A 57,671-nucleotide genomic window follows, 5' to 3' on the forward strand; every position below is an offset into this window, starting at 1 on the left:
CTCCTGGCTGGTGTCGCTGCACATCAGCACCGCATCGGCGTCGGGCAGCAGCCCCAGCGTCGCCGACAGATGCGGTTGACCGTGCCCGCCGACACCGGGGGTGTCGACGAACGCCAGCCCGTTCTTCAGCAGCGGGCTGGCCGCGGTGACCTCGACCCGCAGCACCTCGCGGCCACCGGCCTGCGGTGCGCGCCGCAGATCGTTGCGCAGGTCGGCCATCGGGACGTCGACGGCCTCAGGCTCCTCGCCGTCGCCGCGCGCGACGATCAGCTTCGCGCTGGGGGTTTCGCCGTAGGACACCATCGTCGCCAGCACCGTGCTCTCGTCGTCGCCGACGCGCGCGACAGGGACGTTGAGCAATGAGTTGAGCAACTGGCTCTTGCCCTGTTTGAGCTGCCCGGCGACGACCACCCGGATCTGCGGATCGGTGACGCGGGCCTTCGCCCTGGCCAGCCGCTCGACGAGATCACCGCGGTCGTTGGCCTCGGCGATCCGGCTGGTGTGATCGATCAGCTCGACGATGACCTTGGTTTGCCGGGCCGGCGCAGTCTGGTTGGGCTCGTTGCTTTGCGTCATGAGGTCCTCGAGTCGAAGCGGTCAGTCAACGGTAGACGCGCCAACTGGCGGGGACCGGTTGTTCGGTCCCCGCCAGCTGCGCTGTTCGGTTGTGCCGGCGGATCAGAAGATGCCGACGTCGTTGCTGACGTTGACGTCGGTGTCGACCGTCTGCGAGTTGTCCACCGAGTTGTCCTGGTTGGAGTTGTCCACCGAGTTGTCGACGGAGTTGTCGTCGTGGCTGGCGTCGATGCCGCCGGAGATGTCGCCGCCGCCGGTCTCGACGGTGGTGACGTCGCCGCCACCGGTGTTGGTCGACTGGTCGGTCGGCACGTTGATCACCACGCCGCCGCCGGCTCCACCGGCCGCGTTGCCGCCGTCGCCGCCGCCACCGGTCAGGATGCCGCCGCCCTTGCCGCCGTCACCGCCGACGGCGCCGCCGCCGCTGGTGTCGATGTCGCCGGTGGACACGACCGGTCCGTCGTTGTCCTGGATGATGTCGCCACCGTCGGTGTCCTGGTTGGTGTTCTCGACGTCGTTGTCGTCGCCGATGATCACCGGCGAGCCGTCACCGGTGTCGATGTCGCCGGTCACGTTGCCGTCGTTGTCGTCGCCGACCACGTTGCCGTCACCTTCGACGTTGGTGGTGTCGATGTCGCCGGCGGTGCCGGTGTTGACGACGCCGCCGTCGGTCGCGGTGTTGGTGGTCTTGTTGCCGAACGTGATGTCGCCGAAGTCCAGGTCGACGTTGCCGACGCCCTGCTGCTGGTCCGCACCGGCGTGGTTGACCGTGTTGGTCTCCGGGCTCAGGAGCCGGGTGTCGTTGTGGCTCAGGGTCTCGTTGCCGGAGAGCAGGTCGGTCTGGCGCTGCGGCGCGAACGCGATGCCGTGGGTCTGGGCCACGGCCTGCTGCAGCCCGACGACCGGGTTGCCGCCGCCGTGCACGACCGCGGCGGGCGCTACGGTGGCGGCCACGGCCTGGACCTGTGCGGCCGAGACGTTGCCGAAGCCGGCCTGGTGCAGTTCGCGGTCGGGGTCGGCGACGAAGGCCGCCGCGGCGACCGGGTCGCGGAACAGGTTCAGAAACCAGTCGATGAGGTTCATTTCGGGGTCCTTTCGGGGTTCGTGTTCGGGGTTCTTGTCGCCGGCCTTCCGGCGATCTGATGACCACGTTATGGACCGCGCGCCCCCGCAGAAACGGGGTCGCAACCCCTCCCTGCGCGGCGCCGTGCCGGGATCGGCATGGGGGGTGCGTTAGGGGATTAGGGGATCGCTAGGGGTGCCGTTCGGTTCGCAACAAAAAGCGCGGCCCCCCTCAAGGGGGCCGCGCTTTCCTGCGTCGCTGGATCAGTCGAACAGGTCGAATCCGCCGGCGTCGACGTCGAGCTCCTGGATCTCGGCGACCGCACCGCCGAGGTCGGCGATCTCGGGGACATCGTCGAGCGGCGCGTCCTCGCCGACGGTGTCGATGACCGGGTGGTCGACCGGCAGTGGCGCGTCGTCGGCGCCGGCCACGCCCGGCACGTCCGCACCCGGGTCCGCGATCGTCGGGACATCCACCGCGAAGTCGTCGAAACCGGTGGCAGGCACCTGGTCGCCGAACGCGTCGAAGGCGGCGGTCGCCGCCCCGCTGGCCCAGACGTTGCCGGCCGCCTCGGCGATGCCGCCGTCGAACCCGGCGGTCGGGACCGTCGTCGGCAGCGCCGACAGCGACTCGGACACCACGGGGATCAGGGCGTTGACGTCGGCGGCGCTCACATCGGTCAGATTGGCGTCGAGGATCGCCTGGTCCGGATTCGCGGCGAACCGCGCCGCGGTGTCCGGATCACGAACGACCGACATCACGAAGTCGAGCAACTCGTTGGCCATGAAACACCCTCCCTCCCTTTCGCAGATATATGGAGAAGATCGAAGACCGCCCAAAGCGGCTTGCCACGATGCTATCGACGGTCACCGCCCCGGTGATCGGTGCGAAACCCACCTCTGTCGGCGCCCTGTTAGGGGACACACCGTTAGGGGATCGCGGCGCACTAGGGGCAGCTCCCGTGTTCGCGGCCGCCGAGCCGCTATCGTGATGAGCGGCCGAACGCAGAAGGATATTGATGAGCGACTCTCTGGGGTTGTCGATCGGGTCGACCAATCTGGTGGCGGCCCGAGTCGGCCGACCCCCGGTCATGCGCCGGTCCATCCTGACCATCTTCGAGGACCGCCCGCCCGAGGTGGGCGTGCCGTCGGAGAACCCGAACCTCAACCAGCCCGGCATGGTGCTGAGCGGCTTCGTCGAGCGGGTCGGCGACCCGGTTCCGCTGGTGGCCGCCGACGGTTCACCGCACCGCGGCGAACGCGTCCTGGTCGAGGCGCTCGACGCGATGGCGCGCACGGTCGACGGCGGCGCCCCGATCGCGGTCGCCGTGCCCGCACACTGGGGCCCGGCAACGGTCGGCGCGCTGCGCGGCGCCCTGCGGGCCGCGCCCGCCCTCTCCCCCGACGGGGTGGCGCCGGTGCTGGTGCCCGATTCGGTGGCGGCGCTGGCCGCACTCCAGGCCGCCCCGGGGCTGCCGACGGCCGGTGTCGTCGTGCTCTGCGACTTCGGCGGCAGCGGCACCAGCATCAGCCTGGCCGACGCGGCGGCCAACTTCGCGCCGATCGGCGAGACGGTGCGCTACGCCGACTTCTCCGGTGACCAGATCGACCAGTCCCTGCTCAACCACGTCGTCGCCGGTGTCGCGGCGGCCAACGACGCGGATCCCGCGGGTACCGCGGCGGTCGGGTCGCTGGCGCGGCTGCGCAACGAGGCCCGGCTGGCCAAGGAGCGGCTGTCGGGCGAAACCGCGACCGTCGTGCACGTCGACCTGCCCGGCGTCGACACCGATGTGCGGGTGACGCGCACCGAGTTGGAACAGCTGATCGCCGACCCACTGACCGGCGTGCTGAACACCGTCGAAGAAACGTTGCAGCGCAACAACATTGCACCCGCGAACGTCTCGGCGGTGGCGACCGTCGGCGGTGGCGCGAACATCCCGCTGGTGACCCAGCAGCTGTCCACTCGGTTGCGGGCGCCGGTGATCACCACCCCGCAGTCGCAGCTCAACGTCGCCGCAGGCGCGGCGCTGATCGCCGACACCGCGGGTGCGGCCGACGCGCCGACCGGAATGGCGGCCGCCGCCGATGCCCCGACGGGCATGGCCGCCGCCGCGTGGGCCGCGGGCGCGGCGGGTGTGGCCGCCGCCGAGTCGGCCTCCGACGGCGCCGCCTCGGCGACGTTCCGTGCGCTGGCCTGGTCCCAGGACGAGTCACCCGCGGGCGAACCGGTGCCCTATGCCGGCGAGGACTACACGTTCGAGCCCGCCGCGACCGGCGCCCGGCCCGCGATGGAGTTCGCGCACGAAGAGGAGCAGTACGAGCCGGAACCGCCGCCGCTGCCGTGGTACCGGCGGCCCACCGTGCTGTTCGGCGCCGCGGCCGCGGCCGCGCTGCTGGCGATCGGCGGGCTCGCGGTCACGCTGACCGGAAACAGCGGCACCACCGGCCCGGTCACCGAAACCGCCACGACCTTCGAGACCGGACCGTCGCCCGAGCAGCCGACTTCGATTGCGCCACAGACGATCACGGTCACCGGTTCGGATGGGCAACCGAGCACCACGGTGGTGACTCCGCCGCCGCCGTCACCGTCGGAGACCACGACCACGTCGCCGACGTCGTCGACCACCACCACGACGACCACCACGACCACCACAACGACGACCACGACCACTCCGACCACGACGACGACCCGCACCACGACGACGCCGCCGCCGACCACCACCACGCCGCCCCCGACGACCACCGAACCGCCGGTCACCACGACCGTCGAACCGCTCCCCGACATCCCGATTCCGGACGAGCCGTAGGCCATGACCGCGTCGGACTCGCCGGCCGACATCCCGCTGCCCGCGCGTGACACGGTCGCGAGGCTGACCGCCGCACCGACCGAACCTCACAAGGTCGTCGTCGCCGGCGGCATCGGCACGGGAAAGAGCACGGTGCTGGCCGAAATCCGCACCGCGCTGCGGTCCGCCGGCGTGCCGGTGCTGACCCGGCCACCGGGCCCGAGCGAGACGGCGGGCGCGGCGATCGTCGACGACGCGCACCTGCTCGGCGACGACGACCTCGCCATCCTCGCCGATCGGGTCGCCGACCCCGCGGCGACCGTGGTCATCGGCACCGAACCGGTGGCACACCGGGCCGCGCTGCGCGCACTGACCCTCGCGCTGGAGCGCGAGAACCCCGCCATCACGCTGGGACCGTTGGCCCCGGCCGAAGTCGCCCGCATGGTGACCGGCGCGGGCGGGTCAGCATCGACGGATCTGGTCCGGTCGCTGATGGTCGCGACGGCCGGGCTGCCGTTTCTGGTGCGGCCCGCGATCGCCGCCGCGGCGAACCCTGACGGCGAAGCGCCGCCCACGGCCATCCTGCAGTCCGCGCAGTTCGCGTTGATCGAACGGTTGCGCCGCGTCGACGACACGATCCTCGACACCCTGCTGGTGTTGTCGCTGAGCCGCGGCCTCGGCGCCGACGACGTCGCCGCCGCACTGCGGCTGGACCCCGAACAGGCACAGGCGGTGGTCGACCGGTCCCGCGCCACCGGTCTGATCGAACCCTCGCACAGCCGGGCATTCGTGCGGACCCTGCACCGCTGCCTGGCCCAGATCCTCGGCGCCGCACGCCATCACGACACCGAGATCTCGCTGCTGGTGTCCCAACTCGAAATGTCTACACTCTCAGCAGAATTGGCACTACAGCTTGCCGAGCACGGCCTGCGCGACGAGCGGCTGGCCACCGCACTCGCCGACCTCGCCGCCCGCAGCCACGCCCAACCGGCAAGAGCGGCAAGGCTTTATCGCGCCGCGGCCGACGCCGGGGCCACCGCACTGAGTCCGCAGCTGGCCGACGCGCTCGCGATGACCGGCGACTGCGCGACGGCGGGCCGGCTCGCCGACGAACTGCTCGGCTCGCCGGACCCGGGCGAACGCGCCGCCGCCGTGCGCATCGCGGCCAGCATCGCCGCGCACGACGGCAGCGCAGCGCAGGCCGCCGACCTGTTCCGGTGGCTGGGGCCGCACCCCGACGCGTTCGTCAGCGCCGCCGGGGCGGTGGTCTCGCTGGCCGCGGGCGATCTGGCGGCCGCGCGTGAATCTCTCAGCGCGGAGGGCGGCGGACCGCCGACGTCGACGGCGCGGGCGGCCCGCAGCCTTGCCGACGGGTTGCTGATGTCACTGGACTCGCCGTATCCCGCAACCGTGGCCCGCCTCGGTCAGGCCGTCGCCACCGACGTGCCCGCGACCGGCGTCGCGCCCGACACCCCGGCCGCGCTGGTGACGCTGGCCGCGCTGCACGGCGGTGATCCGGTGCGGGCCCGCAGCGTGATCGGCCGCGCCGTGCGCAGCGGCCACGACGACGCGGCCGACGGAGCGTTGTTCGTCACCCGCAGGCACCGCCTGCTGCTCGGCTGGGTGCGCATGCAGGACGGGCAACTGACCGCGGCGACAGCCGACGTCGCGACCGCCTGCGCCGACTCCGAGACCAATGCCCTGCATCGCCGCGACGCGCTGTGGGCGACCGCACTGCAGACCGCGATCGCACGACGCAGCGGTGACACCGGCGCGATGCAGAAGCACTGGTATGCGGCCATGGAGGTGCTCGCCGAGTATTCCGTCGACCTGTTCGCGCTGCTGCCGCTGGGCGAACTGTGGGTCGCCGCCGCCCGGCTGCACCAGGTCGACCGGCTGCAGCACACCATCGACGAGGCGTTCGCTCTCCTCGGGTCGCTCGGTGATCCGGTGCTGTGGACCGTTCCGCTGCACTGGGCCGGTGTGCACGCCGGCATCCTGGCCAACGCGCCGGACGCGGTCGCCCCCCACGGTCAGGCGCTGACCGCCGCCGCCCCGCACAGCGCATTCGCCAAGGCGCTGGCCACCGCGGGCCGCACCTGGTTGCGCGTGCTGGCCAACCACGTCGACGTCGACGAGGTCACCTGCGCGGCGCGGCTGCTGGCCCAGTATGGGCTCACGTGGGACGCCACCCGGCTGGCCGGTCAGGCCGCGCTGCAGACACCCGACGGCCGGGTGTCGGGCGCGATGCTGCAGCTGGCCCGGGATCTGAAGCAGGCTGTCCAGATGCCGGCCGTCGACGACGTCCCGGCCGCCGAGGCGGCCGCCGCCGAGCTCGCGCCGCCGGGTCCGGCCCGACCGATGTCGGCGCGGCTGTCGGACCGCGAGCGTGAGGTCGCCGAACTGCTGCTGCTGGGCATGCCGTACCGCGACATCGGCGCGCAGTTGTTCATCTCGGCCAAGACCGTCGAACACCACGTCGCCCGGATCCGACGGCGCCTGGGCGCCGAGTCGCGCTCGGAGATGCTGTCGATGCTGCGGGCGATGCTCGCGCCCCAGCCGTGAATCCCCTAGGGGCGGCCCAGCCCCTAACCGCAATCCCCTAAGCCGTCGCCGCGACGAGGGGACTCGCACCGGATTCGCCCGCCCACCGCGCGCCCTACCGTCATCGGCATGTGGAATCACCAGGCATTTTCCGAGCCGTTGGGCGTGTCGGTCGGTGCGACGAACCTCGCCGCGATCGCCGACGGCGAGCCCGCGGTGATCCGGCCGGCCGAGCTGACCGTGCACGGGGAGCGGTTGTCCGGCTTCGTCGACCGCATCGGCGATCCGGTGCCGCTCGTCGGCCGACGGCGCCCGGCACCGCCCCGAGGCCCTGCTGGCCGCGGCGCTGCGCGACCTGAACCCCGCGGTCGGACGGGGTACGACGATCGCCGTGCCCGCGCACTGGCGCCCGTCGGTCGCCGACGGGCTGCGCCGCGAGATGCACGACGAGGTCGCGGTGGTCTCCGACGCGACGGCCGCGCTGGCCGCGCTCTCGGCCGAACCCGGTCTGCCCGGCCGCGGCGTCGTCGTCCTCGTCGACTTCGGCGGCAGCGGCACCAGCATCACCCTGGTCAATGCCGCGGCCGGCCACGCCGTGGTCGGTGAGACCGTGCGGATCACCGAGTTCTCCGGCGACCTCGCCGACCGGGCCCTGCTGACGCACGTGATGACCTCGCTGCCCGACGCGGTCGACCCGTCCGGCACGGCCGTGGTCGGGTCGCTGGCCCGCTTGCGCGACGCGTGCCGCGCCGCCAAGGAGCGGTTGTCCGCGCACACCGCGACGGCCGTCGCCGTCGACCTGCCGGGCCGGCGGACCGACGTCCGCGTCACCCGCACCGAGTTCGAAAGCCTGATCGCCGCGCCGCTTCACGACGTGCTCGCGGCGGTCGACGAGACGCTCGAGCGCTACGGCGTTCCGCTGGCGGCGGTGTCGGCCGTGGCCACTGTGGGCGGCTCGGCCCGCATCCCGCTGGTGACCCAGCTGCTCTCCGAGCATCTGCGTGCGCCGGTGGTGACGACGGCCGAGCCTCACCTCACCGCGGCGGCCGGGGCTGCGCTTCTCGCGCACCGCGCCGCGTCACCCGAAACCGCGACGGTGCTGGCACCCGCCGCCGCGGCCGTGACGGCGGCCGTCGGCGCGCTGGCCTGGTCCGAGGCCGAGCCGGATCTCGCACCCGAATTCGCACCGGAACCGCGGCCGGAACTGTCCTTCCAGCACGAGGATTGGGTGCACGAAGCCGAACCGCCGCGACGCGCCCCGTTGATCCTTTTCAGCCTCGCGGCGGCAGCGGTGGTCATCATGACCGCTGTGTTCGGCGCGATGCACCTGCGCGGCGACACCGCCGCCCCGATCGAAGCGGCGACGACCTCCACTCCCGAGGTCGCGCCCTCCCCCGCGCCTGCGGCGCCGGCTCCCACTCCTGCACCCCCGGCGCCGCAGGCCCCTTCCATCACCACGGTCGTCGTGCAACCGGCGCAGCGGACGAACCCCGCCCCGCGGCGCGCGGTGCCCGCACCTGTCGCTGCGCCCAGCTCGGCGCCGCCCGCGGCCCCGCCGCCCGCACCGCCCGTGACGACCCCACCAACGACACCTCCTACGACTCCGCCGAGCACGCCTCCCAGCACACCTCCGAGCACGCCTCCCAGCACACCTCCGTCGGAGCCGCCGTCCGAGCCGCCCGCCTCCCCGGAACCGCCGCCCGTCGACCCCGGACCCGGCGACGGAGGCTCCGATGAGGGCTCGAATCCGGCTCCCGCAGACCCGGGTTCGGCGGACCCCGAGACGGGTACCGACACGGTGCCTGCCGACCCCGAACCAGGTGGCGCAGGCTAGTTAGGTAAGCCTTCGTAGCGGCGTTTCCCGGCGAGATGCAACTATGAGCTGGCCCGGAGGGAAAGTTACTGACGGGTAACTAGCGGTAAGTTACTCTTGGGTAACTTAGACATGGGAGGCACGCGGTGGATACGCAGATGCTGATCAGGCTCGTCGTCGGCCTCGGGTTGACGGCCCTTGTGCTGGTCTTCGCGGCCAAGCGCGTGCTGTGGCTGACCAAGCTGATCCGCTCCGGGGCGCCGACCAGTCCGTCGAACAACCGCAAAGACGACCTCCGCAAACGCATCACCACCCAGTTCGAGGAGGTGTTCGGGCAAACCCGGCTGCTGCGGTGGTCCATCCCCGGCATCGCGCACTTCTTCACGATGTGGGGCTTCTTCATCCTCGCGTCGGTCTACCTCGAGGCCTACGGCTTGATCTTCGACCACGACTTCCACATCCCGTTCGTCGGCCGCTGGGATGTGCTCGGCTTCCTGCAGGACTTCTTCGCCGTCGCGGTGCTGCTCGGCATCGTCACGTTCGCGATCATCCGCGTGCTGCAGGAGCCGAAGCAGCACGGCCGCGACTCCCGGTTCTACGGTTCCCACACCGGCGGCGCGTGGCTGATCCTGTTCATGATTTTCAACGTCATCTGGACCTACGCGCTGGTCCGTGGCGCCGCGGTCAACACCCACGCCCTGCCGTACGGCAACGGCGCGTTCTTCTCGCAGTTGATGGGCTGGGTGCTGCGCCCGCTCGGCGAGACCGCCAACGCGTGGATCGAGACCATCGCGCTGCTGCTGCACATCGGCGTGATGCTGGTGTTCCTGCTGATCGTGCTGCACTCCAAGCACCTGCACATCGGCCTGGCGCCGATCAACGTCACGTTCAAGCGGCTGCCCAACGGCCTGGGCCCGCTGCTGCCCGTGGAGTCCAACGGCGAGATCGTCGACTTCGAGGATCCCGCGGAGGACGCGGTGCTCGGTCGCGGCAAGATCGAGGACTTCACCTGGAAGGGCTACCTCGACATGACCACGTGCACCGAATGTGGTCGGTGCCAGTCGCAGTGCCCGGCGTGGAACACCGGTAAGCCGCTGTCCCCCAAGCTCGTGATCATGAACCTGCGCGACCACCTGTTCGCGAAGGCGCCCTACATCCTCGGCGACAAGGAGTCGCCGCTGGAGAACACCCCCGAAGGCGGCCTCGGCGAGGAACTGCGCGGCGAGAAGAGCTCCGAGAAGCACGCGCACGACCACGTCCCCGAGTCCGGCTTCGAGCGGATCCTCGGCTCGGGTCCCGAGCAGGCGACCCGGCCCCTGGTGGGCACCGAGGAGCAGGGCGGCGTCATCGACCCCGACGTGCTGTGGTCCTGCACCACCTGCGGCGCCTGCGTCGAACAGTGCCCGGTCGACATCGAGCACATCGACCACATCGTCGACATGCGCCGCTACCAGGTGATGATGGAGTCCGAGTTCCCCGGCGAGCTCGGCGTGCTGTTCAAGAACCTGGAGACCAAGGGCAACCCCTGGGGCCAGAACGCCAAGGACCGCACCAACTGGATCGACGAGGTCGACTTCGACGTGCCGGTCTACGGCAAGGACGTCGAGTCGTTCGACGGCTACGAGTACCTGTTCTGGGTGGGCTGCGCGGGCGCCTACGAGGACCGCGCCAAGAAGACCACCAAGGCCGTCGCCGAGCTGCTGGCCGCCGCGGGCGTGAAGTACCTGGTGCTCGGCGAGGGCGAGACCTGCAACGGCGACTCCGCGCGCCGCTCGGGCAACGAGTTCCTGTTCCAGCAGCTGGCCGCCCAGAACGTCGAGACCCTCAACGAGCTGTTCGAGGGTGTCGAGCGGGTCGACCGCAAGATCGTCGTCACCTGCCCGCACTGCTTCAACACGTTGGGCCGCGAATACCCGCAGGTCGGCGGCAACTTCACGGTGCTGCACCACACGCAGCTGCTGAACCGGCTGGTGCGCGACAAGAAGCTGATCCCGGTCAAGCCGGCCGACGGTGGGATGGACATCACCTACCACGACCCGTGCTACCTGGGCCGGCACAACAAGGAGTACTCCGCGCCGCGCGAGCTGATCGGCGCGTCGGGCGCGAAGCTCACCGAGATGCCGCGTCACGCCGACCGCGGCCTGTGCTGCGGTGCGGGTGGTGCGCGGATGTGGATGGAAGAGCACATCGGCAAGCGCGTCAACACCGAGCGCACCGAGGAGGCGCTGGACACCGGCGTCTCGGCGATCGCGACCGGGTGCCCGTTCTGCCGCGTGATGATGACCGACGGTGTCGACGAGGTCTCGGCCGCCCGCGAGGTGGAGAAGGCCGAGGTGCTCGACGTGGCGCAGCTGCTGCTGGGCTCGCTGGACAAGAGCACCGTTACGCTGCCCGAGAAGGGCACCGCCGCCAAGGAGGCCGAGGAACGCGCCGCCAAGGTGGCTGCGGAAGCGCCTGCGAAGGAGGCGCCCGCCGAAGCCGAGCCCGAGCCGCAGGCCGAACCGGAACCCAAGGCTGAGGCGGCGCAGGCCACCGAGACCAAGCCGGTCAAGGGCCTCGGCATCGCGGGCGGGGCCAAGCGCCCCGGCGCGAAGAAGTCTGCCGCCCCCGCCGCGGCCGCTCCCGCCGCCGACGAAAAGCCCGCCGCCGCAGCACCTCCCGCGAAGGGTCTCGGCATCGCGGCCGGAGCCAAGCGGCCCGGCGCCAAGAAGGCCGCCCCCGCGGCACAGGCGGCGCCCGCTGCGGAGCCCACTCCCGAAGCCAAGCCGGAGCCCGAGGTCAAGGGGCTCGGCATCGCGGCCGGAGCCAAGCGCCCCGGCGCCAAGAAGGCGCCCGCCAAGGCGGCCCCGAACGAGGGCGAGGCCACGGTCACCCAGCCGCCGAACGTCGATCCGGACCAGGCGGTGGCGGGTGAGAAGACCGACACCGCGGATTCGGACCGAGGCTTGGACGCCAAGCCCGAGCCCGAGGTGAAGGGGCTCGGCATCGCTCCCGGCGCCCGCCGGCCGGGAGCCAAGAAGGCACCACAGAAAGCTACGGCACCGAAACCCGCTGCGGCACAGCCTGAACCGGCAGACAACGGCGAATCTGACAGTGCGCCTTCGGCATCCGCCGAGGACAAGCCGGCGGCTCCGCCGGTCAAGGGTCTGGGTATCGCCAAGGGTGCCCGCCCACCAGGTAAGCGCTGAGAGGCGTTGTCCGGCGATCAGCCTTAATCGTTGGACAACGGTGAGACTATGGAGGATGTGACGACCCACCACGTGCCGTTCCATGCGACCGGGCATCCGCGACCGCGCACGTTCACGCAGTCATCGAAGCTGCAGGACGTGCTCTACGAGATCCGCGGGCCCGTGCACGAGCACGCGTCGCGACTGGAGGCCGAGGGTCATCGCATCCTCAAGCTGAACATCGGCAATCCCGCGCCGTTCGGCTTCGAGGCGCCGGACGTGATCATGCGCGACATCATCCAGGCGCTGCCCTACGCCCAGGGCTACTCGGATTCCAAGGGCATCATGCCGGCGCGCCGGGCGGTGTTCACCCGCTACGAACTGGTCGACGGATTCCCGCGTTTCGACGTCGACGACGTGTACCTCGGCAACGGGGTCTCCGAGCTGATCACGATGACGCTGCAGGCGCTGCTCGACAACGGCGACCAGGTACTGATCCCGGCGCCTGACTATCCGCTGTGGACCGCGTCGACGTCGCTGGCCGGCGGCACCCCGGTGCATTACCTGTGTGACGAGACCCAGGGCTGGCAGCCCGACATCGCCGACCTCGAGTCCAAGATCACCGACCGCACCAAGGCGTTGGTGGTGATCAACCCGAACAACCCGACGGGTGCGGTGTACACCCGCGAAAACCTCGAGCAGATCGCCGAATTGGCGCGCAAGCATCAGCTGATGCTGCTCGCCGACGAGATCTACGACAAGATCCTCTACGATGATGCCGAGCACATCTCGATGGCGTCGGTGGCGCCGGACGTGCTGACGCTGACCTTCAACGGCCTGTCCAAGGCCTACCGGGTCGCCGGATATCGCGCGGGTTGGCTGGTGATCACCGGCCCCAAGGAGCACGCCGCCAGCTTCATCGAGGGCATCAGCCTGCTCGCGAATATGCGGTTGTGCCCGAATGTGCCTGCCCAGCATGCGATTCAGGTCGCCCTCGGCGGATATCAGAGCATCGAGGACCTGGTGCTGCCGGGTGGCCGGCTGCTCGAGCAGCGCGACGTCGCGTGGCAGCAGCTCAACGAGATCCCCGGGGTGTCGTGCGTCAAACCGCAGGGCGCGCTGTATGCGTTCCCGCGGCTCGACCCCGAGGTCTACGACATCGTCGACGACGAGCAGCTGGTGCTCGACCTGCTCCTGCAGGAGAAGATCCTCGTCACCCAGGGCACCGGGTTCAACTGGCCGACACCGGATCACCTGCGCATCGTGACCCTGCCGTGGGCGCGCGATCTGGCCAACGCCATCGAGCGGCTCGGCAACTTCCTGGTCAGCTACCGCCAGTAGCCCCGCCCCCTCTCGGGCTGCCTCTACCCTGGCCGGGTGACCCACTCGCACTCGCACTCCCACTCGCTGAGCGGCCCGTCACCGCTGGGCCCGCTGGCCGCCAGGGTCGTCGTCGGTCTGCTCGTGGCGATCGGGGTGGCCGTGCTGATCGGCGCCGCGCTGCTGTGGCCCAGCGGAGAGAAGGCCGACATTCCGCTGCCGTTCCAGAACGCGGCGGGTGGCGCGGTGACCACCGAGACCGGCCATGTGCTGTCCAGCACAGGCGCGACGTGTGGGAGCCCGTCGGCGGGCGAGGTGCTCACCGCCGACCCCCTGCCCGCCCAGGGCGAAGGCGCGCCGTGCGTGCAGTCCCTCGTCGCGATCGACACCGGGCCGAACAAGGGCGCCAACACCCTGCTGGAGATCGGCGTCGGCCCCGGGCAGCCCAGCCTGGCGGTCGGCGACGACATCCGCATCAGCCGGCAGGTCGACGACGCGGGCACCACCACCTACGCCTTCTACGACTTCGAACGGACGTGGCCGCTGGCCGCGTTCGCCCTCGTCTTCGCGGTGGTGGTCGTGGCCGTCGCCCGGTGGCGCGGGCTGCGCGCGCTGATCGGCATCGTCATCGCGTTCGGGGTGCTGGTCGTGTTCCTGCTGCCCGCGCTGCGCGACGGCGCACCGGCCGTCCCGGTGGCGCTGGTGGCGTCGGCGGTGATCCTGTACGCGGTCATCTATCTGGCGCACGGGGTGAGTCTGCGCACCAGCGCGGCGCTGCTGGGCACCCTCGCGTCGCTGCTGCTGGCGGCGGTGTTGAGCTGGGCGGCAATCGAATTCACCCACCTGACCGGCCTCTCGGAGGACCAGAACAACGAGGTCGCGGCCTACCTGGGCAACGTGTCGATCACCGGCATGCTGCTGGCGGGGTTCATCATCGGCTCGCTCGGCGTGCTCAACGACGTGACCGTCACGCAGGCGTCTGCGGCGTTCGAGTTGGCCGCGCTGGGCGACGGGGCGTCGCGCCGGCAGGTGTTCGTCGGCGCGATGCGCGTGGGCCGCGACCACATCGCGTCGACCGTCTACACGCTGGTGCTGGCCTATGCGGGCACCGCGTTGCCGCTGCTGCTGTTGTTCAGCGTCGCCAACCGCTCGCTGGGTGACGTGCTGACCGGCGAGAGCGTGGCCATCGAGATCGCCCGGTCCGCGGTCGGCGGTATCGCACTGGCGCTGTCGGTGCCGCTGACGACGGGGATCGCCGCGGTGCTGGCGACGCCTAGCGTTCCAACAGCTCCAGCAGATAGCGGCCGTAGCCGGACTTGAGCAGCGCCTGGCCGCGGGCGGCCAGCTGGGCGTCGTCGATGAACCCGACCCGCCAGGCGACCTCCTCGGGCACGCTGATCTTGAGTCCCTGCCGGCGCTCGATCGTGCGCACGTAGTCGCTGGCGTCCAGCAGCGAGTCGAACGTGCCGGTGTCCAGCCAGGCGGTGCCGCGGGCGAGCACCTCCACCCGCAGCCTGCCCTGGTTGAGGTACGTCTGATTGACCTCGGTGATCTCGTATTCACCACGGGCCGACGGCTTGAGCGAACGGGCGATCTCCACCACATCGTTGTCGTAGAAGTACAGGCCCGGCACGGCGTAGTGCGATTTGGGCGTGGCGGGTTTCTCCTCCAACGACAGCGCCGTGCCGTCGGCACCGAACTCGACCACACCGTAGGCCGACGGGTTGGACACCCAGTACGCGAAAATCGCTCCGCCGTCGACGTTTTGGAACCGGCTCAGGCTGGTGCCCAGACCGGGGCCGTAGAAGATGTTGTCGCCCAACACCAACGCCACCGAGTCGGTGCCGATGTGGTCGGCGCCGATCACGAACGCCTGCGCTAGACCGTCCGGCCGCTGCTGCACCGCATAGCTCAGGTCGATGCCGAAAACCGACCCGTCGCCGAGCAGGCGGTGAAACGCCGCGGCGTCCTGCTCGGTGGTGATGATCTGGATGTCGCGGATGCCGGCCATCATCAGCGTGGACAGCGGGTAGTAGATCATCGGCTTGTCGTACACGGGGACCAGCTGCTTGCTGACGCCCATGGTGATGGGGTACAGCCGGGTGCCCGCGCCGCCGGCCAGGATGATGCCGCGCATGCCGTCAGCCTAAAAGGCCGTGCGCTCCAGCCAGCCGTCCCACACCGCCGCGTCGCCGAGCACTTCGACACCGAGGTCGGCGGCCGTGCGCCGGCGGGTCAGCGCCAGCAGCAGGTCGGTCGCGGAGCCGCGCAGCGCGGCGTCGGCCTTGCTGTGGTTGTGCGACCACCAGACGCCGTCCTCGTCGTGCACGATCGTCCACTCACCGGTGGGCCCCAGGCCGTCGTCGAGGGCGTGCATGTGCAGGCTGCGGCCGCGGTCCAGCGCGCCGGGGCGTGCCACCAGTTCCACCCACTCGCTGATCGCGTCGGCGGCCAGATCCGGCGGCGGGTCGTATTTGATGCCGAGGGCCAGCGCCGCGTCGGCGCGGTGCACCTCGACCTCGTGCAACCGCCTGCGGATCCACCAGCCCGCCGGGCGGGGGCCGCGGAAGGTCCACACCCGGGCCGCGGCACCGACCCGGTCGACAGCGTCGATGATCAGCTGCGCGCCCTCGATCAGCCAGTCGGTGGCGGCGTCGGGGTCCTCGGGCGGTTTACCGTCGCGCACCTCGCGGGGATCCAGCTCGGCGATGCGCTGTTCGGCGATGATCTGTGCGGCCCAACGGCTTCCGCGGCCGACGTGGCGGAACAGGTGTTTGAATGTCCAGTCGGGGCAGGTCGGTACGGGTGTTGAGGGGTCTGCACTGCGGATCAGCTCACCGAAGGATCGGGTCTGGTCGAGCAGCGCCGCTCGGAAATCCACGTCTGCGAACCTACTCAATACTCGACGCGAAAGCCTCCGATAATCGTGATCTCGTTGCCGTCCGGATCTTCGACCCTCGCCAGGCGCACGCCCTTGTTGGCTTCGACGATCTCGCCGGGCGCCAGGCCGCGCTCACGCAGTTCGGCTAGGTGGACGTCGAGGTCGTCGACGGCGAGGTTGAGCAGTCCGCGACCGGCGCGTTCGGCGTCGCAGAACACCTGCACCCAGGCGCCCGGGCGGACCTGCCATTCGACCAGCGTCGGCATCGGGGTGTTGTCGGGCGCCCTACCGAACAGGTCGGTGTAGAAGCGGCTGCTGACCTCGATGTCGGCGACCGGTACGACGGCCAGCACGTGTTCGATCGTCATCGAATCCTCCGTTTCGTCTCGGAGGTACAGACCGCCTCAGGGCCGCGCACTCACCGCCGCGCGGCTGCCGAGCTCGATCGGCAGCGACGACCAGCCGCGCAGCACCCGGGTTTCGCGCCGGCTGCCGTCGCCGGCCAGCTTCGCGTCGGGAAAGCGCTCGAAGAACGTGCGCAACCCGACCTCGCCCTCGGCGCGGGCCAGCGCCGCCCCGAGGCAGAAGTGCCTGCCACCGGAGAACGACAGGTGCTTGCCGGCATTTTCGCGTTCGAGGTCGAACCGGTGCGGGTCGGCGAACACCTTCGGGTCCCGGTTGGCGCCCGCGACGTACAGGATCACCCCTTCACCCGCGCGCACGAGGTGACCGTCGATCTCGGTGTCCACCTTCGCGATTCGCGCGGTGAGCTGCACCGGCGGGTCGAGGCGCAGGATCTCCTCGACGGCGGTCGGCCACAGTTCCGGGCGGGCCGCGAGCGTGCCGAGGTGCTCGGGCTGATCGAGCAGCAGCCGAATCCCGTTGCCCAGCAAGTTGACCGTCGTCTCGAATCCCGCCGCGAGGACCAGTCCGGCGGTGGCCAGAAGTTCCTGCTGCGTGAGTTGCGCGCCATCGTCGGAGGCCGCGATGAGCTGGCTCATCAGGTCGTCACCGGGAGTGCGCCGCAACTGTTCCAGGTGTGCCGACAGCCAGTCGTTGAATCCCTCGATGCCCCGGTAGACGGTGCGGTACTGCGACCACGTCAGCCCGATGTCGAGGCTGGGGGCGGCCAGCTCACCGAATTCGAGCACGCGCGGACGGGCTTCGTCGGGCACGCCGAGGATGTCGCCGATGATGGCGACCGGCAACTGGGCGCAGTAGCGCTCGACGACGTCGACGGTTCCGGCGCCCGCCAGTTGATCCAGCAGGGTCTCCGCCGTTTCCTGTACCCGATCCTTCAGCGCCGCAACGGCTCTGGTGGTGAACACCGACGACACCAGCTTGCGGTAGCGGGTGTGTTGCGGCGGCTCGACCGACAGCATCGACGGCGGTTCCAGCGGGTGCAGCAGTCCGGTCCTGGTGCGGTTCGCCACCCACTGCAGCGGCTTGGGCAGGTTCGAGCCCATCGCGATGACGTGAAAATCGTCCGAGCGCAACAGATCGTTGGCGATCTTGTGGTCGACGGTCATGTGCACGGCGGCGGCCCGCACGATCGGTCCGCGTGCCCGCAGTTCCTCGGTGAATGCGACCGGGTCGGCCCGCACCGCCGGATCGGCGATCAGCCGGCCCTGCGGATCTCCGCGGCGGGCAAGCAGTTTCGACGCGCCCCGCACGAAGCCGTGCACGGCCAGCCACCGGATCCGGTGCCGGACGGGACCCGCCCGCCGGCCCGTGCGCGTTGATTCCACGTGATCTCGCTAGCTGCAGAAGATCAGGAAGCAGTTCGATCCGCCGCCGGATCCTCCGCGTTCGTAGCCGCCACGCGAGCCTCCGTCGCCGTACCGGCCGGATCCGCTGCCGGGGTATCCGCCGGATCCTGGGTAAGCGCCGGACCCGCTGCCCGGACCGTTCTGCCACGGCGGGGTTTCGGGTTCGGGCGCCTCGGGCTCCTCCTGCGACGGCGGAGACCACGGCGGTTTGGGCGGCGTCCAGGTCGGCTTCGGCGGCGTCCACGTCGGCTTGGGCGGTGTCCAGGTCGGGCGCGGCGACCACGGGTTCCACGGGTTCTGCGGCCGCGGGTAGTAGTACGGCGGCGGCGCGACGACCGGCGGCACGAAGACCGGTACCGGAGCGGGTGCGACCGGCGCGGGCGCGGGAGCGGCCGGCGGTGGTGGCGGTGGCGCGGCGGGTGCCGGCGGCGGTGCCGCGGGCGCCGGGGCCTCCACGTAGACGGTGCGCGGCGGTGCCTGCGGGGCGGGCTGCTGCTGCACCACGGGAACCGGCGGTTTGATGGTCTCGGCCACGACAGGCGGCGGCGGCGGTGCCTGCGCGGGCTGCGCCTGCTCGACGGGCGCGGGCGGCGGCGCGGGTGCGACGGCACTCGGCACGATCGCACTCTGGCCGGGGCTGGGCCGCTGATCGGCGGTGGGCCGGATGCTGACCGCCAGCGAAATCACCAGCGCCACAACGCCGACGACGAAGATCGACGTCAGCGCGCTGCCGACGAGCAGGAACGGCTTACGGTCCTCGGCAGGCGCCGGGGACAGGTCGGTGCGGGGTTCGAAGGCGGCAGCGTATGCGCCGTCCCCGCCGACGGGCGCGAGTTGGGTCTCGGCCGCGGCCAGCCCGGCGTAGACGGAGCCCGCGGTGGTTCCGTCGGGGTCCTGCGAGTACGCCAGCCCGACGGTCGAGGCCTCGAACGCCGGGGCGTGGGCCGCGGCGAGCGCGGCGCCGCGCGCGAGCGCCATCTCGGGTTCGTCGGGCGCATGCACGGGCAGGCTCACCAGGTCGGCGAGGTGGCTCTTCACCGAGCTGACGTCGACGCCGGAGCCGACGACGAACATGCCCTGCGGCGGCGCGTCCTGGGCGGCCACGGCCGCGGCCATCTCGGCGAGCACGGCCATCGCGTCCTCGCTGTGCAGGGAACGGCTGAGCACCTTGACCACCGAGCCGTCGTCGGTCTGCACCACCGACAGCGTCGCGGTGTCGCGGTCGATGAACAGCAGAGCGGTGGTGGCGTAGCCGACGGCGCGGCCGACCGCCTGCGCCAGCGCGGCCGCGGCGTGGCCGTCGGAGACCAGCATGACGTCGTCGATGCCGCGCGCTGTCAGAGTGTCGCGTAGCTGGGCTGCCTCGGCGTGATCGCTCCACGTGACGCCGATGGCCTTGAGGTCGTGGCCCCCGGCATCGGCGCTCTCCTTGGTGCCGAGCACGGCGTCGACGACCTGGCCGGCGACCGACGTTGCCGACTGGTCGCCACCGCCGACGTCGAACACGTCGTGGTCGACCGTCGCGCCATCGGCCTTCTCGCCCTCGACCAGCACCATGCGGACCGTCGTCGGTGTCATCGACACACCAAGAACGATGTCCACTGACCCCTCCAAAGTGTTTGCTGCCTGGTTCAGTTCGCCGCCGCGCACGGCGCTCCGCACAAGCCGGCGACTAGTAATAAATCGTCCTGGCCAGCACGGGCGTTACACCCCGACCGGAATTTGCTACGGCATGGGTGCCGCCGACGCCGACATCTCGACCCTACTCGTGTCAACGACCGACCGCGCCGGACCGTTCAAGGAACCGTAGGAGGCTCAGGACTTGATGAAGTTCTGGTACGACCGCGACGGCGTCGGCCCGCGCTGGCCCTGATATTTGGAGCCGGCACGCGCGCTGCCGTAGGGGTGCTCGGCAGGGCTGGTGAGCCGGAGCAGGCAGAGCTGGCCGATCTTCATGCCCGGCCACAGGGTGATCGGCAGGTTGGCCACATTGGACAGCTCGAGGGTGATGTGGCCGGAGAAGCCGGGGTCGATGAAGCCGGCGGTGGAGTGGGTCAGCAGGCCCAGCCGGCCGAGCGAGGACTTTCCTTCCAGGCGGCCCGCGAGATCATCGGGCAGCGTGCACAGCTCGAGCGTCGAGCCGAGCACGAACTCGCCCGGATGCAATACGAACGGCTCCCCCTCGTCCGGCTGCACCAGCGTGGTCAGCTCGTCCTGCTGCTTGGCGGGGTCGATGTGGGTGTAGCGGGTGTTGTTGAAGACCCGGAACAGGTTGTCCAGTCGCACGTCGATGCTGGACGGCTGGACCAGGGTGTCGTCGAACGGCTCGAGGCTCAGGCGTTCGGCGGCGATCTCGGCGCGGATGTCGCGGTCGGAGAGCAGCACGCGACGAGCGTAACGGTCGCCGACGGCGCATCAGACGCCGAAGTCCCCCAGAGCACCGCGTGGTGCGCTGGGGGACTTCGTGCGAGTTACTACCGGCCGAAGCCGCTCAGGCCGCCGCCGATGGCGCCGAGCCCGCCCTGGATCGCCTTGCCGGTCTGGCCGGCGCCGAACTGGGTCAGGTCGCCGAGGCCGCCGAGGCCGAACTTGCCGAGGTCGCCGGTGCCGCCGACGCCGAACTTCGTCAGATCCCCGGTGCTGCCGATACCGAACTGCACCAGATCACCGGTGCTGCCGACGACCCACTTGCCGAAGTCGCCCGCATCGCCTTCGTCGGCGTGGGCGGCCGGTGCGAGAACACCGATCAGAGCCGCACCGGCGATCGCGATGCCGCTGGCCACAGTTGCGCGGAGTGTGAATTTCATGAGGGTCCTCCCAAATCAATGATCCCGACAGCAAAAAGATAACTCGGGTTCTGTCGAATGTGAAGTCGATTGCCTGTGAAGTGTTTAACACGTCACAATGTTTATTGACGCGGATAGTGGGTACCGCCGCTAGCTGTTAGCTGGACTACGGGCTGAATATCAGTTTGACGAGCCCTCTATCAATATCACATCGGCCAGCAGACCGCCGCGCCGGGGCTAGTGGTTGCGTTGCGATAGCGCGATATGTGCTGTTGATCGTGATTTTTACCGTAGCCAAACAGTCGACCCGCGCGCCTGAGTCGCTCGGCGATAGAGCCTTTTCGTTCGAGCCCGCGACGGCGTTACAGTTCGCAGGTCAGTTGGCTGGAAGCGGGAAGTCGCCGACTCGCTTTTGGAGGAGCGCGCGTTCGCATGGACGATCGGATTCATTGCTGCGCTATTTACGTAACAGTTAATTACGCCTTATCCAGCAAATTCAACAGGAATCGAGGCGGCGCCAGACGTACCGCGACAACGCAACCGACGGCGCGCGGATGTTAGCCTTCGTGATCGAACTAGCCGGTGTAGTTCAATGGCAGAACATCAGCTTCCCAAGCTGAATACGCGGGTTCGATTCCCGTCACCGGCTCCACGTCGCATCGACCCCTTCGCGCGAGGATTCGCGAAGAATCTCGTCGGGCCCTACAGACCCCGGCACTGAGCGATGCCGGGCGATGCCGGCAAGCGCCTGACGCGATTACGAGCCACTTGGAATAACCCGTGGCGCAGGTCGTTGAAGTAACTGAGTCCTGGTCGAAAACTCGCACTCGACTTCAGGCCCGGCGGTTTCAACCGCCGGGTCTGTTTGTGTTGCGACCCGGCCGGAGGGCAGCGAAACGCCACGAAGAGAGGGAGATTGACGATGAAGAGACTCGCCGCCACCGTTGCCACGATCGCCGCGACCACAGGTCTTGCGCTCGCCACCGCCGCCGGAGCCGCCGCTGCTCCCAGCGGGGCCGGCCCGGCCGATCAGACCTTGAACAAGCTGCGCGCCGACGGCTACAACGTCATCATCAGCCGCACCGGCACCGGCGCGATCGATCAGTGCACCGTGACCGAGGTACGCCCCGGCCAGACCTACTCACGGACCGACTCCGGCGTACCGGGTCACCTGCTCGGCACGCCCGGGCCCAACATCGCCACCACGGTGACGAACAAGACCGCGCTCGTCACGCTCGCCTGCTAACGGTCGAAACCAGACAGCCCCGATGCCCTTCGGCATCGGGGCTGTCCTCATTCTTGCCGAAGAAATTAGCTCCTACCATGATCAATCGTCTGGACAGCCTCGGACATGCCGGGCAGTCGCAAACGGTTAACAAGAGCGGTGATGGACAAACGCAGACGTCACTGCTATTACTTAATTCCGCAAGTAGATTGGCAGCAACCAAGTAGGCGACAGCCCATCGTCAACTCGCTGCACTAAGCATCGGTTGCTGAAAATTGACGGTAGCGACAACAACGTCGTCACGACGCGTATTCACGGAGGAAACGTGCCATCGAAGAAGAGGGTCCGCAAGCACGTCAAGAAGGCCGGACTCGTCGCCGGCGCGGCCGCCACCGCGACCGCATTGACCGTCGGTCTGGCTGCGCCGTCCGCCACCGCGGCGGCGATTCCGTTCCACGGCGCGGCCGCATCCCCGACAACGACCGATGTGGATCTGGCGGCGCTGGCCACCGCGCTGACCGACGTGCTGCGTGCGTACGCCGAAGGCAAGCCGCCGACCCAGTTCCCCGATGAACTGAAGGCGCTCGTCCCGGGCCTGGAACAGCTGGGCCCCCAGCTGCTCGCCGCCCTCGGCAGCGACGACAACATCGCGTTCCTGCGCTCCCTGGACTTCAGCGGCGCGCTCGCGGGCCTCGGGCTCAACATTCCCAGCCTCGATACGCTGCTGCCGATTCCGACGAGCTTCAACTTCGGTGGTCAGGAGATCGACCTCCCGCTCAAGGTGATCACGACGGGTGGACCGTTCGGCGCGCTTTCGGCCTTCGGCTTGAATCCCTACTGGGCGCCCGGTTTTCCCGACACCATCGCCGAAGCGATCAACAGCACTCCGTACGGTGACATCAACACCGAGATCAGCGCGCCGGTGTCGCAAACGATCGACAACCCCGCGTATTCGGTCGCCTACAGCGCGGCCTACGCGGCAGCCACGCTGCCGACGTGGCTCGGCGGCGGCGGGTGCTCGTCGTCGAACACGGCGTGCCGTACCAACTTCGCGCTCAACGCTGTTCGCAATATCTCGCCGACGATCACCCTCAACGCCACCGCGACGGTCCCGGTCAACCTGGAGAACCTTCGCATCCCGGTGGTCATCGCGTTCGGCATGGGCGCGCTCTCGGCCGGTTCGGCGTACTCACAGCTCGTGGCGGACCTGCCCAACCAACCCGGCGGCACCGCCGAGGGTGCCGAAGCCGGATCGAGCCTCACGATCCTGCCGATGATCCTGCTCCGAAATCCGGGCCGTGCCAACGGCGGAATCGCCGCCAGGTTCGCACCGTTCTTCGACCTCATCGGGCTCAACACCGTCACGCCCGACGGTCAGGTGGCCCAGGACGGCGGCGCCGTTCTCGTCCCGATCAAGCTGGACGCGACGGTCGAGTACGACCCGGTGTCGGACTTCCCGGTGTGGCCGAACGCGTTCTCGCTCGCAAACTCGTTGGCAGCGTTCGCGTTCCCGACCTACATCCTGCGCGGCACCGAGCTCAACCTCGACGACCTCGAGGCCGCCCTGGGGCCGGTGCTCGACCCGGTGTTGAACGCGGTGCTCGGCAACGTGCTGTCGGCGGCCATCGGGGACGGCGTCACCGTCGACGTCGATTTCGGAAGCCTGACGCTGCCGATCAGCCTGAGCCGCGACACCCTGCTCGACCTCGCCGGCGGTCTGCTGCCCGACGGCATCGAGATCCCCGAGGAGGGGTACACGGCGCTCAACCGGTATCTGACGTTCCGGTCCAACGCTTTGCCGATCCTCGAACCGTTCCGGCTGCCGGTCGATTTCCTCAACCTCGCGACCGGACAGAACTTCAGCAACCCGTTCGCCGACGCGCTCGAGCCCGCGCTGCGGATCCTGACAAACCTCGGCTACACCGATGTCGATCAGGAGAACGGATATGTGCGGACGTTGACCGACGGCGGCACAGGGGCCGACACCGGCGGTGTGCCGTTCGGCACCCTGCCGACCAACATCGACTGGAGCCGGGTTCCCGCGGACGTCTTGAGCGCCTTGGTGACGGGAATCCAGCAGGAGTTCTTCAACGGCGGCATCCCCGGCGTCAACGCACCGTCGGATCCGCAGGCCAATCCGATCGCTGCGCTGCTGCGCCTGCTGGGCGTGCCGAGCGCGCCGCAGCCGGCACCGGAACTGCAGTCGGAACCGGAGTCGGAGTCCAACCTGCTGGCGGCGAATTCGCTTCCGTCGACGGACAGCGGCGAGTCGATCACGGTGTCGACTCCGGATCCGCAACCGCAGGAGCCGGTCGCGAAGCGCACGGCGTCGACGACAACCCCGCAGCCGGTCGCAGAACCGACTGAGCCCGCCGCAGAGGCGACGACGCCGACGACACCGAAGAAGCGTCCGGTGCTCAACAAGGTCACGGAGCCGATCACCTCTGTGCAGAGCCCGGAAGAAGATAACGAAGACGCGACCGGTTCTGCCGACACCAACCCGACCGCGCCCGCGAATCCCGCGGGCCAGGACGGCGGCGAGCAAGGCGCCGACGACAACGGCGGCAACGACTCGAACGCGTCCGGCGACGCGGCGGCCTGAGCCGAAGCATCAAGCAGCCCCGGCACCTCAGGTGTCGGGGCTGTTTGGTTGCTCAGCGGAAGTAGATCTCGTTCCCGGTCGGATAGCCCCCGCCGGTCGTGGTGATGTGCACGTGGTCGTAATGGCCGTAGCCGCCGCGCTGCGCACCACCCGGCGTGTAATAGACGCCGCGCCAGATCGCGTCCTGCAACCCGAACCGCTTGGCGTTCCGCAGGGCGTACGAGACGATCTCGTTGCCCAGCGCGATTCCCGCGGAGCTACTCGGGTTGGGGATCATCACGTCGAGGGCCAACCCGTTGGGGTGCCAGCGCAACGCGTCGGCTCGCACGCCGCCGATACTGCTGATCTCCGGAAACGCCTCGCTGATCGCGCGTGAGGCCAGGATGGTCTTGACCTGCAGCCCGTTCTCCGGGGCCATGCCGACCGGGAGCGACCGGTCGACCGTGCGGTACCGCGACGCGGCGACCATGCGGTCGGGCGCCGCGGCCAGGCTGGCCTGACCGATCGACGGTCCCGCTGTCGACGCCGCTGCCGCCACGATCTCCATGCAGCAGGGCGTGGTGTCCTCGACGATCACCGGCTCGCTCTCGGGCGCAGGCCGTGCAGTCAGATGAACGTCCCCGCCGACCGCGAAAAAAACGGCGGCCGGCGCGATGACTGCAGCCACGCCCATCGGCGACGTGCGTCGCTTCTTGGCTAAGGAATGCCGTCCCACGAAAACGGATCGTATATCAAATCGTTACATTTGCCGCAATTCTGCCGAATTCGCTGGGCGATCGCCCAACGGGCCGGAATCATCTCTGCCGTGACGGGACTGCTCGCTGACAAGGTCATCCTGCTCGCCGGGCTCGGCGGTATCGGCAACGGTCTGGCGCGCCGGTTCGCCGACGAGGGCGCCTCGCTCGTGATCGGCGATATCGATGCTGACCTGGCCGAACGGGTCGCCGCGGAACTCGGCGGCACCGTGCGCGCAGTCCCGCTTGACGGCGCCGACGAGCAGTCGGTGATCGCCGCGGTCGAAACAACCGTCGGCGCGTTCGGCCGGCTCGACGGCATGCACCTCAACTTCACCAACGCCGCCGACGCTTATCTACCTGGCGGCGTCGTCGAGCTCCCCCTCGACGCCTTCGACGAGGTGATGCGGGTCAACACCCGCGGCTTCGTCATCTGCGCGAAGCACGCCATTCCCGCGATGGTCGACACCGGCGGCGGCTCGATCGTCTTCACCGCGTCCATCGACGCCTACAACGGGGCAGGCACCCGCGTCTCCTACGCGATGAGCAAGGCCGCCGAACTGGCGCTGATGCGGCACATCGCCCGCCGGTACGGCCCGAAGGGGATCCGCTGCAATGCGATCGCTCCCGGGTTGATCTGGCATTACAAATTCGACGAGATGCCGATGCCGGACGGCGTCGTCGAGCAGACCCGCGCCAGGCAGATGATCAAGTCCCGGTTCGGCAGGCCCGACGACGTGGCTGCGCTGGCCACGCTGCTGCTGTCCGACGACGGCAGTTTCATCACCGCGCAGACGATCAGCGTGGACGGCGGGGTCACCTTCCGACCGTGACAAGGCCGGTTGTGCAGCAAATGTCGACGGCGACGTTATCCGACGTCCGGGCGGTATGTCCCAGTTCTGGGCAACGCGTCCCACATCACGATCTTTGCTGTAATAGTAATCGACGGCGTCGCAGCTTGCGCTCTCGAGTTGCCTTGATTCGGCCGCCCTGACGCGAAATCAAGCGGTTGTACTGCACTGATAATGGCGTAACACCTTTCGTTAGCGTAATAAATTGGTTTGCCTGTGCCGTCAATCGCTTCGGAAGAAAATTTTGCTCGCCGGCCATACCGTCTGTTACGGTCCAAGAACGTGCGCGGAGGCTCCGGAAGGGCGGCTGACATGGCGAGCGGACATCATCGCAGGCTGCACCAGCGCATCCGGCGCACCCGGAAAGCGGCCGTCGTGGGCGCGGCGACCATCACGGCCGCCGCGCTGACCGCGGGACTCGTGCCGCTGCCGACCGAGGAGATGCTCAACCCGGAGGTCGAACTCACGGCAGCTGTGAAGGTGTTCCCGGAGCCCGACAAGATTCCCGATCTGACCGGTGGACTCGGCAGCGCCGGATACGACCTGTCGCAGAGCATCGCCGCGGCCATCCTCGAGGCCATCACCAACAACATCAACCTGATGGCGTTGGCGCGGGCCGCCGGCATGGACCCCGAGAGCCTGTTGAAGAACCTGCCGCCCAACCTGTTGCTCGGCGTCCTGGACACCGCGCAGGTCAACCTGCTGCCGATCCTGACCGAGATGCTCGGACTCGATCTTGCCGACGGGTTGCTGCTGCCCGTGCTGCAGACGCTCGGTATCACCGACGGCGCGGGCATCACCACCGTCAGCAAGCTGCTGAGCCTGCTCGGCATCGACCTCAGTGATCCGCTGAACCTGTCGGATCTGGATGTACCGGGGCTCAACCTGATCACCGCGGGCCCCCCGTTCACCCTGCTCAAACTTCTCGGATTCGACCTCGGCTGGGTCCCCGGGCTGCCGAATTCGGTTGCCGCCGAAGTGAACAACACCGAGTACCTGCCGATCGGCGTCAACGGCCTGCTCACCACGGTCCTCGACCGGCTGCGGCTGCTGGAGGGTGAGAACCCGCTGCTCGATCTCGGCGGCATCCTCGGCCCGAAGGGCCTGCTCGATCTCGGCGGCATCGTCGACCTCGGCGGGCTGGTCGACCTGCTCGACTCGGTGGTGCAGACCATCCCCGAGAGCCTCGACGTCGTCGACCTCCGCGTGCCGATCGTGATCGGCTTCGGCATGGGCGCGTTCGCGGCGGGCGCGGCCTATCCGCAGATCGTCGAGGACCTCAAATACCAACCGGGAGGCGAGAAGTCGCCGACCGCCGCCGACGACCCGCTGCTGGGTAGCCTGACGATTCTGCCGATGTTGTTATTGCGCAACCCGGGCCGCGCCAACGGCGGACTGTTCGCGCGGGCCTACCCGTTCGCCCGGTTGTTCGGCATCGACACCGTCACGCCCGACACCGAGGTCACCCACAGCGGCGGCATCCCGATCCTCAACACCGGACTCGCCCTCGGCGGCGCGAACCTGATCCCCGTCAAGGTCGACGCGACGGTGCAGTACGACCTGTTCTCGGACTTCGCGGCCTGGCCCAATCCGTTCTCGATCGCCAACAACCTGATGGGTTTCCTGCTACCGACCTACATCCTGCGCGGCGTCGACCTGTCGAACCTGACGCCGCAGTTGGAGGCGCAGCTCAAACAGATCCTCGGCAGCCTCGGCGCCGATCCGCTGGCACTCAACCTCTACCTGACCCTGCCCGCGAACAGCCTGCCGCTCCTGGAGCCGCTGTACCTGCTGACCGACCTGACGAACCTGATGACGCTCGGCGCGTTCCCGAACCCGTTGGGCGCGTTGGCAAACGCGCTCGCGCCCGCGTTGACCAGCCTCGTCAACCTCGGCTACACCGACGTCCAACGGATGCCCGACGGCACCTACATCCGGACGCTGGACCAGGCGGGCGATCCTACGGCGTTCATGTCGTTTCCGGACGTCGACTGGGGCAAGGTGCCCGCCGACATCTTCAACCTGATGGTGCAGGGCATCCAGAAGGAGTTCTTCAGCGGTAACCCGACGCCGGGCACACCGAACGCGATCACCGGTGTCTTCAAGCTGCTTTCAACGATTCTCGGCGGCGGCGGACTGAACCTCGGCGGTATCAGCGACGTGATCAACGCGATGGTCGGCGGCCTCAATCCGCTTGCCGCGCCGGCCGCGCGCGAGGCGCCCCCGGTCGCGGCCGCCGCGCTGCCCTCGGCCACCGCGACCAGCACCACCGTCGCCGCGACGTCGAGTCCGTCCGGTACCGCCGCCCCGGTTCTGATCGAAGAAGGCCGTACGACGAGGGCCACCGAGGCCGAGGAGGAACCCGCCGAGGTCAAACCGACCGGGCCGAGGGCGGCCGGACCGTCGGCGGCGCCGGGCAAGCCGACGAGCCCGGCGGGCAGCGTGCTCGGCGGCGTCACCAACACCGTCGGCGGTGTGACCGGCGGCGTCACGGGCACGGTCGGCGGGGTGACGAGCGGCGTCACCGGAACGGTCGGCGGCGTCACCGGTGGGGTGGCCGGCGCCGTGGGCGGACTGACCGGGGCGGTCAGCGGCGTGCTGGGCGGGCTCGGCAAGAAGCCGTCGGACTCGGGCGGTTCGGCGAGCGCGAACGACGCCGCCTGAATCGTTCTGTTACAGCAGCCCTAGCACATCCGCCATCGCGCGCGCCGATTCCGGGCTGCTGATGATCCGCCAGTCCGTTTCCTTGGCGTGCTCGAACCAGACGAACCCCATCACATCGGGCTGAGCGTCGAGATACTCGACGAACCGGTGAACCCAATCTGCCTTGCTGCCACCGCTTTCCGCGCACCCGACCTCGGTCACCAGGATCGGTTTGCCGGTGCCGACGGTACGCAGCTCGCTGAGCGCGGCACCGAACAGCTCATCGGGCTCGATCCACCGTGTCGACGTCAACCGTGTGCCCCAGTTGTAACCGTCGATGCCGAGTACGTCGACGTAGTCATCGCCGGGATACCACTGCGCCAGTGACCCGAGCCCGCCGACGGTCGGGGCCCACACCCACTCGACATTGGCGACCCCACGCGCCGTGAAGATGTCGTGCACGTGCCGCCACGCAGCCGTGTACGCCGAGGGCGAGGTGCCGCACGCCGGCGTCCACGGATACCAGTCACCGTTGAACTCGTGCGCGAACCGGATGAAGGTGTGGCGGCCCCACTCGCCGATCTCGTCGGCCCACCGGTGCACGTACTCGTCGAGAGCGCCCGACTGAAGCGACTGCATCACTGCGGGCGACCGGTCGTCGGTCCAGCACCACGGTTCCCACGACACGACCGGGTCCGCCCCGCAGTAGGCGGCGACCGCCATCGCGGCGACGGGCGGCGGCGCAAAGAAGTCCTCGAAGGCCAACACCATCTCAGCGCGCCGACCCACGGCGTCGGCGACGGCCTGCCACTCCCGCGCCGCCGTGAACCCGCCGTGCGTACTCACCCCGAACCGCAGCGCGGCGGTGCGTGGCGTCCGCCGAGCGTCAACCGCCGTACCTGGTCGAACCTTCAGCTGGTGCTCCACCTGATCCCCCACAGGCCAGTCATCCAATCCCCTTCGCCATGGTCGCAAACCGGTGGGCGTCCAAGGGGACGTTTTGACGGATATGGAGAAATTGCTCCGCAGCGGGTTTGCCGGCGCGGCGGCCCAGCGAACTGGATGAATACTGCCCGGGGCGGGAGGGGTAACCTCGGGACCTGAATCCAGTCGTTAGATCGGGGGCGCACCTATGGACCTCGTGCTCGGCCTGTCCATGACGTCGCGCACTGTTCGGTGGGTGCTCGTCGAGGGCACGACCGGCGAGGGCGCCATCGTCGACCGCGGCAAGTTCGACTTCGACGCCGACGTCGACCCCGACGAACTGCTCAACGTGGTGCTCGCCGACGCAGCGGGCACCGCGGTCCACTCCATCGGCGTGACCTGGACCAACGAGGCCGAAGAGGTGGCGTCGGCGGTGCTCGCGGCGCTGCAGGCGCGCGGCTACGGCAACGCGATCGCGGTCTCCGAACTCGAGGCGGGCGACGTGCTGGCCGCCGGCATCGCCGACATCGCCGATTACGACGACGTCGCGGTCTGCATCGTCGAGCCCGACGCCGCGGTGATCGCGATGGTCACTGCCGAGGGTGTGTCCGTGGACCGGATCGGGCGGCCGCTGGACGGCGCCGACGCGATCGAACTGCCGAGCAGCGTGATCGCGATGCTCGAGCTCAACGAGTGGCACCCGCAGGCGATCTTCGTCGTCGGTTCGGCCGCCGATGTCGAACTGGTCTGCACGACGCTCGACGACGTCACCGAGTCGCCGGTGTTCTCCGCGGCCGAGGCCGATCTCGCGCTCGCCCGCGGCGCCGCGCTGGCGTCGGCCCGTGCGGTCACCACGCTCGACGCCGCGGGCACCCGCCGGCGGTCGCGGGTCGGCACGCTGGCCGCGGTGCTCGCGGCCGCGGTCGTCGCATTCGTGGCGTCCGTCTCGGCCGCGGTCGGGCTGAGCCTGTCCGGTGACCGGGGCACCGACGTGCACGCCGCCGCAGACGAAGAACCTGTCGCGGTCGCCGAAGCCCCGGCCCCGGCGCCCGCTCCGGTGAAGAAGACCCTCACGCCCGCCGAGGCCCGGCCCGTCGTCGCACAGACCATCGCGGTCGCCGCCCCGCCACCGCCGGCCGCGCCGGTCTATGAGCCGCCGGCGTACGAGCCGCCCGCCTACGTGCCGCCACCGGCACCCGAATACACCGCGCCCGCACCGGCATACGTCCCACCGCCGGCGCCCGCTTACGTCCCGCCGCCCGCCCCGGCGTACGTGCCGCCAGCCCCGCAGCCGCGGCTGCGCGACCGGATCATCGAGCGCATCCCGATCATCAACCGGTTCCACGAACCGGACTATTCGTACGGCCGCTAAGGACAGGCCGCGGGCGCGTCGTCGCGCACCGCGCGGTCTGCGGGAACGGTGTAGGTGACCGTCGCCGCCGCATGTTCGGCACCCGTGTTCGACACCACGTGCGGGACGCCGGCCGGGATGAAGATCGCCTGCCCGGCGCCGAATGCCGCTGGCGCACAGCCGTTCGCGGTCTGCAGATGCAGTGTGCCCTCGTTGATCACCGAGTACTCCGGCCCCGGATGGCTGTGCCAGCCGCTGCTCGACGCCGGCCCGAGCGCGAGGTTCTGCACGTACAGCGTGGTCGGTTGTCCGACCGCGACGATCGCGATCGGCACGTCGGTGGTGCCCTTGGCGATGTCGGTGCGCTCGATGTCGCCCTCGGCGGGCGTGGCGTAGGCGGTCGCCGGGCCGGCTCCGGCAATGAGGGTTCCGACGGCGAGGCCGAGAATTACGCGTTTCACATGCCCTCCCGATCACACGATGTCGCGATTGCCGAAGCGTACCCGCCGCAACCCTGATCGGTAGTTGCTTGGGAACCGGAACCGACAACTACAGGCTGTGCGGCCATTTGCTGACCGGTCGTCCGCACTGGTGCCTGATCATGTTGCCGGACCGGAATATTGACGGCTCAACTAATTGAATCGCCGGAAAGTTTCTGTGAAGTTCAGGATGCGCGGGCGTCATTTTGCGCCCAAGATGCCATGCAGTCCGGAAAAGCATCGGAAGGGAACCAGATGAGACGAGTCCGTAAGGCGGCGGCCATCGCATGTGCGATCGCGCTGCTGGCGACGGCATGTGGCAGCGACGACAGCACGAGCGGGTCGGGCGGCGGTGACATCGAGGTCGCGATGACGTCGTTTCCGGACTACATCGACCCGCAGCTGTCCTACACCGTCGAGGGGTGGGAGGTGCTGTGGAACGTCTACACCCCGCTGCTGACCTACAAGCACGCCAAGGGTGAAGAGGGCACCGAGGTGGTGCCCGGCCTGGCCGAGGCCATGCCCGAGATCTCCCCCGACGGCACCACGTACAAGCTCAAGCTCCGGTCCAACATGAAGTACTCCGACGGAACCCCCATCAAGGCATCGGATTTCACGTACGCGATCCAGCGGTTGTTCAAGGCCGACTCCGGCGGCTCGGTGTTCTACGACGTCATCGTCGGCGCCACCGACTACGCCGAGGGCAAGGCGCAGACGATCAGCGGCATCACCACCGATGACAACACCGGCGACATCACCATCAAGCTGACCGCGCCCAACGGCACCTTCGAGAACATCCTCGCGCTGATGTTCGCCGCCCCGGTGCCGCCGAGCACCCCGCTCGACAAGGACGCCACGAACACCCCACCGCCGTCCAGCGGCCCCTTCATGATCAGCAAGGTCGACGCGCCCCGGACCATGACGATGGAGCGCAACCCCAACTTCTCCACGGTCAAGGACGCCGGCGCCACCGAGGTGGCCGACGCGAACGTCGACTCCATCACGATCACCGAGAACAAGAACAACAGCGCGCAGGTCACCGACATCCAGCAGAACCGCGTCGACTTCATGGTCGACCCGCCGGCCTCGGATCGCCTGCAGGAGGTGAAATCCCGCTACGCCGACCGGTTCCGGTTCGAGGACACGATCAACACCTATTACTTCTTCATGAACACCGAACGGGCGCCGTTCAACGACCTGCGGGTCCGCCAGGCCATCAACTACGCCGTCGACCCCGAGGCGCTCAACCGCATCTTCGGCGGCCGTCTGCACCCGAGCCAGCAGATCCTGCCGCCCGGCATGCCCGGCTACCAGGAGTACAAGCTCTACCCCGGCCCCGACATGAACAAGGCCAAACAGCTGATCGCCGAGGCCAATCCGGCCGACCGTGACATCACGGTGTGGACCGACGACGAGCCCGACCGCAAGCGGATCGGCGAGTACTACCACGACCTGCTCACCCAGCTCGGGTTCAACGCGACGCTGAAAGTCATTGCCGGTGACGTGTACTGGACGACGATCGGCAACCAGTCGACACCCGACGTCGACACCGGGTTCGCCGACTGGTTCCAGGACTTTCCGCACCCGGACGACTTCTTCCGGCCGCTGCTGCACGGCGACAGCATCCTGCCCACCAACGGCAACAACCTCTCCCGGGCGAACATCGGTGCCAACAACGCCAAGCAGGACGAGCTGCTGACCAAGCAGATCACGGACGACGGCGTCGAAGATCAGTACGCCGCGCTGGATCGGGCCTACATGGAGCAGGCGGTCTGGGCACCGTACGGCAACGAGCAGTACACCACGTTCCTGTCGGAACGCATGGACTTCGACAAGTCCTACCACCACCTGCTGTTCCATCAGGACTACACCTCGTTCGCGCTCAAGTAGGCGCGCGTGGTCACCCCCATCAGCGAAACGGCGGTCTCGGATCAACCACCACTGCCCACCGGAGTGCCCGTGGCCGCCATCCGCGGTCGCAGCCCTTGGTATCTGGCGTGGCTTCGGCTGCGGCGCAACACGGTTGCGCTGGGCTTCGGTGCGCTGTTCATCCTGATCGTGCTGTTCTGCCTGGCGGCGCCGCTGTGGGCCGACCATGTGGCGCACACCGGTCCCAACGACAACCACATCACCGATTCGGTCTCGATCAACGGCGTCGACACCGACGTCGTCGGGGCCGACGGCACACCGATCGGACCGGGCCTGCGGGGCCAGTTCCTGCTCGGCGCCGACCAGAACGGCCGCGATGTGATGGTGCGGTTGATGTACGGCGGCCGCACCTCGATATATGTGGGCCTGGCCGCGGCCGCGTTCACCACGCTGGTCGGTGTGGTCGTCGGACTGCTGGCGGGCTTCTACCGCGGCTGGCTCGACGCGGTGCTCACCCGGATCTTGGACGTCATCTGGGCGTTTCCCGTGCTGCTGCTCGGGATCGCGCTGGGCACCGCACTGGCGGTGGGCGGCCTCGAACTCGGGTTCATCTCGATCGCGGGTGACTCGATCTGGATACCGATCCTGATCATCGGTGTGGTCTACGTGCCCTACATGGCCAGGCCGATCCGCGGCGAGATCCTCGCGCTGCGGGAGAAGGAGTTTGTCGAAGCCGCTGTGGCACAGGGCATGAGCCCGCTGCGGATCATGTTCTCGGAGTTGTTGCCGAACGTGATCTCCACCATCATCGTGTTTTTCACGCTCAACATCGCCAACGACATGCTGTTGGAGTCGGCGCTGTCGTTTTTGGGGGCCGGTGTGCGGCCACCCAATGCGTCGTGGGGCACGATGATCGCCGACGGCTACGACATGATCTACACCGCACCGCATCTCACTGTGGTTCCCGGGCTGATGATCATCGCGACGGTGTTGTCGCTGAACGTGTTCGGTGATGGCCTGCGTGATGCGCTGGACCCGCGCGCCAAGATCCGGTTGGAGCACTGATGGCGCGGTTCATCGCCCGGCGGCTGGTCGGGATGGTTGCGGTGCTGTTCGCGATCTCGGTGATCGTGTTCCTCATCTTCAACGTGATCCCGAACTCCGACCCGGCGGCGCGCATCGCAGGCAAGAACGCCGATCCCGCGCTGATCGCCCGGGTGAGCGCCGATCTCGGGCTGGATCAGCCCATCGCCGTGCAGTACCTGACGATGATGCGGCAGATCTTCACCGGTCAGCTCATGTCGTATGCCAAGGACCGCAACGTCCTCGAGCAGATCTGGGACGGACTGCCCGCGACGTTCTCGCTGTGCATCGGCGCCGGCGTGCTGTGGATGGCGCTGGCCATGCTGTTCGGCTATCTGTCGGCGGTGCACGCCGGCCGGTTCACCGACCGCGCGCTCACCATCCTGTCGTTGGTCGGGGTGTCGGTGCCGGTGTTCTGGCTTGCGGCGATCCTGCTGTACTTCCTCACCTACAAGGTGCAGCTGTTCCCGACGGGCAGCTACGTGCCGTTGAGCACGGATCCGCTGGAGTGGGCGTATCACCTTGTGCTGCCGTGGTTCACGCTGGCCGTGCTCTTCATCGGGTTCTACAGTCGCGTGCTGCGCTCCAACATGCTCGACACCATGAACGAGGATTTCGTGCGCACCGCGCGGGCCAAGGGCATCAGCGAACGTCAGGTCCGGATGCGGCACGTGCTGCGCAACTCGATGATCCCGGTCATCACGCTGTTCGGCCTGGACTTCGGCATGGTCGTCGGCGGCGGGGCCATCCTCACCGAGACGGTGTACAACCTCAACGGCGTCGGGCTGTACGCCGGCGAGGCGATCCGGTCCCTCGATCTACCGCCACTGATGGGAGTGACGATGTTCGGCGCGTTCTTCATCGTGCTGCTCAACACCGTCGTCGACATCGTCTACGCGGTGCTCGACCCACGGATCCGGCTGGGTCAGGCGGCGGCCGCGTGAGCGCGCTGCTGCAGGTCGCGGATCTGCGGGTCGGGTTCCGCACCGACGACGGCACGGTGCAGGCGGTCGACGGTGTGTCATTCGACGTGCGCGCAGGCGAGGTGCTGGCCATCGTCGGCGAGTCCGGATCGGGCAAAAGCGTGACCGCCCAGACGATCACCGGATTGACCCGAGCGCCCAACGCCACCATCACCGGCTCCGTGACGTACGGGGGACGTGAGCTCGTCGACATGGACGACGACGGGCTGCGTGCCGTGCGCGGTGAGCAGATCGCGATGGTCTTCCAGGACCCGATGTCGTCGCTGAACCCCGTCTACCGGGTGGGTGACCAGATCGTGGAGATGATCCGCGCCCACCGCGACGTCTCGAGGGCCGAGGCCCGCGCCCAAACCGTCGAGCTGCTGCGGTCGGTGGGAATCGCCCGCCCCGAGAGCAGGATTCGCGATTACCCGCATCAGTTCTCCGGCGGTATGCGCCAGCGGGTGATGATCGCCATGGCGCTGGCCCTGGAACCGGCGCTGCTGATTGCCGACGAACCGACCACTGCACTCGATGTCACCGTGCAGGCGCAGATCCTGGGGCTGCTCGACCGGCTCAACCGTGAGCGCGACCTGGCCGTCATCATGATCACCCACGACCTCGGCGTGGTCGCCGAACTCGCGGACCGGGTGCTGGTCATGTACGCCGGGCAGGTCGTCGAGGACGGCACGCTCGACGACATTTTCTACCGGCCGCAGCACCCCTACACCTCGGGGCTGCTGGGCTCGCTGACCCGGCTCGATCAGCCGCGTGGCGGCCGGTTGCCGCAGATCTCCGGTCAGCCTCCGTCGCTGCTGGCGCCGCCGCAGGGGTGCCGCTTCAGCCCGCGCTGCCCGTACGTGTTCGACAGGTGCGCGCAGCTACCCACACTCGAGATCCGTCCCGGTGCAACGCATCTGGACAGGTGCTGGCTCGATCAGGACCACAAGCAACAACTCAGGGAACCGGTGACGTCGTGACCAAGGGCGATCCGCTGCTGGAGGTCACCGACCTCGTCAAGCATTTCCCGATCAAGTCCGGGGTGGTGGTCGACCGCGAGGTCGCGCGGGTACGCGCCGTCGACGGCGTCAGCTTCACCCTCCACGAGGGCGAAACCCTCGGCCTGGTCGGCGAATCCGGCTGCGGCAAGTCGACGCTGTGCCGGGCGCTGCTGCAACTCACCACACCCACCTCGGGTTCGGTGAAGTTCCAGGGCGACGAACTCGTCGGGCGGTCGACGCGCGAGCTGCGCCCGCTGCGCAGACAGATGCAGATGGTGTTCCAGGATCCGTTCGCATCGCTGAACCCGCGCAAGCGGGTGGGCCAGATCATCGGTGACCCGATGAAGCTGCACGGCATCGCCGACGGCGCCGAGTTGATGCGGCGCGTACAGGACCTCCTCGACCGGGTCGGCCTGAACGCCGAGCACTACAACCGGTTCCCGCACGAGTTCTCCGGCGGCCAGCGTCAGCGCATCGGCATCGCCAGGGCGCTGGCGCTGCGGCCGAAGTTCATCGTCCTCGACGAACCCGTGTCCGCGCTCGACGTCTCGGTGCAGGCCCAGATCATCAACCTGCTCAAGGATGTGCAGGACGAGTACGCGTTGTCGTTTTTGTTTGTCGCGCACGATCTCGGTGTGGTGCGGCATGTTTCGGACCGGGTCGCGGTGATGTACCTCGGGCGCATCGTCGAGGAGTCCGGTGCCGACGACCTGTTCGCACAGCCGATCCACCCCTACTCGACCGCACTGCTGTCGGCGATCCCGATCCCGGACCCCCGCCGCAACGCCGCGCGCGAGCGACTCGTGCTCGACGGTGATGTGCCCAGCCCGATCGACCCGCCGCTCGGCTGCCGCTTTCACACCCGGTGCCCGTGGGCGACCGAGGTGTGCACCTCCGACGACCCGCTCCTCGTCGAGCACACGGCCGGTCACGCGGCGGCATGCCATCATCCGCGCCACGTCGCCGAGAGCCTGGCGACGCGGTCGGGAGTGCAGCGGATCTAAGGCGCGGGCGCCGGTACCGGGATCGGTATCGGCACCGGTACGAACGGGACGGTCAGATACGTCGTGGTCATCGGCGTCGTCGCCGGAGTCGTCGTCGTGGTGGTGGTCGTGGTGGTCGGCGACGTCGTTGTCGTTGTCGTTGTCGTCGTTGTCGTTGTCGTCGTTGTCGTTGTCGTCGTCGTGGTGGTCGTCGGTGGTGTGGTGGTCGTGGTGGGTACGGTCGTCGTCCACGTCGTCTCGGTCACCGGCGGCGGAGGCGGCGGCGCGCTGGTGACGGTGACGGTCTCCACGGGCGGCGGTGGCTGCGCCGGTGGCGGCGGCTCGGCCGACACGGGGACCGGGGCCGGCGGCGACGCGGTCGTGCGCGGCACCTCGCTGACGCCGGTGCTGCCTGTCGCGCTGGTCAGGGCGATCGCCACACCGCCGACCGCGACCAGCGCGATCGCCGCCGCCGCGCCGAACACCAGCCCGGGCAGGCGCTGCCACGCGCGGGGTTGGTCGATCGGGCCGGTCGCGGGCACGTACTGCACCGGCGGGCGCAGCGAGCCGGTGTCATAGACGGGTGCGTAGGGCTCGGGGCCGGTGTAGGGCACGGGCTCGTCGGCGGGTCCGTCGTCCTGCGACCACGCCAGGGCGCGAAACGTCGCTGAACCGGGCGCCTCCGCCGAGACCTGGGCCACCGGCGCGATGCCCGTTTCGGCTTCGGCGGCCGACGCCGTCGCACCCAAGGCAACCGCACCGGCTGCGGCGTCGAGGCCCGGTTGCGGCGTCGTGATCACCGGCACGCCCGTGTGCACCCCGAGCCGCGCACCGACCGCCGGGATGCTCGCGCCGCCACCGACGGCCACCACGGCCGCGAGATCCGGGTAGCCGATTCCGTTGCGCTGCAACGTCATATCCAGCGCGCTGAGCACCCCCTCGAGAGGCGCGGCGAGCAATTCGTCCAAGCCGGCGCGGGTCAACTGGATCTCGGCACGGCGGCCGGGTAGTTCGGCCACCACGTTCGTCGCGGGCGATGCCGACAGGCGCTCCTTGGCGGCGCGGCAGTCCTCGCGCAGCCGCGTCAGCGACCCCACCGCGGCGGTCCCGGCCGGGTCGACGTCGCCGGGCAGACCGTCGAGGACGCGGCCCAGCAGCGCCTGGTCGATCGCATCGCCGGAAAAGTCCGTGTGGCGGGTGGTCTCGTCGATCGCCTCGAACGCCGCCCCGGCGTCGGCGAGCGTGATGCTCGTGCCGCCGCCGCCGAAATCGAGCAGCGCCACCACACCCTGCGTCGGCAGGCCCGTTCCAATGCGCAGCGCGGTCAGCGACGCCACCGCATCCGGCACCAACCGCGCGGACGCCAGTACCGGATGCGCCCGCAGCGCGGTGCGCAGGGCGCGCGTCGCGGCGGCACCCCAGTGCGCGGGCACGGCCACCGTCGCATCGGCGGCGGGCGCGTCGACCAGCGCGGCCAGCGCCTCGACCAGCAGTTGTTCGGCCGGATATGCCGAACCGTCGGCGGCGACCAGCGGCACCGGGTCGCCGATCCGCTCGACGAAGCCGGTGATGGTCTCGCCGTCCGGCAAGATGTGCACCGAACGACGCATCACGGGTTGATTGCCGACGCGTACCGCGACCAGATTCGTCGTCCCGATCGACAACCCCAGGGGGTCGCTCATAACGGACCACACGATAGCCCTCCGGCGTCGTCTGATCCCTCCGACACTCCGGTGACGAACCACGTTCGGCGACCACGGTTTTGGGCCTGGTCAAACGGGTACCTGCAATGCCATGACTTCTCTGTGGCTGGCAAACCGCGTCGAACAACCGGCACCGGCCGATCCGCTGGCCGAATCCGACCGATCCGCCGACGTCGTGGTGGTGGGCGCGGGCATCACGGGGCTGATCACCGCGGTGCTCCTGGCGCGCGCCGGCAAGGACGTGCTGGTGCTCGAGGCGTTCCGGGTGGGCGCGGGCGCAACCGGCAACACGACCGCCAAGATCAGCCTGCTGCAGAGCACCAAGCTGTCCAAGATCGTGTCCAAACACGGCGCCAAGACGGCCGGCCAGTACGTCGAGGGCAACCGCGAGGGCCAGCAGTGGCTCGTGCAGCACTGCGAGGCGCACGGGTTGTCGGTGCAACGCGAGGACGCCTACACCTACGCGCAGTCCGAGCAGGGCGTGGGCATGGTGCGCGAGGAGTTGCAGGCATGCGAGGCCGCCGGACTGGACGTCGAGTGGGTCGACGACGCCGATGTGCCGTTCCCGTTCCACGGTGCGGTCAAGTTGGGCGAGCAGGCGCAGTTCGATCCGATGCCGTTGCTCGACAGCCTGGTCGTCGAACTCGACGAGCGCGGCGGGCGGCTGGCGCAAGGCGTTCGGGTGCAGAAGGTTTCGACCGATGGCGACGGTTTGACGCTGGGCGTACGCACCTTGACCGGGGGCGAGTTCGACGTGCACGCCAAGCAGTGCGTGCTCGCGACGGGGATCCCGATCCTGGACCGCGGCGGCTTTTTCGCCCGCCTCAAACCGCAACGCTCCTACTGCATGGCCTACAAGGTGCCCGGAAACATCACCCGCGGCATGTACATCTCCGCCGACTCGCCCACCCGGTCGCTGCGGTACGCGCCGACCCCCGACGGTGACCGGCTCATCGCCGGCGGCGCGGGCCATCCCGTCGGCCACGAGAAGAGCCCGGCCTCGTCGGTGCAGGAGCTCGACCAGTGGACGAAGCTGCACTTTCCCGGCGCGATGCAGACGCATTACTGGTCGGCACAGGACTATTCACCGATCGACGAGCTGCCCTACGTCGGACCGATCCTGCCCGGTAACGAGAAGATCTTCGTCGCAACGGGTTTCGACAAGTGGGGCATGACGAACGGGACCGCGGCGGCGCTGGCGCTGGCGAGCCGCATCCTGGGCGGACGGATGGACTGGGCCGAGGCGTTCGACAGCTGGAGCCCGCACGAGCTGTCCGGCATTCCGAAGGCGCTGCAGACCAACGCCCAGGTCGGTTTCTACCTGGCGCGGGGCTGGATCACCCCGGTCACGCGGATCGCCAACCGGACCCCGGAGGAGGGCGGCGTGGTCAGCGGTCCGCCGTGGGATCTGGAAGCCCGCAGCGTGGTGGACGGTTGCGAGTACCGGGTGTCGCCGGTGTGCCCGCATCTGGGCGGCATCGTCAACTGGAACGACGCCGACGAATCGTGGGAGTGCCCGCTGCACGGGTCCCGTTTCGCGCCGGACGGCACCCTGCTCGAAGGCCCGGCGACGCGCAATCTCACTGCGGCTCGGTGACTTTCGCCGTCTCGGGCAGCAGCCGACGCACGGCGATCGACGCGAGCACGCCGATCACGATCAGCGTGATCCCGACGGTGTCGGACACCTCGTCCGACACCCAGCCGACGATGCCGGTGATCACGACGAACGGCGGCAGCCAGTCGACCGCGCCCGCCCACGACGTCGTCTCCCCGGTCGCGTACTCGGGATAGAACTCGGTGAACGCCGTGGCGAAGACGAGCGCGCCGATCGGGATGATCCACGCGGTCCAGAAGTTGTCGTTGTCGTGCAACACGGCGTCGCCGATGCCGCCCGAGATCGCCGACACCACGAACGCGAAGGCCCAGGCGCCGGTGATCGCGAAGTTGATCCGCCGGAACTGGTCGGTGTCCCAGTGCTCGGGTGGCGTGGTGTCCTTCGCATACGCCATGGTGAAGGGGCGGCGCACGATCAGCGTGCCGACGGCGAATGCGGCGAGCACGATGTTGCTGAGTTCGCCGGCCCACAGGTCGAGCCAGTCGATCACCCCGGCGGGCGCGAGCAGGCCGATCACCGCCAGCACGCCGAAGTAGCCGACCGACAGCGCTTCGAGGGCGTGCACGGGAACGCCGCGCCGGGTGCCGACCCACAACGTCAGCAGCGCCAGACCCAGCGCCGCCGCCGCGGATTCCTCGAACCTGCCGGGACCGGCGACGACCGCCATCAGAATCCACGGCGCCAGCCCGGCGAACGGAGATTTGACGTAGGCGTCGATGAATTTCATGAGCGGACTGTACGCGCTGCGAGGGGGTTGTGTTGCAATGTCGGCATGGGTGACATCGAAGAGATCCAGCAAGTCAAGTTCCGGTACCTGCGTGCGTTGGACACCAAGCACTGGGACGACTTCGCGGCGACGCTGACCGAGGACGTGGTCGGCAAGTACGGCGAGTCGATCGGCGAGGACCACCACTTCACCGACCGCGATGAGTTGGTCACGTTCATGCGCAACTCGCTGGGCCCGGAGATCATCACCGAACACCGCGTCACCCATCCGGAGATCACTGTCGACGGTGACGAGGCGACCGGCACCTGGTACCTGCAGGACCGGGTGATCGCGGCCGACTTCAACTTCATGTTGATCGGCGCCGGTTTCTATCACGACCGGTACCGCCGGACCAGTGACGGCTGGAGGATCTGCGAAACGGGTTACGACCGCACCTACGACGCGTCGATGTCGTTGGAGGCGCTCAACTTCAAGGTGAAACCCGGTCGCGCTTTAAATATCTGACCACGGGATATCTGAGCGCTACTGCGCGATCGCGATCACCGCGCCGGGGCGTAGCCAGCGCATGATGTCGACGAGCGTGTTGTCGTCGATGGCCACACATCCCGCGGTCGGTCCGCCGTCGGTGGCGTGCAGGAAGAACGCGCCGCCGTTGCCTGGCACCCGCGCCTTGTTGACGCCCATCACGACGGCGTGGACGTATTGCGGGATCTGCAGGTTCTCGGTGCCGCTGGCGGGGTCGGTGTTGAACGGGCACTGCGACTTCTCGCAGACCTGCATGGTGTTGTAGGTCGGGCTTTTCATGTCGCCGTCCCACCAGTGGTTGGGCCCGACCTGGACGTACTGCAGGCCGCCACCGGGATTGGGCGCGGTGCCGAAGGCGAAGTCGAGCGAGAACACGCCCATCGGCGTCTTCATCTGGCCGTCGTGGGTCTGGGGCGCCATGCCGTTGGCGCCGATCCGCGCCGGGATCCCGGCGGCGACGGGCTGCCAACCCGCGGCGGTGCGCTGGTAGACGTCCATCTTGGCCTTCGAACCGCCAACGCCGACAACAGAAATCACTTGGGTGGCGCGGCCCACCGACTGGGCGAACCACGGCGTCATCTGTGCTGCGGCGACCGGGGACACGGCCACCGTCAGCACCGCCGCACAGATCAACGTCAGCAGCCGGCGCACCGGCTCATGCTAAGTGGCGATGGGCTCCGGTTGGAGTACGCCACGCAGCCAGGCGGACCACTTCGGTTGTTCGGCGGCCGCGACCTGCTCGGCGTCGTCGCCGTAGAGGTAGATGCTGACCGTGGTGTAGGCCTGCTCCCCGACCGTGCACGCACCGACGAGCGCCACGCCGGCGGCGGGTCGATCGATCCGCACGCTGATCAGGCGCGCGCGGCCGTCCTGGTGGATGTGGCTGACCGCACCGGCCAGCGGTGGTGCGTCTGAGGGGGTTTCGCGGCGTTCACCGACGTCGGCGCCGGCGAGCCCCAACGCCGCGGTGACCCGCTGCCACGCCGACAGCTCGCTGTCCGAGGTCTCCGCGGCGGCGTGCACCAGCGCCGAACGCTCCCCGGGAAAGTCGGCGAGGTAGACCTTGAGCACCTCGAAAAACCCGGGCCACCCGGTCTCGAAGCTCTCCATCTCGTCGTCCCAGTCGTCGCGGTCGGTGAACAGGCTGTGCACCATGCGGATCACGCACCGGTCACCGGAGCGGCTGGTGACAGTCACCTCGGTGGCCAGCGGTGGCGCGTCACCGCTCCAGTCGTACTCCTCGTAGGCGAACCGGCGCGGCGGGTCCCACGCCGTCACCGTGCCGGCTTGTACGGCCTCGCCGCAGTTCTCGTCGCCGAAGTCGAACCGCACGGCGCCGCCGACGTGTTCCTCGACCGAGGTGGGCGTGAACCAGGCACTCATGCCGACGCCGGTGGCGATGGCCTGCCACACCTGTTCCGGGGTGCCGGGCACGAGGACGTCCGTCGACACCCAGCGGCGACCGGATTCGTCTTTGTTCACGGGCATTTCGTCTCCTCCTGCGGTGCCGGGTAGGCGGCCACCATCAGCCGGTAGCCGCGGGCCTGTGGATCGGTTTCGTCGTGGTAGCGGGCCGCCAGTGCGGTGACCGCGTCGGAGAGGTCGCGCGTGAACGCCGCCCGTTCGGCGGGTGAGCGGAACCGGATCGTGGTGTCGATCGACAACGTGGCCAGTCGCTTGTCCTTCGCGCGCGCCGTCGCCCACAGGTCACCGACTTCGCGGACCGCGCGGGCGGCCAGCGCGATCAGGTAGCTGGCGGACAGCCGGTCGTGGGTGCGGCCGGGATCGGTGGCGACCGGTCCCATCGCGCTCGGCGACACCACGTACGACGCGGCGGTCGCCAGCAGCAGCCGCTCGCGCAGTCCGCCCCACTGGCGCTCGCCGGCCTCGGCGACGAGGCGATGCTCCTGCAGGGCACGCAGATGGTAGTTGACCTTCTGCCGCGAGATGCCGATGCGCGAGGCGAGGGTGGCCGCCGAGGCCGGTTCGGTCAGCTCGGCGAGCAGGCGGTTGCGGATCGGGTCCAGCGCGATCACCGCCGCGGCGGGGTCGGCGATCACCTCGACGTCGAGCATGGCGCCATACTCGCCCTTGACAAGATTATTTGTCAATAGGTCTGGCTACGTTGAGGGACATGGACTTGCTGCCCACACGACGGCGACGCGGTATCCGGCAGATCGGCGAGGGCCTCGGCACGCTCGACCGCGAGGTGTTCGAGGCGATCGCCGAGTCCCCGAGCCCGCTGCTCGACGCGGTGATGCCGCCGCTGACCAGGGCCGCCGATCACTCGAAGCTGTGGTTCGCGATCGCCGCGGCGCTGGCGGCGGTCGGCAATCCGTCGGTCAAGCGGGGCGTCAACCGGGGGCTGGTGAGCCTCGCGGTGACCAGCCTGGTCACCAACCAGGGCGCCAAGCGGGTGTGGAAGCGCCAGCGCCCGAACCGTCTGCTGGTGCCGCTGGCTCGGCAGACTCGCCGGATGCCGACGTCGAACTCGCTGCCGTCGGGACACTCGGCCAGTGCGGCCGCGTTCGCGGTCGGCGTCGGGCTCGAGAGCCCGGCGGTCGGACTCGGGCTGGCGCTGCTGGCGGGGCTGGTCGGCATGTCGCGGATCGCGACCGGTGCGCACTACCCCGGTGATGTGCTGGCCGGATTGGGTCTCGGCGCGGCGGTCGCGGTGGTGGGCGGGCGGGTGGTGCCGACCGCGGTGCCGACGCGGATCCCGGCCGCCGACCCGTTGTGGGTGGACACCCCGCAGCGCCCCGACGGTGCCGGTGTGGTGCTGGTGGTGAACCCCGCCTCCGGCAGCGGCACCGGTGCGCGGATCCTCGACGAGGTACGAAATGCGTTGCCGCAAGCCGAGATCGTCGAGCTGTCCGATGACGACGACATCGGCGAGGCGCTGCGGTCGGCGGCCAAGCGGGCCGAGGTGCTGGCAATCGGCGGTGGCGACGGGACGGTGTCGTGCGCGGCGGCGGCCGCGGTGGACGCCGGTATCCCGCTGGCGGTGTTCCCGGGTGGCACGTTCAACCACTTCGCCAAGGACATCGGATGCGACACCGTCGACAAGACGGTGCAGGCCATCCGGGAGGGCACCGTCAGTTGCGTTGACCTGGTGTGCCTCAACGAAAAACAGATGTTGGTGAACACCGCGAGCATCGGCGCCTACCCGACGTTCGTGCAGACCCGCGAGAAGCTCGAGCACCGGATCGGTAAGCCGCTCGCCGGGCTGTACGCGATGTTTCACACCCTGCGCCACGGCGAGCCGGTGCGAATCCGCTACGACAACAAGACGCTTCAGACGTCGCTGTTCTTCCTCGGCAACAGCACCTACCTTCCGTCGGGCTTCGCGCCGTCGCGCCGCACCAGAATGGACGACGGGCTGATGGACGTGCGGATCCTGGAGACGGGTCGGCGGTTCAGCAGGCTGCGCATCCTGCTCGACATAACGTTCGGCCGACTGGAGCGAAGCCCGCTGTATCACGAGATGCGGGTGCCGGAGTTCGAGTTCACCGCGGTCGACGGGCCGACGGTGCTCGCGCACGACGGTGAGGTCGGCGAAGAGGTCACCGACGCCAGCTTCACTGTGCGGTACCGGGCGCTGTCGGTGTTTCGTCCGGCTCTGTGATCGGCCGGGTGGGTGACACCGCGAGCAGGCAGAAGACGAAGTACGCGTAGCCCAGGGCCCAGCCGGCGATCACGTCGGAGGGGTGGTGCACGTTGAGCACGACGCGGCCGACACCGATCGCGATCACGACGACCACTCCCGCGGCGATCAGCCAGCCCCGCAGCGACGGCCGGACGACCGGGAGTGCGACGGTCAACAGCGCCAGCACCGCGACCATCACGCCCAGCGCGTGGCCGGAGGGGAAGGACGTGCCCAGCGCGGTGACGAACGCGGTGGCGGGCCGGGGACGGTCTGCGGCGGCCTTGGCGATCTCGGTGATCAGGCCGGCGAGTTCGACGCTGATCAACAGGAACATGGCGAAGCGGACGTTGCGGCGGACCAGCGCGACGATGATCACGACGATGGTGCCGAGCCGAAACGCGGTCGGCCCGAGCACGGTGCAGAAGATGTCCCAGCCGAGCACCCACCCGGGGCGGTCGGCGCCGTAGCGGTGCAGCGGGTCCAGGGCGGCGTCGTCAACGGTTGCGAGCCAGTTCCATTGCTGCGCGAAGGCGATCCAGAGCAGGACGTAGAGCGCGACGGCGGCCAGCGCGGTTCCGATGAGCCAAGTCCGCTTCGATGCCACGGTTCCAGCTCTACCACCTGCTCGGCGCTGCGGTTAGGGTGACTGCCCATGGCGGTGTTCCTGCGCAAGCTGTTCCGCATCGGTGGCTTGCCCGACGACCTGCGTGCCGAGGTGGAAGCCGAGGGCGTCCTGTTCCTGGGCGAGTACCTCGCGGTGACGCGGCGGTTCAGCGGCAAGATCCCGGGCCGGCGCGCGAAGGGCAACGTGACGAGCTACTCGGGAACGCTGGCGCTGACCAATCAGCGGGTGCTCGGCACGTTGTCGACGGTGCCCAAACTGGCCGGCCGCACGATCGACCGGCGCTGGGACGCCACGCAGCAGGGCGCCGTCACCGCCGAGTTCTCGGCGACCGGTCTGACGCTGGATGTGGATCTCCCGGCGGTGGATTCGCGCTTCAGCGGGGAACTTTCGATGCACTACAAGGTCGCGATCCCCGACGACATCCTGATGCGGCTGCCGCGCCGCTCGCTGGCCTTCGACGTGCCGCCCGAGTACGTGTTCCGCGCGGTCGGGGTGCCGTACCACCCTTGAGGTTCGGTACTCAGACAAACCGCCAGTCACAGCGATCCACTTTCTGCAGACAAAGTTCGAGAGGAACGCCGCAAAACGTTGATCGCTGTGATTCCCGTTAGGCAAGTTGCGCGATCGGACAACCCGCGTGATTTGAACGGTTGCTTATCCTCCGAGTGCCCGGTGGAGTGGACGGATCGGCGACGAGAGGATGCAACTGTGACGGACACGCGGCGAGACAACGTGCTGATCGTGCACTGGCACGACCTGGGCCGGCATCTCGGCGCCTACGGCCACAGCGACGTGTCGAGCCCGCGCCTCGACCAACTCGCTGCCGAAGGAATCCTGTTCACCCGCGCGCACGCCACCGCCCCGCTGTGCTCGCCGTCGCGCGGCTCCCTGTTCACCGGCCGCTACCCGCAGAGCAACGGCCTGCTCGGGCTCGCCCATCACGGCTGGGAGTACCGCGCCGGCGTCCGCACGCTGCCCCACATCCTGTCCGAATCCGGTTGGCACACCGCGTTGTTCGGTATGCAGCACGAGTCCTCCTACCCCGCGAAAATCGGCTTCGACGAGTACGACGTCTCCAACTCCTACTGTGAGTACGTCGTCGAGCAGGCGTCGAACTGGCTCAGCCAACCGCCCGACAAGCCGTTCCTGCTCACCGCGGGTTTCTTCGAGACCCACCGCCCCTATCCGCGCGACCGGTACGAGCCCGCCGACGCCGGCGCCGTCGACGTGCCGGACTACCTGCCCGACACCGAGGAGGTCCGCCAGGACCTCGCCGAGTTCTACGGGTCGATCTCGGTGGCGGACGCGGCCGTCGGCCGCCTGCTCGACACGCTCGCCGCGACGGGTCTGGACCGCACCACCTGGGTGGTGTTCCTCACCGACCACGGCCCGGCCCTGCCCCGCGCGAAATCCACGCTGTACGACGCGGGCACCGGCATCGCGATGATCGTGCGCCCGCCGCGCGGCACCGACATCACACCGAAGATCTACGACGAGCTGTTCAGCGGCGTGGACCTGCTGCCCACGCTCCTCGAGCTGCTCGGCGTCGAAATCCCGGGCGACGTCGAGGGACTGTCGCACGCCCCCGCTCTGCTCGCCCAGCACACCGAACCCGTGCGGGCCGCCGTCTACACCGGCAAGACGTACCACGACTCGTTCGACCCGATCCGCGCCGTGCGCACCAAGGAATACAGCTACATCGAGAACTACGCCGAGCGGCCGCTGCTCGACCTGCCGTGGGACATCGCCGACAGCGCACCCGGGCGCACCGTCGCCCCGCTGGTGCGCGCGTTGCGACCGGCCCGCGAGCTCTACGACCTCACCGCCGACCCGACGGAGTCACGCAACCTGCTCGGCCAGGACCGTTCACCCGAGATCGACGCGGTCGCCGACGAACTCGCGCTCCTGCTCAACGATTGGCGGGTCAAGACCAACGACGTCATCCCGTCCGAGTTCGCGGGAACCCGGATCTCCGAGCGCTACACCGAAACCTATTTGCGCATTCACGGACCCACCGTCACCAGCCGATCCGCGATCGCCTCGGACCGCGGCATCGACGACGACCACAGCCAATAGTTTCCCTCACGGTGATCGAAAACGTCGGGCGCGCAGATAAATTGACGTGGCGTTAAGCTGCGCCCATGGCAACGCATCCGACGGCGTATCTGGTTCTCGCGTCGCAGCGCAGTGGCAGCACGCTGCTGGTGGAGTCGCTGCGCGCGACGGGCGTCGCCGGTGAGCCCGGGGAGTTCTTCCAGTACCTGCCGAGCACCAGCCAGTCGCCGCAACCGCGGCAGTGGTTCGACGGGGTGACCGACGAGTCGATCCTGCGGCTGCTCGACCCGCTCGACGAAGGCAAGCCCGACCTCGCACCGCCGGAGATCTGGCGTGATTACATCCGCACCGTCGGGCGCACCCCCAACGGCGTCTGGGGCGGCAAGCTGATGTGGAATCAGACGCCGCTGCTGCTCGACCGCGCCGACGGCCTGCCGGACCGCTCGGGCACCGGCCTGCTCTCGGCGATCCGCGACGTCGTCGGCAGCGATCCGCTGCTGGTGCACGTGTACCGGCCCGATGTGGTGTCGCAGGCCGTCTCGTTCTGGCGTGCGGTCCAGACCCGGGTGTGGCGCGGTCGCCCCGACCCTGGGCGCGACGCCCGCGCCGAATACCACGCAGGAGCGATCGCCCACGTGGTCACGATGCTGCGCGCGCAGGAGGAGGGGTGGCGCAACTGGTTCGCCGAGGAGAACGTCGCCCCGATGGAGGTGCCGTATCCGGTGTTGTGGCGCAACCTCACCGAAGTGGTCGGCGACGTCCTCGAGGCGCTCGGCCTCGATCGGCAGCTGGCGCCGTCTCCGGTGCTCGAGCGCCAGGCCGACCAGCGTTCCGACGAGTGGGTGGACCGCTACCGTGCCGAGGCCGAAACCCTCGGACTGCCAACCTGATTCACCGGACCTGCGCAACCACGAAGATGCGCCGGAACGGAAAGAACGTTCGGCCGTCGGAGCGCCGCGGATAGGACTCGTCGAGCAGCGGGATCAGCTCGGCGCGGAACTCGTCCCACTCCGGATCGGAAAGACGGCTGCGCACCGGCCGCAGCGCGGTTCCGGTGATCCAGTCCAGCACCGGGTTCTCGCCGGTGAGCTCGTGGATGTAGGTGGTCTCCCATGCGTCGACGGCACAACCCGCGTCGGTGAGCAGCCCCGCGTAACCCGCCGGGCCGTCGACCTGTCCTTCACGAAACGGGAAGTCCCGCAGCGGTTCTGCCCACCGCTCGCGACGCGCGAGTTCCCGCACCGCACGGTGCGACGGGGCATCGAAGTTCCCCGGCACCTGGATGGCGATCCACGACCCCGCCGCCAGCTGTTGCGCCCACCGCACCAACAACGCCGAATGGTCCGGTATCCACTGCAGCGTGGCATTGCTGACCACCACATCGGTGTCGGGGGCCGGTGACCAGTCCCGGACGTCGCCCACCCGCGCGTCCAGACCGCGCTCCTGCGCCGCGGCGACCATCTCCGGTGAACTGTCCCAGGCCTCGATCACGGCGTTCGGCCACCGCGCGGCCAGGGTCGCGGTCAGATTGCCCGGTCCGCAACCGAGATCAGTCACCCGCCGCGGAGCGTCGGCGTTGACCCGGGCCAACAGGTCGTAGAACGGGCGACCGCGCTGATCGGCGAAAGCCAGATACACGTCGGGATTCCACATGCCCCCAGTCTGCACCGTCATCGCGCCGGTCCCGCGGGTTACCATTCGGGCGTGACGCAATCGGACGTGGATCCGCCGATCCCGGTGCCCGACGTCCCCGGCGCCGACGCCACTGCCCGCGGACTGCCCCGTCGGATCGATCTCACCCTGCGTCAACGCCTCGTCGTCGACGCCTCGGCGGTGGCCGATCTGGGCCTGCGCACGGCGATCGCGTCGCTGCTCGCCACCACGATGCTGCCGACGCTGGCCGGCGGGCTGAGCCGCTCACAGTTCCGCGCCGAGCGGAAACAGCTCGAGTTCTACGCCGAACTCGCCGACGCCAAGGATCCTGCCCGGTCCTTTCCCGCGCCGACCGAGGTTCCCCGGGTGTCGTCGCGCGCCGCGAACCCGCTCGCGGAGTGGATCGCCAAGGGCCGCGTGCACAACATCCGTTTCAACAGCAGCTTCACCGCGGTGAACCCGGCGCTGCGCGATCAGTGCCGCGGTTTCACCCGCAACAACGTGGTGCACGCCCAGCACTGGCGTCACGACGACGGCCCGCACCCGACGCTGTGTTTGATCCACGGCTTCATGGGATCGCCGTACCTGTTCAACGGGCTGTTCTTCTCGCTGCCCTGGTTCTTCCGGTCGGGCTACGACGTGCTGTTGTACACCATGCCCTTTCACGGTAGCCGCGCCGAAAAGGGTTCGCCGTTCAGTGGATACGGGTTCTTCGCCAACGGGTTCTCCGGTTTCGCCGAGGCCATGGCGCAGGCCGTGCACGACTTCCGCTCGATCATCGACTACCTCGAGTTCACCGGCGTCGACCGCATCGCGCTGACCGGGATGTCGCTGGGCGGCTACACGTCGGCGCTCATCGCCGGCGTCGACGACCGCATCCAGGCCGTCATCCCCAACGTCCCGGTGGTCGCACCCGACCAGACCGTCGACGAATGGTTCCCGGCCAACAAAGTCGTGGCATTGCGGAACCTGTTGAGCGGCACTGATTCCGGGCTCGCCGGTGCGGCCAACCGGTACTCCTCACCGCTGAACTACGCCCCGCTGGTGCCCAAGGACCGCCGCCTGATCATCACCGGCCTCGGTGACCGGCTCGCGCCTCCCCAGCAGGCGGAGATGCTGTGGGAGCACTGGGACCGGTGCGCGTTCCACTGGTTCCCGGGCAACCACATCCTGCACGTGAGCCAACCGGATTACCTGCGCCGGATGACCCGGTTCATGCAGCACTTCATGTTCGACTGAACTGCTCGGTGCCCGCCGGCCAGCCCAGCGTGTCCAGCAGTCCCGCCGGCGCGGGCCTGCTCGGCACACCCAGGCGGCCCACCGCCGCAGGATCCAGCGCGGTCAGCAGCGGGCCCTGCAGCCCGCGCTGCTCGATCAGGCCCGGCAGCGCCGGCCCGGGTTCCGTGGCTCGGACCGCGCACACCGCGGCCACCACCGGTTGTGCTGCGGTGCCGCTGAATTCGAGTGCCGTCCACGTCTCGGCCCGGTCCGACCAGGCCTGCGCGAGCCGCTCCCCCAGCAGTTCATCGACAGGGATGGCATAGCCCGAGATGAAGCCGCGCTCGTCGTGCACACCGCGCCAAGTCTCGCGTTCCCATCCCTCCAGCGGAGCGGGCGCGGATTCGACGATCACGGCGTCCAGCCCGGTCTCCCGCAGATGGTCGGCGAGCCGGCGGCCGGCGATCGTCGCCGTCTCACGCAGCGGCAGCTCTTTCGAACGTGCCTGCAGCGCAGCGAGGTTGGTGCGGGCATCGAACGTCAGGCTCACCCAGGTGTCGGTGACCCCGGCACTGGCGCGGTTGGTCACCCGGACCTTCTCGCTGCGCAGCCCGAAACGCTCGACGTATCCGGCCAGCACCGGCAACGCGACCCCGCGGCCCGCCGGGTCGTCGACGCGCAGCACCACGGTCGTCTGGTTGGGGTGCTGCTCGATCGTCCTGCCGTGATTGCGTCGCCACACCGCGAACCGCCGCGCGATCATGGTGGTCAGGAACTGCCCGCGCCACCACGCCAGCACGACGATGACGACCGCCGCGCCCACGCCGAGGATCCACCAGTCCGTCGTCGACTGCCAGGGATACGCCAGGACGGCCAGGACGACGGCCAACGCCGCCAATGCGATTCGTACGGTCACGATGCCTCCGTCTGAGGGTCAGAGTTCTTGCGCCGGTGCACACCGACCGCCGCCGCGACCACCGCGAGCACGGCCAGCACACCGGTGCCGACGAACGCGACGATGCGCGGGGTGGCGTCGGGCGGGGCCGGTTGGTCGGGGGCGGCGACGGGCCGCGGTTCGGCCGCGGCGTCATCACCGACGGCTGCGCTGACGTCCCAGGTCAACGCCGCCACGGCGTCGACGAGTCCGGCGCCGGTCAGATTCGACGGTGCGCGCGCCGCGCCCTGCGCCCCGGCGGTGAGCCGGTCGCGCACCTGCTCGGCGGTCAGCTCCGGAAAACGGCTGCGCACCAACGCCGCAACGCCGGACACATACGCCGCCGCGAAGCTGGAACTGTTGAGCGGGAACAGCCGGCCCTGCGCATCGGGCACCGCGTTGGCCAGGCCGCCGCCGTCGGCGTTGCCCACCGACGCGATGTTCTGCCCGGGCGCCGCGATGCTCACCCAGGGACCCGCCATCGTGAAATCCGATGGCCGGCCGTCCGGATTCAGCGATCCGACGGACAGCACGTAAGGCTGCCACGACGACGGGATCGACACCGAGGTGACGCCCGCCCAGTTGCGCGGGTCCTCCGGGCGACCGGGGTCGGACAGCGGGTTCGAGGGGCACGCCGACCCCGGGTTGAGTCCGGCCTTGTTGTTTCCTGCGGCGGCGACGATCACCGCGTCCTTGTCGACGGCCGCGTACCGCAACGCCGCGCCGAGTTCGGACTGGTCGACCTCTTCGGTGGCGGGCAGACAGGTGACAGCGGAGATGTTGATCACCCGCGCACCCAGATCGGCCGCCCGGACGACGGCGCGTGCCAACGTCGCCACATCGAGCGCGACCCGGGCCGTGGCCGGGTTCTCACCGGTCTCTCGGGGCGCGAAATGCGCTGACGTGGAACGAATCGACAGGATCCGGGCACCGGGTGCCACCCCGGAGAACCCGTCGGCGCCCGGCTTACCCGCGATCAGCCCGGCGACCAGCGTGCCGTGCCCGTCGCAGTCGGTCAGGCCGTTGGTCGATTCGACGAAGTCACCGCCCGGGTCGACGTCGGGCAGCCGCGGGCCCGGCTTGACGCCGGTGTCGAGGACGGCGACGAGTTGCCCGTCGCCGCGGCTGTACTTCCACGCGCCGTCGAGGTTGAGCATCGTCTGGTTGGGGTTCGGCGCGCCAGGGTCGGTGCCGGGCAGCACGCCCGTCGTCACGCACTGGCCGCGCTGCGCCATCGGCTGAACCGGGCCGGGCGCGCCCGACGGCGGCGGCACCCCGGGATCAACCTGTGGCGGGGTGATCGCCTGCGCGGCAGGCATGGTCGACGCCGCCACGATCAGCGCGACCGCCGTCGCCGCGAAGCCGCGGATCACCGGCGCCTCATCGATTGAGCACCCACGCGAACAACCCGACCAGGTAGGCCAGCACCGGGATCACCGAGGCGTCGACAGCCGAGGCCAGGAATCCGACCAGGCGCCGCATCGGCAGCGAGTAGGTGTCGGGTTCGGCGACGCGCGGGAACGCCGCGGCGATGACGAACACCGCGGTCAGCGCCGCGATCGCGGCCAGCGCCCACCACGCCGCGGTGTAGCGGCCGTCGACGGCGAACGCGACGAGCAGCGCGGCGGCGATCAGGAACGGCCCGGCCAGCAGCCAGGCCTTGCACAGCGCCGAATCCCACACCCGCGCGCGCAGCACCGAGCCCAGCGCCACCGCAGCGACGACATACCACACCCAGTTCGAAACACCCTGCGGCGCAGCCAGGATCACCACACCGGCGGTGGACAGCAGCACACCACCGGCGATGAAGCCGGTCTGGTGCGAGTCGCTGACACGGACCCGACGCGGCAGGTCCTCGAGCACCTTCAGCGACGGCGGAGCCGGAGTCGGATCGCCGGGTGCGGGGATGACGGGCACAGGCAGCCGCGACCACATCGCCGACAACTGAGCGGCCTGCACAGTGATCACCAACGCCAACACGATCACGATCGATCCGACGATCAGCGAGTTCAGTGTCCAGATCGCGGCGGCGCCCGCGGTGACCAACGCACCGAAACCGACCACCGCCGCCGCGGTGAACACCGCGATGGCGCGTTGCGCCACAACGACGCTCATGATCGACCACGCGGTCACCCCGGCCGCGGCGAGCAGCAGCTGGGACGGCCCGAACTCGCCGGGCACGGCGAGCCCGAGCGCGGCGGCGATCGGCACCAACGCGGTCACCGCCAGCGCAGTGCCCAGGCGCGGGGCGCGGCCCCACGTCAGCAACGCGGCAAGGACCGTCAGCAGCGCGATCGCCGTGGTGGCGATGAGCCCGGCGAATCCGCCGGTCACCGCGCGGTGCACGGTCCCGAAAACGGTCCCGGCGAGGATCAACGCGATCACCGCGGCCGTCGCTCCGCGCTGGATATGAGCTGCGCTCCACGGCTTTTCACGGGCGGCCGAGAAGATCACCGCCGCGTCGCCGATGTCCTCGACGATCCGCGGGGCGGGCGGTCCGGCGGGCAGCGGCTGCAGCGCGAGCAGGTCTCCGTCGACGACGCCGACGGTGTCGAGCGTGGCGTCGAGGCTGAACGGGGCGCCCCCGATCGGCGCGAGCGACAGCGCGACCGGGGCTTCCTCGCCGTGCTCCTCGTCGGCAGACATCGCCATCCGCCGCACGGCGGGCAGGATCTCGCGCAGCGGGAGTTCGGTCGGCAACGCCATATCGGTGATGCGATCGCCGTTCTCGCCGGCGGCGAGCACGGCGACCCGGACGATCGGCATCGACCGCGTCGCCGTCAGAGATGCGCTCGCGCCCGTCATTGGACTGTCTGCCATTGGTGTTCCGTTCTGTGTTCGGAGCTTGTGTTTTCGAAGTCTCGGGTCATGGTCACGTCGGGGAACCACACGCCGTCGGGAAGTGTTGCGGTGAGCCGTTCGACCGCGGTCGCGATCGCCTGCGGCGTACCGGGAGTGAACGTCGAAACCCACTCGCCGTCGAACGCCTTCGCCGGGTGCACCAGCACGCGGCCTTCCCGGGTGTCGACGACGCTGACGCCGACATCGGTGCTGACGCGGTGGCCGTCGCGGTGGTCACCGGCGACGATCTCGACGTAGCTGCGGTCGGCCGAGTAGGCGGCCTCCACGACGGCGCGTGCGCTGGGCGGGATGCCGAGGAAGTCGATGACCTCGGCCAGGTCCGCGCCGCTGCGCAGCTGCTCGTCGGCGCGCGCCCCGATGCGCGCCGGGATCGCGAACTCGTCGAACCGGGCGGGTGACCGGCCGGACAGCCCGGCGGTCAACACCGGCACCAGCGCCTGCGGGTGATGCAGGTCCAGCGCTGTCAGCGTCACCAGGCCGCCGCTGCGCAGCGCGACCACGGTGTCGTCCTCGCGACGGCCGACGTGTCCGCGCAGCATGCTGCCCGTACCGCGGACGAACCGCAGCTCGAGCCATCGCCGCGCCCGGCACGCCGTCGTAACCCACTGCCGCACAGCGCCGTTGACGGCACCGTCCGCGCTCATCACGCCGAGCTCGACCAGCTCTGCAGTCAACCTCGACTCGACGCGACCGCGCGCCGCGTGATCGCTGTACGGCGGGGTGATCGCGAGCACCCAGGGATAGTTCCCGGCGCCCGCGCGGTCGGCGACGAACCAGGCCTGCTCCGCGGTCAGCTCGACGGCGTTAGCGGCCACCGTGGTTCAGGCGCCCCATTTGGCGCCTTCGGCCTGGTCCCGGGCGCTCATCGACAGCGTGTTCTGCTCGTGCGTGGCGGCCATCGACCGGTACGCCCGCACCAGTTCCTCGAGCGCGGTGTTCCACTGCGCCTGCCACGCCTGGTAGCTCGTGCCGGTGTCGCCCTGCCACGCGCCGGCCAGCGCGGCCTGCTCGCTGGCGATGTCGGCGCCCACGCCGTGCATGGCACCCGCATAGCCGGCCATCTCGCCCGCGTGCGCCAGCATCGCCGGGTAGTTGTACATGATCTGAGACATCGAGTACTCCCTGAAAGTCGGTGGTCGAGTAGGTCAGATGGCGGTGTAGGTGCTGGCCGCGGCGGCGTCCTGGGCGACGTAGGTGCCTGCGGCGTCGCCGAGGTTGGCCTGCGCGACGTCGAGCAGCGCGTTGATCTTCGCCGACACCTCGATGAAGCGGGCGTGCGCGGCCTGGAACGCCGCCGACGACTCGCCCATGTGGAACGCCTGCGCGGATTGGGCGGCCTGCTCGGCCTGGGCCATGGTGCTGCGCATCAGTGCAGCCTTGGCGGCGAACGCGGCCTCAGATGAGACGAGTTGCGGGATGTGAGCGTCGAGAAGGCTCATGGGATGTCCTTTCGGATCGTGGTTCGTAGCTCGAATGGTTCTTCAGTCAAGGGCCGTGTGTTCAGTCGCGCGCTCCCCCCTTGTCGTCCCAGTCGCCGGGCAACAGAGGTTCGGTGGGCCCGCCGCCGAACGGGTCGCCGGCGAGCTCGGTCAGCCCCGCCGCCTGTTCGGTGTCGGACGTCGTTGCGGCGCCGGTGAACCCGACGGTGCCCGCCCCGCGCTCCGACGCCGCGACCGACGGCCGCCGCACCGGTTCTGGCGGGGTGTCGTCCTCGTCGGGCTCGTAGTCCATGTACGCATCGGCGTACTGACGTTCATGGATCGGCTGGGTACGGCGGCGCCGCGCCTTGCGTTTGGCCAGCGAGGACGCGACCGCCGACGCGGCCGCCGAGGCCGCGATGTCCGATGCGGGGGCTTTGGCTCCGGTGCCCTCCCGCAACGTGGGTGTTTCTCCGCCGCCCGGGTCCGGGCCGGCGATCGCGTACGGCACGGCCGCACCGACACCGGGAGCGGGGGCGCCACCGGCGGGCGCCGCGCCGGCACTGACCGAGGGCGCGGGCGCGCTCGGCGCCGTGGGCACGGTGGGCGCGACCGAGGCGGCCGCCGGAAGCGGATCGGCGCGCGGTGCCGGGGCGGCCTGCGCCGGAGCCGGGGCGGGCGCCGGTTCCGGCACCGGCTCAGGCGGCGGCGTCATCTTGTTGAGGTACTCATTGAGGAAGTAGCCGCCGACTCCCAGACCGATCGCCAGCAACGGCTGAATCAGCAGCTGGGGGTAGGTGAGAGTTGCTCCGACCCACGAAACCGCCTGATAGGCAACGGCGAACAGGAACGGACCGTAGGTGACCAAGGTCGGCCCCGGGTTGGTGAGCAGTCCCACGATCAGCTGTTGGGTGTTGCCGATCGGGTCGGCCATGAACTCGATGATCGGCTCGAACAGTGAGTACGTGTACTCGGTGTAAGCCTGGTAGAACTGGCCGACGACACGCAGGAGCGCCGAGATGAAGTCCGCGTTGTTCAGTCCCGAACCAGAATCCGCGGCGGTCGCCTGCGCGAACATCTGCTGAACATCCGCGCCTGCCGAACCGGCCTCACCGACACCGGGCGCCAGCAGCAGCGGAGCGGGACTCGTCGACGGGGTGGCGGCCACCGCAGCACCCGAGACGGCCTGATAGGTGCTCATGGTGGTCGCGGCCTGGATCCACATCCGCACGTAGTCGGCTTCGTTCAGCGCGATCGGAATCGTGTTGATGCCGAGGAA

51 protein-coding genes and 1 tRNA gene (2 of these 52 cut by a window edge) are annotated in these 57,671 nt (G+C 69.2%); 24 read left to right on the top strand and 28 right to left on the bottom strand.

The genetic code is table 11. From position 1 onward, the window contains the following. From BLW81_RS03610 to BLW81_RS03620, 3 genes are all read right to left on the bottom strand, one after another. A protein-coding gene (locus tag BLW81_RS03610; protein WP_083406023.1) for a dynamin-like GTPase family protein crosses the window boundary here: on the bottom strand, positions 1–576 show its 5' end (the start). Its footprint begins 1,281 nt before the window's first position; 576 of the gene's 1,857 nt are visible here — the first part of the coding sequence; it begins with the start codon at positions 574–576; its stop codon lies off the left edge, out of view. Positions 577–678: 102 nt separating this feature from the next. Beyond that, entirely contained in the window at positions 679–1,659 is a 981-nt protein-coding gene (locus BLW81_RS03615; RefSeq protein ID WP_083406024.1) for an IniB N-terminal domain-containing protein, read from the bottom strand. Positions 1,660–1,902: 243 nt separating this feature from the next. Then, positions 1,903–2,424 (bottom strand): Rv0340 family IniB-related protein, encoded by a 522-nt coding sequence (locus BLW81_RS03620; protein WP_083406025.1) that lies wholly within the window; start codon positions 2,422–2,424, stop codon positions 1,903–1,905. Positions 2,425–2,657: 233 nt separating this feature from the next. On the opposite strand from BLW81_RS03620, the gene BLW81_RS03625 reads away from it, so the two are divergent. Both BLW81_RS03625 and iniR read left to right on the top strand, forming a co-directional pair. Continuing rightward, on the top strand, positions 2,658–4,445 hold the full coding sequence (locus BLW81_RS03625; protein ID WP_083406026.1) for an Hsp70 family protein: 1,788 nt from the start codon (positions 2,658–2,660) through the stop codon (positions 4,443–4,445). Positions 4,446–4,448: 3 nt separating this feature from the next. Next, positions 4,449–6,989 carry an isoniazid response ATPase/transcriptional regulator IniR gene (gene iniR, locus BLW81_RS03630; RefSeq protein ID WP_083406027.1) on the top strand — a complete coding sequence of 847 codons (2,541 nt, stop codon included), beginning with the start codon at positions 4,449–4,451 and terminating at the stop codon, positions 6,987–6,989. A 116-nt stretch (positions 6,990–7,105) separates the two neighbouring features. On the opposite strand, the gene BLW81_RS29215 is transcribed toward iniR, so the two are convergent. Beyond that, positions 7,106–7,246, bottom strand: a complete 141-nt coding sequence (locus BLW81_RS29215) for a hypothetical protein (RefSeq protein ID WP_157897570.1) — start codon at positions 7,244–7,246, stop codon at positions 7,106–7,108. A 113-nt stretch (positions 7,247–7,359) separates the two neighbouring features. Here BLW81_RS29215 and BLW81_RS03635 point away from each other — a divergent pair, with 113 nt between their 5' ends. The 4 genes from BLW81_RS03635 to BLW81_RS03650 all read left to right on the top strand — a co-directional run bounded on the left by BLW81_RS03635 (position 7,360) and on the right by BLW81_RS03650 (position 14,588). Continuing rightward, positions 7,360–8,802: an Hsp70 family protein gene (locus tag BLW81_RS03635; protein ID WP_157897571.1), complete on the top strand. Its 1,443-nt coding sequence runs from the start codon at positions 7,360–7,362 to the stop codon at positions 8,800–8,802. 125 nt (positions 8,803–8,927) lie between these two features. Next, complete coding sequence (locus BLW81_RS03640; RefSeq protein WP_083406028.1) at positions 8,928–11,969, top strand: heterodisulfide reductase-related iron-sulfur binding cluster; 3,042 nt, start codon at positions 8,928–8,930, stop codon at positions 11,967–11,969. Positions 11,970–12,017: 48 nt separating this feature from the next. Further along, positions 12,018–13,289: a pyridoxal phosphate-dependent aminotransferase gene (locus BLW81_RS03645; protein WP_083406029.1), complete on the top strand. Its 1,272-nt coding sequence runs from the start codon at positions 12,018–12,020 to the stop codon at positions 13,287–13,289. A gap of 36 nt (positions 13,290–13,325) precedes the next feature. Beyond that, on the top strand, positions 13,326–14,588 hold the full coding sequence (locus BLW81_RS03650; RefSeq protein WP_083406030.1) for a YibE/F family protein: 1,263 nt from the start codon (positions 13,326–13,328) through the stop codon (positions 14,586–14,588). Here BLW81_RS03650 and rfbA read toward each other — a convergent pair. The 7 genes from rfbA to BLW81_RS03685 all read right to left on the bottom strand — a co-directional run bounded on the left by rfbA (position 14,542) and on the right by BLW81_RS03685 (position 20,725). Beyond that, on the bottom strand, positions 14,542–15,405 hold the full coding sequence (gene rfbA, locus BLW81_RS03655; RefSeq protein ID WP_083406031.1) for a glucose-1-phosphate thymidylyltransferase RfbA: 864 nt from the start codon (positions 15,403–15,405) through the stop codon (positions 14,542–14,544). The genes BLW81_RS03650 and rfbA overlap by 47 nt on opposite strands. 9 nt (positions 15,406–15,414) lie before the next feature. Beyond that, positions 15,415–16,149 carry a maleylpyruvate isomerase family mycothiol-dependent enzyme gene (locus BLW81_RS03660; protein ID WP_083406032.1) on the bottom strand — a complete coding sequence of 245 codons (735 nt, stop codon included), beginning with the start codon at positions 16,147–16,149 and terminating at the stop codon, positions 15,415–15,417. A 14-nt stretch (positions 16,150–16,163) separates the two neighbouring features. Next, on the bottom strand, positions 16,164–16,517 hold the full coding sequence (locus BLW81_RS03665) for a VOC family protein (RefSeq protein WP_083406033.1): 354 nt from the start codon (positions 16,515–16,517) through the stop codon (positions 16,164–16,166). Positions 16,518–16,553: 36 nt separating this feature from the next. Beyond that, positions 16,554–17,897 (bottom strand): cytochrome P450, encoded by a 1,344-nt coding sequence (locus tag BLW81_RS03670; RefSeq protein WP_083406034.1) that lies wholly within the window; start codon positions 17,895–17,897, stop codon positions 16,554–16,556. A 9-nt stretch (positions 17,898–17,906) separates the two neighbouring features. Then, positions 17,907–19,520, bottom strand: coding sequence for a DUF7159 family protein (locus tag BLW81_RS03675; RefSeq protein ID WP_173839572.1), 1,614 nt, complete (start codon positions 19,518–19,520; stop codon positions 17,907–17,909). 213 nt (positions 19,521–19,733) lie between these two features. Continuing rightward, the gene (dcd, locus tag BLW81_RS03680; RefSeq protein WP_083406036.1) at positions 19,734–20,303 is read right to left on the bottom strand and encodes a dCTP deaminase; all 570 of its coding nucleotides are present in this window, start codon (positions 20,301–20,303) and stop codon (positions 19,734–19,736) included. A gap of 89 nt (positions 20,304–20,392) precedes the next feature. Further along, positions 20,393–20,725, bottom strand: coding sequence for a hypothetical protein (locus BLW81_RS03685; RefSeq protein WP_083406037.1), 333 nt, complete (start codon positions 20,723–20,725; stop codon positions 20,393–20,395). A gap of 557 nt (positions 20,726–21,282) precedes the next feature. Between BLW81_RS03685 and BLW81_RS03690 the strand changes: the two genes are divergently transcribed. The 3 genes from BLW81_RS03690 (at position 21,283) to BLW81_RS03700 (ending at position 24,531) form a co-directional block, all read left to right on the top strand. Beyond that, positions 21,283–21,356 (top strand) — tRNA-Gly (locus tag BLW81_RS03690). Between the two features lie 270 nt (positions 21,357–21,626). Beyond that, positions 21,627–21,950 carry a hypothetical protein gene (locus BLW81_RS03695; RefSeq protein WP_083406038.1) on the top strand — a complete coding sequence of 108 codons (324 nt, stop codon included), beginning with the start codon at positions 21,627–21,629 and terminating at the stop codon, positions 21,948–21,950. 304 nt (positions 21,951–22,254) lie between these two features. After that, positions 22,255–24,531, top strand: a complete 2,277-nt coding sequence (locus tag BLW81_RS03700) for an alpha/beta hydrolase family protein (RefSeq protein WP_157897572.1) — start codon at positions 22,255–22,257, stop codon at positions 24,529–24,531. A 52-nt stretch (positions 24,532–24,583) separates the two neighbouring features. On the opposite strand, the gene BLW81_RS03705 is transcribed toward BLW81_RS03700, so the two are convergent. Next, positions 24,584–25,246, bottom strand: coding sequence for a VldE C-terminal domain-containing protein (locus BLW81_RS03705; protein WP_235632160.1), 663 nt, complete (start codon positions 25,244–25,246; stop codon positions 24,584–24,586). 90 nt (positions 25,247–25,336) lie between these two features. Here BLW81_RS03705 and BLW81_RS03710 point away from each other — a divergent pair, with 90 nt between their 5' ends. After that, on the top strand, positions 25,337–26,098 hold the full coding sequence (locus BLW81_RS03710) for an SDR family NAD(P)-dependent oxidoreductase (protein WP_235632161.1): 762 nt from the start codon (positions 25,337–25,339) through the stop codon (positions 26,096–26,098). Positions 26,099–26,428: 330 nt separating this feature from the next. Beyond that, positions 26,429–28,780 carry a PE-PPE domain-containing protein gene (locus tag BLW81_RS03715; RefSeq protein ID WP_083406041.1) on the top strand — a complete coding sequence of 784 codons (2,352 nt, stop codon included), beginning with the start codon at positions 26,429–26,431 and terminating at the stop codon, positions 28,778–28,780. 9 nt (positions 28,781–28,789) lie between these two features. Here the strand turns inward: BLW81_RS03715 and BLW81_RS03720 are convergent, their stop codons facing one another. Continuing rightward, positions 28,790–29,605, bottom strand: a complete 816-nt coding sequence (locus BLW81_RS03720; RefSeq protein ID WP_235632162.1) for a glycoside hydrolase family 26 protein — start codon at positions 29,603–29,605, stop codon at positions 28,790–28,792. Positions 29,606–29,891: 286 nt separating this feature from the next. On the opposite strand from BLW81_RS03720, the gene BLW81_RS03725 reads away from it, so the two are divergent. After that, the gene (locus BLW81_RS03725; RefSeq protein WP_083406042.1) at positions 29,892–31,055 is read left to right on the top strand and encodes a DUF7159 family protein; all 1,164 of its coding nucleotides are present in this window, start codon (positions 29,892–29,894) and stop codon (positions 31,053–31,055) included. Here the strand turns inward: BLW81_RS03725 and BLW81_RS03730 are convergent. Next, positions 31,052–31,495 (bottom strand): cupin domain-containing protein, encoded by a 444-nt coding sequence (locus BLW81_RS03730; protein ID WP_083406043.1) that lies wholly within the window; start codon positions 31,493–31,495, stop codon positions 31,052–31,054. The genes BLW81_RS03725 and BLW81_RS03730 overlap by 4 nt on opposite strands. A 273-nt stretch (positions 31,496–31,768) precedes the next feature. On the opposite strand from BLW81_RS03730, the gene BLW81_RS03735 reads away from it, so the two are divergent. From BLW81_RS03735 to BLW81_RS03755, 5 genes are read left to right on the top strand one after another with little or no spacing between them, the layout of a single operon-like run. Then, a complete protein-coding gene (locus BLW81_RS03735) occupies positions 31,769–33,403 on the top strand; it encodes an ABC transporter substrate-binding protein (RefSeq protein ID WP_083406044.1) in 1,635 nt (544 codons plus the stop codon). 6 nt (positions 33,404–33,409) lie between these two features. Continuing rightward, positions 33,410–34,447: an ABC transporter permease gene (locus BLW81_RS03740; protein ID WP_197680352.1), complete on the top strand. Its 1,038-nt coding sequence runs from the start codon at positions 33,410–33,412 to the stop codon at positions 34,445–34,447. Next, on the top strand, positions 34,447–35,409 hold the full coding sequence (locus tag BLW81_RS03745) for an ABC transporter permease (protein WP_083406045.1): 963 nt from the start codon (positions 34,447–34,449) through the stop codon (positions 35,407–35,409). The genes BLW81_RS03740 and BLW81_RS03745 overlap by 1 nt, the downstream gene beginning before the upstream one ends. Then, positions 35,406–36,407 carry an ABC transporter ATP-binding protein gene (locus BLW81_RS03750; RefSeq protein WP_083406046.1) on the top strand — a complete coding sequence of 334 codons (1,002 nt, stop codon included), beginning with the start codon at positions 35,406–35,408 and terminating at the stop codon, positions 36,405–36,407. Before BLW81_RS03745 ends, BLW81_RS03750 begins: the two co-directional genes overlap by 4 nt. Further along, complete coding sequence (locus tag BLW81_RS03755) at positions 36,404–37,432, top strand: ABC transporter ATP-binding protein (RefSeq protein ID WP_083406047.1); 1,029 nt, start codon at positions 36,404–36,406, stop codon at positions 37,430–37,432. Before BLW81_RS03750 ends, BLW81_RS03755 begins: the two co-directional genes overlap by 4 nt. On the opposite strand, the gene BLW81_RS03760 is transcribed toward BLW81_RS03755, so the two are convergent. Next, on the bottom strand, positions 37,429–39,093 hold the full coding sequence (locus BLW81_RS03760) for an Hsp70 family protein (RefSeq protein ID WP_083406048.1): 1,665 nt from the start codon (positions 39,091–39,093) through the stop codon (positions 37,429–37,431). The genes BLW81_RS03755 and BLW81_RS03760 overlap by 4 nt on opposite strands. Before the next feature lie 112 nt (positions 39,094–39,205). Here BLW81_RS03760 and BLW81_RS03765 point away from each other — a divergent pair, with 112 nt between their 5' ends. Next, the gene (locus BLW81_RS03765; protein WP_083406049.1) at positions 39,206–40,711 is read left to right on the top strand and encodes an FAD-dependent oxidoreductase; all 1,506 of its coding nucleotides are present in this window, start codon (positions 39,206–39,208) and stop codon (positions 40,709–40,711) included. Here BLW81_RS03765 and BLW81_RS03770 read toward each other — a convergent pair. Further along, positions 40,695–41,456, bottom strand: coding sequence for a hypothetical protein (locus BLW81_RS03770; RefSeq protein ID WP_157897573.1), 762 nt, complete (start codon positions 41,454–41,456; stop codon positions 40,695–40,697). The two genes, BLW81_RS03765 and BLW81_RS03770, sit on opposite strands and share 17 nt — an antisense overlap. Positions 41,457–41,501: 45 nt before the next feature. Here BLW81_RS03770 and BLW81_RS03775 point away from each other — a divergent pair, with 45 nt between their 5' ends. After that, positions 41,502–41,960: a nuclear transport factor 2 family protein gene (locus BLW81_RS03775; protein WP_083406050.1), complete on the top strand. Its 459-nt coding sequence runs from the start codon at positions 41,502–41,504 to the stop codon at positions 41,958–41,960. Positions 41,961–41,978: 18 nt separating this feature from the next. Here the strand turns inward: BLW81_RS03775 and BLW81_RS03780 are convergent, their stop codons facing one another. Genes BLW81_RS03780 through BLW81_RS03790 form a run of 3 tightly spaced genes read right to left on the bottom strand, consistent with a single transcriptional unit; the run spans position 41,979 to position 44,056 of the window. Next, the gene (locus BLW81_RS03780) at positions 41,979–42,632 is read right to left on the bottom strand and encodes a L,D-transpeptidase family protein (protein WP_083406051.1); all 654 of its coding nucleotides are present in this window, start codon (positions 42,630–42,632) and stop codon (positions 41,979–41,981) included. 9 nt (positions 42,633–42,641) lie between these two features. Beyond that, entirely contained in the window at positions 42,642–43,469 is an 828-nt protein-coding gene (locus BLW81_RS03785; RefSeq protein ID WP_083406052.1) for an SRPBCC family protein, read from the bottom strand. Next, positions 43,460–44,056: an ArsR/SmtB family transcription factor gene (locus tag BLW81_RS03790; RefSeq protein ID WP_083406053.1), complete on the bottom strand. Its 597-nt coding sequence runs from the start codon at positions 44,054–44,056 to the stop codon at positions 43,460–43,462. The genes BLW81_RS03785 and BLW81_RS03790 overlap by 10 nt, the downstream gene beginning before the upstream one ends. 59 nt (positions 44,057–44,115) lie before the next feature. Between BLW81_RS03790 and BLW81_RS03795 the strand changes: the two genes are divergently transcribed. Continuing rightward, positions 44,116–45,606 (top strand): bifunctional phosphatase PAP2/diacylglycerol kinase family protein, encoded by a 1,491-nt coding sequence (locus BLW81_RS03795; protein ID WP_083406054.1) that lies wholly within the window; start codon positions 44,116–44,118, stop codon positions 45,604–45,606. On the opposite strand, the gene BLW81_RS03800 is transcribed toward BLW81_RS03795, so the two are convergent. Beyond that, positions 45,560–46,231, bottom strand: a complete 672-nt coding sequence (locus tag BLW81_RS03800) for a phosphatase PAP2 family protein (protein ID WP_157897574.1) — start codon at positions 46,229–46,231, stop codon at positions 45,560–45,562. The two genes, BLW81_RS03795 and BLW81_RS03800, sit on opposite strands and share 47 nt — an antisense overlap. Before the next feature lie 48 nt (positions 46,232–46,279). Here BLW81_RS03800 and BLW81_RS03805 point away from each other — a divergent pair, with 48 nt between their 5' ends. The 3 genes from BLW81_RS03805 (at position 46,280) to stf0 (ending at position 49,197) form a co-directional block, all read left to right on the top strand. Next, positions 46,280–46,762, top strand: coding sequence for a mitochondrial porin family protein (locus tag BLW81_RS03805; protein WP_083406055.1), 483 nt, complete (start codon positions 46,280–46,282; stop codon positions 46,760–46,762). A 198-nt stretch (positions 46,763–46,960) separates the two neighbouring features. Continuing rightward, positions 46,961–48,328 carry a sulfatase family protein gene (locus BLW81_RS03810; protein ID WP_083406056.1) on the top strand — a complete coding sequence of 456 codons (1,368 nt, stop codon included), beginning with the start codon at positions 46,961–46,963 and terminating at the stop codon, positions 48,326–48,328. 65 nt (positions 48,329–48,393) lie between these two features. Next, the gene (gene stf0, locus BLW81_RS03815) at positions 48,394–49,197 is read left to right on the top strand and encodes a trehalose 2-sulfotransferase (RefSeq protein WP_083406057.1); all 804 of its coding nucleotides are present in this window, start codon (positions 48,394–48,396) and stop codon (positions 49,195–49,197) included. 1 nt (position 49,198) lies between these two features. On the opposite strand, the gene BLW81_RS03820 is transcribed toward stf0, so the two are convergent. Continuing rightward, on the bottom strand, positions 49,199–49,960 hold the full coding sequence (locus tag BLW81_RS03820; RefSeq protein WP_083410304.1) for a trans-aconitate 2-methyltransferase: 762 nt from the start codon (positions 49,958–49,960) through the stop codon (positions 49,199–49,201). A gap of 51 nt (positions 49,961–50,011) precedes the next feature. Here BLW81_RS03820 and BLW81_RS29220 point away from each other — a divergent pair, with 51 nt between their 5' ends. Beyond that, a complete protein-coding gene (locus tag BLW81_RS29220) occupies positions 50,012–51,199 on the top strand; it encodes an alpha/beta hydrolase family protein (RefSeq protein WP_157897575.1) in 1,188 nt (395 codons plus the stop codon). Here the strand turns inward: BLW81_RS29220 and eccE are convergent. The 7 genes from eccE to BLW81_RS03855 all read right to left on the bottom strand — a co-directional run. Next, positions 51,186–52,094, bottom strand: coding sequence for a type VII secretion protein EccE (eccE, locus tag BLW81_RS03825; RefSeq protein ID WP_157897576.1), 909 nt, complete (start codon positions 52,092–52,094; stop codon positions 51,186–51,188). The two genes, BLW81_RS29220 and eccE, sit on opposite strands and share 14 nt — an antisense overlap. Continuing rightward, a complete protein-coding gene (mycP, locus tag BLW81_RS03830; protein WP_083410305.1) occupies positions 52,091–53,431 on the bottom strand; it encodes a type VII secretion-associated serine protease mycosin in 1,341 nt (446 codons plus the stop codon). Before mycP ends, eccE begins: the two co-directional genes overlap by 4 nt. A gap of 61 nt (positions 53,432–53,492) precedes the next feature. After that, on the bottom strand, positions 53,493–54,932 hold the full coding sequence (gene eccD / locus BLW81_RS03835; RefSeq protein ID WP_322788816.1) for a type VII secretion integral membrane protein EccD: 1,440 nt from the start codon (positions 54,930–54,932) through the stop codon (positions 53,493–53,495). Then, complete coding sequence (locus BLW81_RS03840) at positions 54,914–55,789, bottom strand: ESX secretion-associated protein EspG (protein ID WP_083406059.1); 876 nt, start codon at positions 55,787–55,789, stop codon at positions 54,914–54,916. The genes eccD and BLW81_RS03840 overlap by 19 nt, the downstream gene beginning before the upstream one ends. Before the next feature lie 6 nt (positions 55,790–55,795). After that, a complete protein-coding gene (locus BLW81_RS03845; protein ID WP_083406060.1) occupies positions 55,796–56,086 on the bottom strand; it encodes a WXG100 family type VII secretion target in 291 nt (96 codons plus the stop codon). Positions 56,087–56,119: 33 nt separating this feature from the next. Next, positions 56,120–56,413, bottom strand: coding sequence for a type VII secretion protein EsxS (locus BLW81_RS03850; protein WP_083406061.1), 294 nt, complete (start codon positions 56,411–56,413; stop codon positions 56,120–56,122). A 61-nt stretch (positions 56,414–56,474) separates the two neighbouring features. Further along, positions 56,475–57,671 carry the 3' portion of a PPE family protein gene (locus BLW81_RS03855; protein ID WP_083406062.1) on the bottom strand. The gene runs 381 nt beyond the window's last position, so 1,197 of the gene's 1,578 nt are visible here — the last part of the coding sequence; its start codon lies beyond the right edge, outside the window — the gene reads right to left on this strand; it ends in the stop codon at positions 56,475–56,477.

Source organism: Mycolicibacterium rutilum, from assembly GCF_900108565.1.
GTDB classification, from domain to species: Bacteria; Actinomycetota; Actinomycetes; order Mycobacteriales; family Mycobacteriaceae; genus Mycobacterium; species Mycobacterium rutilum.

Coding starts and splice junctions, on each gene's coding strand:
- BLW81_RS03620 (WP_083406025.1), bottom strand. CDS start 2,424: ATGGCCAACGAGTTGCTCGACTTCGTGATGTCGGTCGTTCGTGATCCG.
- iniR (WP_083406027.1), top strand. CDS start 4,449: ATGACCGCGTCGGACTCGCCGGCCGACATCCCGCTGCCCGCGCGTGAC.
- rfbA (WP_083406031.1), bottom strand. CDS start 15,405: ATGCGCGGCATCATCCTGGCCGGCGGCGCGGGCACCCGGCTGTACCCC.
- BLW81_RS03845 (WP_083406060.1), bottom strand. CDS start 56,086: ATGTCTCAGATCATGTACAACTACCCGGCGATGCTGGCGCACGCGGGC.
- BLW81_RS03615 (WP_083406024.1), bottom strand. CDS start 1,659: ATGAACCTCATCGACTGGTTTCTGAACCTGTTCCGCGACCCGGTCGCC.
- BLW81_RS03850 (WP_083406061.1), bottom strand. CDS start 56,413: ATGAGCCTTCTCGACGCTCACATCCCGCAACTCGTCTCATCTGAGGCC.
- BLW81_RS03770 (WP_157897573.1), bottom strand. CDS start 41,456: ATGAAATTCATCGACGCCTACGTCAAATCTCCGTTCGCCGGGCTGGCG.
- BLW81_RS03725 (WP_083406042.1), top strand. CDS start 29,892: ATGGACCTCGTGCTCGGCCTGTCCATGACGTCGCGCACTGTTCGGTGG.
- BLW81_RS03790 (WP_083406053.1), bottom strand. CDS start 44,056: ATGCTCGACGTCGAGGTGATCGCCGACCCCGCCGCGGCGGTGATCGCG.
- BLW81_RS03645 (WP_083406029.1), top strand. CDS start 12,018: ATGGAGGATGTGACGACCCACCACGTGCCGTTCCATGCGACCGGGCAT.
- BLW81_RS03735 (WP_083406044.1), top strand. CDS start 31,769: ATGAGACGAGTCCGTAAGGCGGCGGCCATCGCATGTGCGATCGCGCTG.
- BLW81_RS03760 (WP_083406048.1), bottom strand. CDS start 39,093: ATGAGCGACCCCCTGGGGTTGTCGATCGGGACGACGAATCTGGTCGCG.
- mycP (WP_083410305.1), bottom strand. CDS start 53,431: ATGCCTGCCGCGCAGGCGATCACCCCGCCACAGGTTGATCCCGGGGTG.
- BLW81_RS03805 (WP_083406055.1), top strand. CDS start 46,280: ATGGCGGTGTTCCTGCGCAAGCTGTTCCGCATCGGTGGCTTGCCCGAC.
- BLW81_RS03785 (WP_083406052.1), bottom strand. CDS start 43,469: ATGCCCGTGAACAAAGACGAATCCGGTCGCCGCTGGGTGTCGACGGAC.
- eccD (WP_322788816.1), bottom strand. CDS start 54,932: ATGGCAGACAGTCCAATGACGGGCGCGAGCGCATCTCTGACGGCGACG.
- BLW81_RS03715 (WP_083406041.1), top strand. CDS start 26,429: ATGGCGAGCGGACATCATCGCAGGCTGCACCAGCGCATCCGGCGCACC.
- BLW81_RS03765 (WP_083406049.1), top strand. CDS start 39,206: ATGACTTCTCTGTGGCTGGCAAACCGCGTCGAACAACCGGCACCGGCC.
- BLW81_RS03625 (WP_083406026.1), top strand. CDS start 2,658: ATGAGCGACTCTCTGGGGTTGTCGATCGGGTCGACCAATCTGGTGGCG.
- BLW81_RS03745 (WP_083406045.1), top strand. CDS start 34,447: ATGGCGCGGTTCATCGCCCGGCGGCTGGTCGGGATGGTTGCGGTGCTG.
- BLW81_RS29215 (WP_157897570.1), bottom strand. CDS start 7,246: ATGCGGTCGACGAAGCCGGACAACCGCTCCCCGTGCACGGTCAGCTCG.
- BLW81_RS03665 (WP_083406033.1), bottom strand. CDS start 16,517: ATGACGATCGAACACGTGCTGGCCGTCGTACCGGTCGCCGACATCGAG.
- BLW81_RS03695 (WP_083406038.1), top strand. CDS start 21,627: ATGAAGAGACTCGCCGCCACCGTTGCCACGATCGCCGCGACCACAGGT.
- stf0 (WP_083406057.1), top strand. CDS start 48,394: ATGGCAACGCATCCGACGGCGTATCTGGTTCTCGCGTCGCAGCGCAGT.
- BLW81_RS03685 (WP_083406037.1), bottom strand. CDS start 20,725: ATGAAATTCACACTCCGCGCAACTGTGGCCAGCGGCATCGCGATCGCC.
- BLW81_RS03795 (WP_083406054.1), top strand. CDS start 44,116: ATGGACTTGCTGCCCACACGACGGCGACGCGGTATCCGGCAGATCGGC.
- BLW81_RS03820 (WP_083410304.1), bottom strand. CDS start 49,960: ATGTGGAATCCCGACGTGTATCTGGCTTTCGCCGATCAGCGCGGTCGC.
- BLW81_RS03775 (WP_083406050.1), top strand. CDS start 41,502: ATGGGTGACATCGAAGAGATCCAGCAAGTCAAGTTCCGGTACCTGCGT.